Origin of the sequence: Rhizobium sp. K102 (assembly GCF_022385315.1) — a bacterium.
GTDB classification, from domain to species: Bacteria; Pseudomonadota; Alphaproteobacteria; order Rhizobiales; family Rhizobiaceae; genus Rhizobium; species Rhizobium croatiense.
In genome coordinates this window covers 115,343-171,793 of record NZ_CP092432.1, presented here as the reverse complement: position 1 = coordinate 171,793, position 56,451 = coordinate 115,343, and the positions used below count along the sequence as shown (strand labels likewise).

Here is a 56,451-nt window from a genome sequence, read left to right as displayed (position 1 = left end):
ATCTTGCCGTTCGGGCGGTCCGGCGTGACGACACGCAGCGGCTTGCCACCCTCACCAAGCACTGGAACCTTCTTTGCCCCGAACCCCTCCTCCGTCGCCGGCCGGAGCGTCGTCATCAGGTGGATGTGCGGGTTGCCGTCCTTGTCGTGATAGACCCAGTCGGCGATCATTCCTTTCGAGGTGAGATTGTCGCGGACGAATTCGCGCACCAGCGTGATATTCTCGGCCCGCGTCAGCTCCTCCGGCAGCGCGATGATCAGTTCGCGGGCGAGCTGCGCATCTGCCCGCGTCTCGAAGGCGTCAACGGCATTCCAAAACACTTCGCTGGCCTTGCTGACGGACTGACCTGATATCGCCGACCGCAGCCAATCCGGGATCTCATCCGGCAGCGCCAGTTCCTCATACATCAGTTCGCCCGCCCCACCGCGATAGCTGAACGACGTTCCCGCCTGCTCGTCCATCATCCGGGCGCGGTGGCGATAGGCGGCAGCCGAGACGATGCTGCGTCCCGATCCCCTGCTGATCACCTGCGCTCTGACGAACATGATCGCCACTGGCGTCTCCAGACTGGCCCAAGCACGTCGCGACAGCGACGTATATTGCGCCCTCAAACAGATCGGACCGAAGGGCCGATGCCGCTTTTCTGGTTGCACGGTAGCGCATTTTACTGTTTTATTCTAGTTAGTATAATCGCCCCTTCGACATCAAAGCAGAAAAGGAACCAGGAATGGCGACAAAATCATCGATTTCCGATCTCGACGCCCAGATCGAAAAGCTGCGCGAACGCAAACGATTGTTGATAGTTAAATCGGCCGAGCGGTTTGCCCGCGCCGCGACCAGAACCGGGCTGGCGGAGATGGAGATCGCCGACGAGGAGATCGATCGGATCATCGAGGAAATCGCCGCGCGATTTCGGAAGGGGGAAAGGAAAGGCGCCGCTGGCCCCACTCCTCAAACGCGTCGACCAGCAGATAGCGGCGCTGGAGCGCAGGGGCAGGTTCCAAATGACGGCTGACCGCAAGCGCGACACGCGCGAAAAGATCCTGCTCGGCGGGATCGTCGTCAAAGCCGGGCTATCGAAGGCGGATCGGGCGTTCCTGCTCGGCGGCCTCATAGAAATGGCAAGGCTCGTCCCAGGCTCCATCGAGCATCGGCGGCTGCGCGATATCGGCGAAGAGGCTTTCAAGGTCTCCTCTCTGAGGAACGGTTCATCGCATCTCGAGGAGAAAGTAAGATGGGCCTAAGAGGGAAACCGCATCCGAGCCTGTTACTCGTTTTGGTACCGATCGCCGTCACCACGATCACAATCTACATTGTTGGCTGGCGATGGCCGGGACTTGCCGCCGGCATGTCCGGGAAGATAGAACACTGGTTCCTGCGCGCAGCACCTGTGCCGCCTCTACTGTTCGGACCTCTTGCCGGACTTCTGACAGTTTGGGCCTTGCCGCTGCATCGGCGAAGGCCGGTCGCCATGGCAAGCCTTTTGTATTTTCTCGGTGTTGCCGCGTTCTATGCGCTGCGCGAATTCGGCCGGCTTGCACCTGCTGTGCAGGCCGAAGTGATCACATGGGATCGAGCGCTGTCCTATCTTGATATGGTCGCAGTCATCGCCGCCGTCGCCGGCTTCATGGCAGTGGCGATGTCGGCCCGCATCTCCGTCGTCGTCCCAGATGAAATAAAACGTGCCCGGCGTGGAATATTTGGAGATGCCGATTGGCTGCCCATGACGGCAGCAGGAAAACTGTTTCCGCCGGAAGGGGAAATCGTCGTCGGTGAGCGCTATCGGGTCGACAAGGAAATCGTCCATGCGCTTCCCTTCGATGCAAACGATCGTAGCACCTGGGGACAGGGCGGGAAGGCGCCATTGCTCACCTACAGACAGGACTTCGATTCCACCCATATGCTGTTTTTCGCGGGATCGGGCGGATACAAGACCACCAGCAACGTCGTCCCGACGGCGCTGCGCTATAGCGGGCCGTTGATCTGCCTCGATCCCTCCACCGAGGTCGCACCAATGGTGGCCGGACACCGAGCCCGCGCCCTCAAGCGCGAGGTCATGGTGCTCGATCCGACGAACCCGATCATGGGCTTCAACGTGCTCGACGGGATCGAAGCATCCAAGCAAAAGGAAGAGGACATCGTCGGCATTGCCCATATGCTGCTGTCGGAAAGCCTTCGCTTCGAAAGCTCGACGGGATCCTACTTCCAGAACCAGGCGCACAACCTCCTGACCGGTCTGCTCGCCCATGTGATGCTCTCGCCCGAATATGAGGGCCGGCGAAGCTTGCGCAGTCTCCGCCAGATCGTTTCCGAACCGGAGCCCTCGGTGCTCGCTATGCTGCGCGACATTCAGGAGCATTCCGGTTCGGCCTTCATCCGCGAAACGCTCGGCGTCTTCACCAACATGACCGAGCAGACGTTTTCGGGCGTCTATTCCACAGCATCGAAGGATACCCAGTGGCTGTCGCTCGACAGCTATGCCGCGCTCGTCTGCGGCAATGCCTTCAAATCGAGTGATATCGTTTCGGGCAAGAAGGACGTCTTCCTCAACATCTCCGCATCGATCCTGCGCTCCTATCCGGGCATCGCTCGTGTGATCATCGGCTCGCTCATCAACGCCATGGTGCAGGCCGACGGCGCCTTCCAGCGCCGGGCGCTGTTCATGCTCGATGAGGTCGATCTGCTCGGCTACATGAGGGTGCTCGAGGAGGCGCGCGACCGCGGCCGCAAGTACGGCATCTCGATGATGTTGATGTACCAGTCGGTCGGGCAGTTGGAGCGGCATTTCGGGAAGGATGGCGCGACGTCATGGATCGATGGCTGCGCTTTCGCCTCTTACGCAGCGATCAAGGCGCTCGACACGGCGCGCAACGTCTCTGCGCAATGTGGCGAGATGACGGTGGAAGTGAAGGGCAGTTCCCGCAACATCGGCTGGGACACGAAGAACAATGCATCCAGGAGATCCGAGAACGTCAACTTCCAGCGCCGGCCGCTGATCATGCCGCACGAGATCACCCAGTCGATGAGGAAGGACGAGCAGATCATCATCGTCCAGGGGCATAGTCCGATCCGCTGCGGCCGGGCGATCTACTTCCGGCGAAAGGAGATGGATCAGGCAGCTAAGGTCAATCGTTTCGTCAAACCGGTGCTATGATCGTGGTTTTATGAGCGGCCCACCTCGTCCTCGCCGGCATAGGCGTCGACGGCGTTTTCGAGTTCGGCAAAAAGCTCGTCGGGCATCGTTTCGATAGTGCCGACGGTGCGTCGGTCTGCCTGCCTGATCAGTTGCTGATAATCTTCGATATTGAGGAGAACCAGCCGGGGTTTGTTCCGCTGGGTGATCGTCACCGGATGGCGCAGCGCCTCGACGATGATGTCGCCGGATTTACGTGAGAGGTCACTGGTTGAATACGTCCCGCTTGGCTTCGGCATATGGGCTTCCTTGTTGCTATCGCTGGGATTTACAGCATTTACAACATTACTGTGATTGTTGTGAAACTTCGCAGCCGTCCTTCCTCGGCTCACTTGAGGGCCATCGGCAACTGAGAGGCAACCTCGTCTGTCGCCTCTCAATATGTGAGATGGTGCTGCTACCACCATGACCAAACGGCGCGCCCCGCATAGACCGGGATGCGAGTTGCCAACGTGATATCCTTGATGATCGGCGCCAGCGAGCCGAGTTCGTCCGCAATCAGCGCAACGAGCTCAGGATAGTTGATATCGACGCCAGTGTCGTCGGCAGCCCAAGCGCTCATCCAATCGCCGCCGTTGACGCGGAATTCACGCGTGTCGTAATCAAATTCGAGTTCGTCCAGCAGATTGATAGTGAAGCGCCCGAAAATCTCGATCTCGCCCTCCAGCTGATATTCGGCGAATTCATCCTCCCCGATGAGAACACTTCTTTCCAATTCCATGATGACGCGGATCCGATCGATTGCCGCGTCGAGCCCCTCAACCAGGCGATCGTGAAGCTCTCGTGAAAAATCGCTGTCGCAGCCGAAGCGGTTTGCCAGGACGACGAGCCGGAAGCCGGCAAGCTTGGTGTAGAGCATGAGGTTCTGATCGGTTGTCACAATGTGATTTCCTTCATCTTGATGACGGAGATCGGCCACTCTGTTGCAAAGAGGGGTCAAGGACCGCGGAACGCGGCTCGCAAGCGGGGGAACCGATTTTTCCAGAGCGCAGTGAAACGCAGCAGCGGAAAAATTGGGGGAGACGCGCCGTCCTTGACGCCGGATTTGCTGGAGTAAAATTGGACGTCAGAGAGAGAAGAGACCCGCGGACCCGAAGGGGACGCGACCGTTTCCGGCGTGAGCCGGCAGCAGGTGTCGAGGATAGAACCCCGCCCTGCGGCTAGGCAATTCGCTCACGTCATTCCGCGAGAGGGGGCGTGACCGGAGGCGCAGACGGTGTTCGGGCTCCGTGAGCGGAGCGAATAGCACCCGGCAGGCGATTGGCCGGCTCGCCCAAATCCATGATCTTCGGCTTCGACGATCATCACAAAAATGAATCGGTGTGGGCCGATCGATTCATAAGTGTCGTTAGACGCAAAAGCTGGAAGAGGCGACTCTCCGTCATGCTCACTCAACCCTATCAGCTCTACATCGAACGCACGGACGCGACGAAAAACATGGCGCGCTTCTACGCGCTCGCAATCGAACCGACGTTGTTCGGCACACCTTGCCTGACGCGGCGATGGGGACGCATCGGAACGATCGGACAAGCCATGGTGCATCACTTCGACAGAGAGGAGGATGCAGTCCGTATGTTCCTCGAACTTCTCCGATCAAAACGGGCGCGCGGCTATAGGCCGAACACAAATGCCGGACGGGAACCCATGGTCCGGGCTGTCCGCGGAAGTCTTCCTGGTCCTTGCCGGTGATTATCGGCGTGAAGCGCAGCTTCGGGTCGACGCGCCGGTCGATCCGGCGCGCCGGCCCAGGCGAGGAGGCAAACGCCGCGCCTCAGAAGGGTGGCGCGGCGTCGATGGCGCCCTCCTGCTCGGCGATAGCCACCCTCAGTTCGGCCCGAGCGATCTCCAGCTCCGCTTCGATCTGGCGGCGCTCAGCCGGATCGGCGTTCCTGAGCTCGGCCCGCAGTTCCTCAACCTGAATTTCGAGTGCAATCGTCATCGTCGTCATCTCCTGAAATGTGAAAGATGACGCCCGGGGTCGTGAGGATCGGGCCGGGTCAAGGATCGCGTCAGCGACCGGCGGAGCCGGCGAGCGGAGGAACCGATTTTCTGACGGTGCCCTTCAGGGCGCCGGCTGAAAATTGGAGGGGCCGCGAAGTCCTTGAGGCGGCACGAGCCTCACGGCAGACTTCAAGTATCTGGGCAGACAGGGTCCTTGGTCTCGTGTGGCACGACAGGAGGATTGAAAGCGGGCTCGATGCCCGCTTTCAATCCCGCTATTGCGCGCAAAACTTGAGATACGACGAAGCCGGCCCCGATTGCTCGGGGCCGCTCGCTTTGTTCTTCAGTTCGGGCTGTTCCAGAGGATCACCTTCTTGCTCGGATCGCCGCCGGGTGCCGGTGCGAGATTGCCGAAGATCACACCGATCTCGGGGGCCTCAAGCTTCACTGAGAGGTATTCCTCGCCGGTCTGCCGCGCGATGCGGTTCCAGGCGGCGCCGATCTCGAAGCCCGTCTTGCGGTGAATGACGCGGTAGTCGGGCGCTTCTTCGCTTGCCTTGCTGGCATTTGGGACGATGGCGATCGGGGCGTTGACCCGGATCGTGGCGAAGACGCCTTCGAGGATGCCGTCGGTCTTCTGCGTGAGCGTTGCGATCGTGGTGGCCATGGTTGTTGTCTCCGGTTGCTCGGGACCATTCCCGATGGCGCACGAAGAGACGGCCGACCTGCTGCGGTCAGCTCGCCTGAAAATTTTGCAAAATTCTATTTTCCACCAGGACAAGCGAACCGAAATCGAATTTTGCAAAAATTTCGGGCGAAGTCTTACCCTTCAGGGGTTGGCCGCAAAAGCAGGCGGTCGTCTATATGAGCGACATAAAACGGGAATGGTTCGGGGCAATCGAAGGCTGCGACAAACCATCATGGCCCCCTGGTCCAAGCACTGGGGGATATTGCCGCGCACTCCACGGACGCTTCGCCCGCATGTCGATCAACATAATCCCTCGCCCACTCCCGGCTGCGGCAGGCTGTGAGCACCTCGATAGCATTTCTGCTGATCGGCGAGGTCGCCGCGGCACCGCATTGCCGTCTGCAGACCGTGCTCCAATCCCGGGTGAAGCTGTTCACGCGGGTGTCGAATGAGTGATCTTCCCCAAACGTGCCCGCTCCCAAGCACCTGAGCCGCCGATGGGTCGCCAGGTACATCGCCATTGGCAAACACGCACCCGGAACAATCTGAGCCGGCTTCATCCGCGGAGCCAAGCTCGGTGAGATCACAAGGCAACAGGATCGGAGCAAGTCACAAACGGAATGCCATAAAGCGCGACATTTTGATCGTCCGAAACCAAATACGCTCCCTCCGCCACGGCTTGCGCCATGAGCAGATGATCGAAAGGATCGCGGTGATGAAGTGGAAGAGCAGCGAGAGCGATAAGATGCGCGTCCGAGATATCCAGCCGGTCGAAACCTTGATCCGGCAAAATCGCAACAATCTCTTCGATATCGGCATCAAGTTTGCCGATGCGCAGCTTCACAGTGATTTCCCAAAGGGAGACAGCACTGACGAGGACATCATTCTCGGGATCGCCGATAAGGCGACGCGCATGGTTCCCTAGCTTCTCGTCGTCGTTCAGCCACCACAGCAAGGCATGTGTATCGAGCAGCAGCCTCACGTCCCGTCTTCCATGGACTTCAGAACATCCGCCGGCAGACCATCGAAGTCATCGGCAACTTTGATCTTTCCGCGCAACGCGCCTGGTTTCCGCATGACGACGCCGGCTGACGGCGGGCCGATTTCGGCGACAACCTTGTGATGGGACGTCAGGACGAACCGCTGGCCGTCTTCGACCTGCTTGAGGAAAGACGTCAGGTTGCCGCGAAATTCCCGCACGCCGACACGGCGGGGAGATGGTATCTGCTGCCGAGATTGGGTCATGGCGAAGCTCCGTTTCAACGGCAAATGTGTACACAATTTTTACGAAATGCAAGCATCTCCTTCAGCCGTATGGACAGATGGCGCTTACGCGCCATCTCCCGCCGCTTGCCAAACGGAGATGCCAAGTCGGCGAGCCTTGTCGGCCAGATTGCCGGTAATGCCGGAGCCGGGGAAGATGACGACGCCAGCCGGCATGACCGAGAGCATGTCGTCATTGCGGCGGGAAGCCAGGGAAGAAACCTGAGCGACCCGCTGAAGGCCCGCCCGCCGCATGGTAAGGGTCGCCTCTCGGCAGGCCCGCGGGGCGGGCGCCTACCCGTGCGGCGACCGGCAGAGACCGGCCATCCTGTAGGCCCTCACGCCCTCACCTTCCCCGTCCGGCTCGATCATGCGGGCAGAAAGGCCAGAGCGTTTTCCAGAACGAGCTGCGCCCTGAGATTAGCGATGAGCCGTTCCGGGCTGAGCCGGCGCAGATCCTCGTTGAAGTCGCCGAGCTCCGGGGCAAGCACTAGCGGCAGGATCCCCAGCGCCTGGGCGCGGCAGCTCAATCCCTCGATACGTGCCGGCCGGCCGCATCGACGTCAGCTGCGATGTAGAGACGCCGGCAGCCATCGGGCAGTCGGAAGGCGGCAAGGTGATTGGCGGTTCAGCGCCGGCCGGCTCGAAGGGCTGGGTAGCCCGCGATTAGAACTCACTTTATGCTGGCGCAGCCTCTACATTTTGACGGGCTGACGTCTAATCAACGCACCGTTGACTTCTAATTATCATGATCGTTAATTTTAATTTTTGGAGGCTGGAATGCACGTATCTTCTTTCCTGCCTATGGCGTTGAAATCGGCCCCAGCGGCCGTAACATTTACATACTAACTAATTTGCGCTAGTAAAGTCCGCGAAGCTCATGCTACGCCTTCCTTTTACGGCTCGATCAGCCTTTGGTCAGGCAAGGGAGGAACGACGTGCGACAGTTTTTGATCGGCAACCAGGCGTTCGACGACAGTTCTCCAGAGTTTCTGCCGCAGCTCGAACGCGCTTACGAACAGAAGCTCAGGCCATTTTGCCCGTGTCGGCAACCGCCGGTGCCGATGTACATTGCCCGGATGGATGGCCAATTCCTGATCAAACGCATGCCGCTCTCAGGCCGGCAGCATGATCCCGGCTGCTCGTCTTACGACCCGCCGTATGAGCTATCCGGCCTCGGGCCGTTGATCGGCAACGCCATCCAAATCGACGCGGCGACCGGTGCGGCAACGCTGAAACTCGATTTTTCGCTGTCGAAACGAGGGGGCCGATCGACGTCGACATCGCCTTCGGAGCCGTCGGAGACTGTGCGAAGCGAGCCCAAGAAGCTCTCGCTCAGGGCGATGCTCCATTATCTCTGGGACATGGGGGAGCTGACGGAATGGACCTCGCTATGGGCCGGGAAACGCGGCTGGGGGCGCGTGCGCAGCAGTCTGGTGAACGCGGCAAAGCAGATGATCGTCCGCGGCGGCCCTCTCAGCGATATCTTGTTTGTCCCGGAAGTGTTTCATCAGGACGACAAAGAGGGGATTTCAGCGCGGCGTGCGGCTATGTTGGCCGGTGCCCAGTTAACCGGTCCCGGTCCGCGGAAACTGATGATGACCGTCGGAGAGGTAAAGGAATTTTCCTCAGCGCGCGATGGCCAGAAGATGCTGGTGCGCCACCTGCCTTTCCCCTTCATGCTCGATGAGGGTGCGTGGAAACGGTTGAATGCCCGATATGAAACCGAACTGGAACTGTGGCGATCCAACGAGGGGTTTCATCTCATCGTCATCGCCACGTTCGGCATTTCGGGAGCGGGGATAGCTTCGGTCGAGGAAGTGGCGCTGATGGTGGTCAACGAGAACTGGATCCCGTTCGAAACCATCCATGAACAGCGTCTCCTGGAGCGGCTCTCAAGCCTGAAGCGAAGAAGCGTGAAAGGACTCCGGTTCGATCTTTCGCGCGACCAGCCGATTGCCTCCGTGACCTTACCGGAGGCAAAGCCAGCGCCGATCGCCATGTTCATCGTTCCGACGAAGGCCGACGAAGACTATGACGTTGCACTGAATGAGATGATCGCCGCGAGAGCCGAGATGACGCCGTGGATCTGGCGTGTGGCCGACGGCGAAATGCCGCGGCTGCCATGATCCACACCAGCCTCCTTGGTCAGCGACGTAGGCGCCCTAAAAGGAAGCCATCGCCCGGGCGATTTCGAATGCGTGAAGCTATATCCCGGTCAAATCGGCCCAGAGAACTCTCTGCCATTTCTGCATAGCTGCACTGCACAAAAAATGTTTTACCAAGCGGTCAAAATATGAGCATATTGTCTCCAGTTGATGCAGTCGATGGTTTTCCTCCCAGTGCCATCGTATCAGCTGTTCCCCTCTGGAGGTTATTGACCTTCACACCTTAAAGGGCCCTGGTTTTCCAGCGGCCCTATTTTTCTGCATAGTTGGTGAGGCGGCCCCTTTGCATTGCACGATCACATCGGAAGCGGAGCGCTTGCCGTTGGCGGTAACCCACGCTTCAAGTTGGCGGGTCGAGCTCGTTCGCCGCGCGCTCCTATGGCACCCGGAAATCGGAGATGGAAAGGGGAAGACATTTCAGTTATTGCAGTTATGAGCGACTTGCCCTATATTCATGGTCAGAGGTGTTCGCCATGACCAGCCATGTTCTTCAATTTACCAAGTTGTCTGATCGCGACCGCAAGGCCGTCGCGCCTATGCCAAATCTGGCGGAGGGCGACCAACTGGAACTACGGATTCGCCGTGAAGGTGGACAACTTCAAACCCTTTTTCTCCCTGCCTCGGCTCTCGCGCCTGTCGAGGCACTCCTCGATCATCTGTTGCGCGGTAAGCGCGTTGCCGTGCTCACGGAAGATCAGGAATTGAGTCCGACCGACGCCTCCACCATCCTCGGCATCTCACGTCCTCTCGTGGTGCTGCGCATGGATCGCGGCGATCTGCCCTTCCGCTATGTCGGCAAGCACCGCCGAGCCAAGTTGAAGGATGTTCTCGCGCTCAAGGCCAAGCTCGATGCTCGCCAGGAAAGCCTCGACGCGCTGGCCGAGGACACAGAGGATCTGATCGTCAATCATGGCCTCTAAGCCGCCTGTTGCGGTCTATGATGCCTGCGTCCTCTACCCTTTCCATTTGCGTAATGTCTTGGTCCAGTGTGCTTTCGACGGTCTCGTCGACGCACGCCGGACCGACGACATCCACGCCGAGTGGATTCGCAATCTGGCCATTCGGCTCACCCGAGATACCCTTCTGGAAGCGACCCGTGATCGGATCAAGGACGTTTTGCCCGATGCCGATGTCGGCAACCATCGAATTCTCATCCCCGACCTCTCGCTACCGGGTCCGGATGATCGTCATGGTTTGGCTGTAGCCATCGCCGGAAAGGCTTCTGTGATTGTCACGGGGAATCTCAAGGATTTCCCAGCCGCGGACCTTCGGCCTCATGGGGTGACCTGCGTATCGCCAGACAATTTCCTCGTGGGCCTCCATTCCACCTTTTCGAGCGCATTGATCGACAGCATCAGGCGCGCCCGTTTGAATTTACGCAAGACGGTGCCGGCGGTTCACGAATTCATTGATGCACTGGACCATCAGGGGCTCCGCGCGTTTTCAGTGGTCCTGCATGACAAGGCCGCACAATTGGACTGACGGTCGAGACCGACAGAATTGTTAGAGGCCCGGACGCAACCCGTTAAGCTCGATCCGACGAAGAGCGGCCGAGGTCAGTCGCGACGTCTCGATAGTAGATCTCGCTCACCCGAAACCGGCCGTCGATCCGCTTGCATTGGATGATGATGTCGACCGCGATCGTCAGCATCTCGCGGATGTCGTGCCGTTCGAGGTCCCCACCACCCTCCGACTCCTTGACCAGCAAAGTCAGCTGCTCAAAAGCGAGGCGGGCCGAGTCGGCATGGACCGTGGTGATGGAGCCAGGATGGCCGGAGTTGACATTGCGGATGTAGTAGAATGCCGTCCCGTCCCGCAGCTCCTGCAGCAAAATGCGGTCGGGCCGCATGCGCAGGCAGGATTCGAGCAGGTCCTTCGCGCCGACCTTGGCGAGCCCCTGCCCGCCTTTGGAGTAAAGGAGCCGAACATGGTTGGGCTGCGGGACCACCAGCTCGGGAGTGTCTTCGATCGAAATAATCCGCTCGCTTTGCGGAATGTGGCGGATCAGCGCTTTCGATAGAGTTGTTTTTCCCGACCCGGTGGCGCCGGAGATGATGATGTTCTTTCTTGCAAACACCGCCTCCCGGAGAAACGCCTTGTAGGCACCGATGCGATAGTATTCCAACAGCCTATGGTCTGATCGTCGCCCGTCGTCTTGGGCCGGCACAACATCGGCGAACAATCCCCCATGATCGAGATCCTCCAGGGTCAACGACACGGAGGATGGCTTACGGATGGTGATGCTGACGGTTCCCTTCGTCGTTGCCGGCGGGATGACGATCTGAATTCGCTCATCATCCGGCAAGGTCGCCGACAGGATCGGTCGCGTCTCGTCGATCGACTGATTGGAGAAGCTCGCGACCGAGCGGGCGAGACGCATCAACCTGTCGAAAGAGAGTTCGGGCATCTCATAAGTCTGCCATCCCTCCCTACCCTCCGTGACGACCTGCCCCGGCCGGTTGACGATGACCTCATAGAGCGTCTTGTCGCGCAGGAAGCGTGATAGCGGCGAAAGCAGTTCTCGCACGACGCCGGAGTCGGCAGCTTCAGTCATTGCCGAACCTATTTTGTCACGAGCTTCGAGGAGGGGCCGAAATCCCCAAGCACGGCGCGGTCATAGACGCGATTGCGGGGCTCCGTCACGCGAAGCCGATAGACGCTGGAGAAATCGAGATCGCGCGCCACGAAGATCGAAACGAGCTCGCCCTGATGTTTCATGAGCGTCGGCGGAATGTTGATCGACTGCTCGACGGCGATCGCCGCTGCCTGCTGACCGGCGCTGGCGGTGTTTTGCGCGTTGACATCACCGTCCTGCAGCCGGCTGCTTGCGTAGGAGCTGGCATCGCCGACAATCGACAGGAGCATTGCGCTGCCAAACCGCTCCCACCAATGGGTGTCGACATAGCCGTCGATGCCGGCGCGGCCGAGCGCATCGGTTGCAGGCGACGCCAAAGTGATGATCACGCCTTTCGGTGTCTTCGCCCGGCTCCAGAGGACGAACAGACGCTTTTGTCCACGCCGAATTCCGCCGCGATATTCACCGACAATCTGCGTGCCTTTTTCCATCAGCACAACGCGGCCGTTATCTGAAAGAACGTCCCGGTTGATGACGCAGCTCGTGAACCCCGGCTGATCGGAGGAGAGCGCGGTCTCGAGAACGCAGGGAATGGATGTCCCCATGGCGACGATGAAATCACGATTGCCCAACGTGCCGGCACGCGATCCCTGCAGTTGCGTCGGCGTCAGCAAGCGGTTGAAGTGCTGGTCCTCGTTTTCGCCCTGCGAGCCGAGGTCTGCTTGATTGTTGCCGAGCGGCACATAATTCGAGGCCTGATCCGACGCCTCGCCCTGATCCTGCCGCCGCGTTGCCGGCGATTTCTCGCCGCCATAGGCGATGACCGGCGCACGGCGGGCCGCATCGAGCAGCTTGTCGCCGTCGGTCGGCGCCTGCTCGGCGGCGACAGGCGTCGGGAGCTGGACCTGCGGCGGTGTCGCCACCGGCTGTGGCTCCTTCGCCGGTTCGAAATCCGATGTCTGCCGGATGACAACGCGCTGCTGCTCGGCACCGTCTGACGGCTTGTCCTGCCCTCGCATCGACCAGAGAGCGAACGCGACAAAGACGACGATCGCCAAGGCGACAGCGCCGCGTTTGAGGATCGGGTTATTGTCGAGCCGGCCGCCGGCCGACGTCTCGGCGCGCTCGCCCGGAATCTGGGTAATCTCTTCCTCGGCCATGTTACCTCCTATTGCGCCGCGCCGGGCGGCACTTTGACGACGCGCTCGACCGATGGTGACGTCGTGTTGGTCTCGGGATTGGTGCCGACGCGATCGTAGGCTTCGTTGAAGACGCAAAGCACGTCGCCGCCACGGCGCAGTATGAACTTGCGGCTGATCGCGTGAACGAGGACGAGATTGCCGTCGACTGACTTCGGAACCAGGCTTTCGCTGCCGTCGGAGTTTTCCATATAGATCGCCGGCATTTCCTGGTTGCCGGCAAAGGCGAAGGTGGTGACCTTGCCGTTGTCATAGACCGCTTGCGGTTCGAGCGCCTGGGACCCTTGCGCCGAATAACGCCAGTTGCGCGGTCCATAAGCTTCGTGAAGGGCAAGCACGCGATCTGCCTCGCCGGCCTGTGCCGCCTGCGCGCGCGCAGCTGCTTCCTGCCGGCGCCGCTCCGCCTCATCAGCGGGATAGCGGTATTTTACATAGAAATAGGTGTTCTGACCGGCTTCGACGCTGCCGTCGCGGACGGTGAGTTCCATCTGATAGCTGCGGGTCGAGCCGTCCCGTCGTGTCGTCACGACCGAGATATTCGTCACCGGCTGATTTTCCCTGGGCTTCAGGAACAGGATGTTGCCGGCCGGCGCCACTTCCCAAGCAACGCTGTTGCCAAGCGCCACATGAGCGATTTCCTCGTCGGCGGCGAATTCGATTTGCACCGAAGACCGCAGCGTGCCGACGACTTTGGTGATGTTATAGGGCTGGTAGTCGACGAAACGGATGCGGCTGTCCTGCGCGGCGCCGCGCGGCGTCTCGAGGGCGAGCGCTGCAGACGAAAACCCGGTGGCCAGGATGAGCGGAAGGAGAAAGTGCGGTCTCAATTGATGGCCTCCGGATCGGCGCGATATTCGCTGACGACGAAGCCGAGCGGATTGGTCAGCCGGTCGGTCGAGGACATCGGAGCGTTGGCATAGGAGAAGGTCAGGGTCGCAACCCAGTGCGTGGTGCGCACCTCGTCACCGCGGGTCACGGTCCTCATATAGCGGACGGATGCCACATTGGCGTTGATCAGCGAGATGGAAACAATGTTGATCCGCGACGTGGCGCTGCGGCCATAAATGTTCTGCGGGAATCGGGATTGCTGCCGCGGTAGACTGTGGCAAATCGAGTTCTGCTCCGGCTGCGTCGATAGCAACGCGACAGTGCGAAAGTTCTCCTCGCCTTCACTCCAGACATAGCCTTCGCGGGCGCGGACATATTTGGCCGCGAAATATTTGGTGACGGCCTCGTCGTAGGTGCCGGCGGTGGATGTCAGCGCCGAGACCACATCGACGATGCCGGTGGAATTGTCGACCCGCACGACGAAGGGCTCGACGGTTTTCAAAGGCGTGAGGCCGGCAACAGCAAAGACTGAAACGGCAGCAAGGATGCTCGCGCAAACAGCGACGAACCAGGCAATGCGGGCGGAACGCTCGACCTGGATCATCCGGTCCTGATCGAACCGGCGGGCCTTGTCGAAGTAACTTTTGAGGTTATCCGTGGTCACCATGTCACTCGCCCTCGCATGGACGGTAGGAGCCCGCGACATCGAAATGCGCGAAAGCGGCCGGCGTAACTGAGGACGGCTCCTGCACATAGGCAGCGGCGTGACTGGTCGGCTCAGCGGGAACGGCCCGGGTCGCCGGCTGCTCGCCTCCACTGTCCTGCCATTGCCACATGGCGCGGTTCAACGGCCGGCGGGAATAACCATCACATTTGGGTAGCGGGTGGGACATCGAACCGCAGCCTACGAGACCGGCGGTCAGCAAAAACGACAAAACGATTCGGAGCATCCAAAAAACCTGTTCAATTGTCTGAAGCGTTGGTGACCGTCATTCGGTCCGGCCTGGAGTCAGGCGGCGGCCGACGGAACGCGCGCCGCGGCCGGCCGCTCTCACTGTGCGGGATGTCGCCCAGGCGAGCGTGCTTTCATGCGCATCGCGGGCGGCGCCGTAGCCGTAGGTGAGCGACGCCCCGCCCGCCGCAAGAGCCGAAGCAATGCCGGGCAGTTGGTAGAAGACGTAGAGGGCGGCAACGCAAATGGCGCAGAGCGCGATCGGCCGCATCAGCACGTCGCTATAGCTTTCGATCGCCGTAAACGTCGTATCGATGCAGGTGATCAGCAGCGAGCCGATGGCAACGACCAAGACCTGAAGGATGACGAAATTGACGAGCTGGCCGATCCAGGATTCCGTGAATTGGCGGGTCGACTGGAACATGGCGAGCGCGATGAAGATCGGACCTATTGCCAGCACGATGGCAAGCGCCAGCCGGGCATAGAGCGAAACTATATAACCGATCGCCGCGACAAGAAAGCTTGCGCCGATAACCAGTAGGCCGCCCACGCCGGTGACGATATCGATAGGCCAGGAGCCCCGCGCCCATATCTCTTTGGCGCATTTCTGGCCCTTATCGAGCAGGCTGTCGAAGGTCGACGCGCTCGGCGCCGTGCCCGAATTCAGCGCCTGCGAGATTTCGCGCGGCAGCGCATCGAAAAAGATATTGGTGACGTAGGTCTGATAGTCGCCGGCGTTCCTCACCAGCATGACGATGATGGCGAGCTTCATCGCCCGGAAGGCGAATTCGAGGATCGGTTCCTGCACGGAGCCGCGCAGAACGAGATAACCGTAGAGCACGACATAGAGGGTGAGTGCCGCCGTCAGCGGGCCGCTGACCCAGCTGGCGATATTTGAGGTGCCGGAGGAAATGAAATTTTCGAGCGGTGTCTTGAACTGTCCGTCGACGAAGCTGAAGACCTGATACATCGTCAGCCTCCCAACGATTTGCCCATCCGCTCCAGCCGCAGCTTGCCGTCGGCTGCCTCGGCGTTGCGGCAATTGGGCGTATCGCGGAGTTCTCCGGGATTGTTACGGCATTCGCCGATAATCCTAGCGAGCAGAGCATCGTCCGCCATGAGCTCATCGACGGTGTAAATCTTATCCGCCTGTGGGGAGCAGGCCGCCAGTAAAAGCATGGCCGTGCCGGAAAGAAACCACCTCATTTGAGCGCCGCTCCCATCGTGTCCATGCGCTTGCGCCAGTCCTCGGCCTTGCGTTGGTCGTCGACCTGCACCTGGGCCTGCTGGACCATCTGCAGGCCCTGCATGCGCAGGACGTCGGTTTGCAGGAAGGCGGTCTCGGCCTGGAGGCGGGCCTGCAGATCGGCGATGTCCTTGGCGTCGGCAGCACTGGAGATTTTCTGGCGAAGCTCATCGATGCCGTCGATGCGCTTGGTCGCTGCATCGTAGATCTGCTGGCCGAGGCTCATCTGCCCGGCGTTCTGGTTCTGGATGCGCGACAACTCCTGCGCATAGAAATCGTCGGCATCGGTGCGATAGCTGGAGTTGTCCTGGCGGAATTTCGAAGCGGAACTGCCGAAGACGCCGCTGCCGGAACCTTTGAGCAGCCCCTCGATCGCGTTAAAGTCCTGTGGAAGCGCCTTGCGGATCGACGGATCGTTCAGCAGATTGGCGACGTCGGCCATGTTGGTGATCTTGTTCAGCGAGCCGTAGAGCTGCTGGGCCTGCTGGAGCTGCTGGTTCAAGGTGTCGAGCTGGGACTTCAGCTGCGTGATGCTCTCGATCTGCTTAGCGATCGATGTCTGATCGATGACGGGGATGCCTTGGGCCGATGCCAGCATCGCCGACGCCAAAAGAGCGGCCGATACAAACAACGGCCGCATCGTTCCTGTTCGGATCATGCTGTCTTCCTCCTCTGGTGAAACACGGCAAGCCAGTCCTCCCGTCCCTCGCCGATCTCCAATCGGATGGCATCGGCAAGCTCGACATTGGCCGTCCGGCCGGAGAGGATGGCGAGTTCGTCGTCGAAGCCGTTGAGGTTCAGCTCGGCGACGACGCTGTTGTGCCCCTGCTTGACGATGAAGCGGCGGCTCTCGACGGAGAGCTCGCGCGAGACGAGCTCGAATTCGCGCTCGGTCAGCTTGAAGCCGTCGACATAGTCGGCGCGGTCGCCGCGCGGGTTCGGAAGAAAGATCTGGGTCGGGCACTGCTCGATGATCGTGTGGGCGATCGGCGAGACGATGGCATCGCGCGGGCTCTGGGTCGCAAACAACATGAGACCGTTCTGCTTGCGGATCGTCTTGAGCTTGTTCTGGGCGAGATCACGAAAGCCTTCATCCTGCAGCGCCTTCCAGAACTCGTCGATGACAATGATGATGCGACGCCCGTCGATCAGCTGCTCGATGCGATAGAACAGGTAGGCCATCAACGGGGTGCGGATCTCCTCATTGTCGAGGAAATCGGTCATGTCGTAGCCGATGAACCTGGCGCCGATACCGATATCGTCAGCCTCGTTGTCGAAGACCCAACCAAGCGGCCCGCCCCTCTCCCACCGTCGCAGACGTGCGGCAATGCCCTCGGGATCGGTATTGTTGAGGAAGGTGCGCAGGGCGCCGATGGAGCGACGCTCCACCGGCAGGTCCGCCACCCCGTCGATCGCCGAGGTGATGTCGCGCAACTCGGTGATCGACAATTCGCCAGATCCGGATCGGACCAGCTTGGTGATCCAACCGGTTAGGAATACTTTGTTTTCCGCAGTGAATTCCAGTGCTTTCAACGGCGCGCAGCCGGTGGCGACACCATTCCTCAGCGGCAGATAAGTACCGCCGGCTGCGCGTACGAAGAGATCGGCGCCGCGGTCCTTGTCGAAGAAGACCATATGAGGATCGTGCTTTTCGAGCTGCGACAGCATGAAGTTCGACAGCACCGTCTTGCCCGCACCCGACGGGCCGCAGACGAAAGTGTTGCCGAGGTCGCCGTGGTGGAAATTGAAATAGAAGGGTGAGCCGGACGCGGTCTTGAGCATGGCGACGGCCGGTCCCCACTCGTTGCCGTCCTTCTTGCCCGCCGGATAGGAATGATAGGGCGCCAGGGCTGCGAAGTTGCGCGACGTGATCGCTCCCGAGCGCGCGCGATAGCGGAAATTGCCCGGCAATTGCGCCCACCAGGCGGCCTCGAGCCCGAGATCCTCGCGGGCGACGACCGCGCCGCCGCTGGTGAGATAGGCGCGCGCCTTCGCCATGTGATCGGTCAGCTCCTTGACCGAAGGCGCGAAGACGGCAAGCGCAAGGTGATGTTCCCCGAAAACGAAGCGATTGGATTCGAGATCGTCCATCGCCTCGCCGAGTTCCTCGATCTGCGAAGCCGCCTTGTCGCCGGCGCTGACCATCTGGTTCTGCTTGCGGCCCATGATCGTTCGGGCATCTGCCTTTGAGGTGAAGGCGAAGGACTGCGTCAGGATGAGCTCGAAAGGTGCGGTCAGGATAGCGTCGAGCATGCCGCTGCGCGTCGTCGCCGGATATTCCTTGAAGCCGAACATGCCGGCATAGCGGCTGTCGGCCTCGTGACGGATCTCGACGGTCTCACGCCCGAAAATGACCCGGTCGGAATAGATTGCCGAGGAAATTCGTCCCTCCGTCAATGGGATCGGCTCCCGCCGGCCGCCGACGATCTGGTGGAGCACTTCGCTCGGCTCGGAGAAAAGGATCCCGTCCTGTTCGTGGAGGGTGAGCAGCCGCGGCTCGAAGCGCTGCAGGCCGGCGACGACATCCGCCACGCGGTCACGCAGATGCTTCAGAGCCTGCCCGTCGAGCTCGGTATCGGATCGGCGGGCCTTGCGCAGCCGGGAGAGAAGCCTGGCCGCCTTTTCGGCAGGATCCCGGCCGGGATGCCAGACAAGGGTGAGGTAAAGATCGTTGCGAAACAGGTCTTCCCTCACCATGCGCTCGCGGTATCGCGCGTTCAGACCGTCGGAGAAGGGATTGGCGAAGCGTCCCTCGGGATAAGCATTGTCGCGGCGGCGCACCACATGCGTCCAGAGCGCCAGCCGCTCGTCAGCGATATTGCGATAGAGCGTGTTCAGGCTGCGGTGCAGGCCGTTGAGGTCCCTGACGTCTGATGTCTCGAAGGAAACGCCGTCGAGAGCGATCATCGTCATCAACGCTCGGGATTCGAGCGCAATGGTCGTCTCGTCGACATGCCTGACATAGGGGATGAAGGTTTCCGGCCCGAGCTCGCGCGACCGGAGCGTTGCAATGTTAGACAAAGCTGAGATCCCTTTCGTCATAACGTCGGATGAGCGCCAGGGGCGAGAGCGTGGCCCCGCCCCAATAGGCGGCATTGCGGGAGCGGCCGCGGGTTTCAATCCACGCAATCAGGATCCGAAACATGTTGTGGTCGTGTTTGACGAGCGCGCGAAACAGGACATGGAAGACGATCCCGACCAGCGCGTAGGCGATTGATCCCGCGGTGATGTAAAGGATGGTCGTCAGCATGATGTTGACGCCCATCGCCTCCATCGTCACGCCGGCGATCATTGCCGGGCGCGTGCAGGCGAGAAACAGCGTGTCGTCTTCGAGGATCGGAATGCTCGCCATGGCGCTCAATTCCCGACGATGGTGTTGACCAGTTCGGTGGCGCCAAAGATGCCGCCGATCCCGATAATCCAGAAGCCGGCCCGCCTCAAATCCATGTAGCCGAACATCCAGGCGATGCAGATGATGATGACGGCGATGACCGCCAGCAGACGGGCGATATTGCCTGTCAGCATGTCGACGATGTTCTGCAGCACGGTTTCGATGCCGGCGGCCTGGGCGAAAGCTGGCTCGACCAAGCAGATGACAATGGCGGCCGCCATGAGCGTGGATGCGGCAAGGGGGCGAAGACTGGCTTTGGAGATCATTCACTTTGCTCCGATCAATCATTCTGGAAAACGAGAACCGTGGATCGCCGCCCTGAGCTGAAAACATCCCAGGATGCGGCCTCAGCGGTTTGGGAGGATTGTTTCGCAAGCGCCGGCGGCGCCTCATCTTGCGTCGGCACGCCAGACCCGGCCTGGTCAGCGCGTTCGCCAATCGTGAGCGAGGCAAGCGTCGGCAATAACTGCTTTGCTTCCTGGCGTACCTGCTCGTCATATTTGACCATGGCGCCGAGGGATCGATCATCGCGGCCATAATAGGACTGGAGCATCACCCTTTCGGCCTGAGCCGGATCCCCCGCGCGTAATGCGGCGCGGTAGTATCCGTCGAGAAGCGTAGCCGTGGCCTTGAGGTTCATGCAGGGATCGAAGGCGTCGACGACGGATAGCTTCAGTTTTTGGAGCGCCTCGATGCCAATACCGCCAAGGCCGATCTGAATATCCTGGCGATCGGCAATCAGAGACGTGGCAACCTCGATCGCTTCGGCCTTCGATGCGGGTTGAGCGGCGAGTGGCGGGGCGCTGTTGATGCGGATGGCGAAGGGCTGAAACCGGCTCTCAAGGCTGACAATGCCGGCCAGCGTCTCGACCTGAACCATCGGCGCACAGGTTTGCGCGATTTCGACGAATGCAGCACCCATCGGTCAGTACCAAACGCGCTGTTTACCGGCGCCGTCGATGGTGACATCGACATAGTGCGGCTGCGATCGCACATTCGGGCGCGTTATCGGATAGCCCATGCACTGGCGGTGCCCGTCCACGCGCTGCCAATGTGGCGACAGGACCGAATTGTCCCGGGAAGCATAGTCGTTCCCATCCCAGCAGAGGCTGTTGCTGACCGGCTGCGGCGATGTCGACACGCAGCTTGCTTGCCGACCGCCGCGACCGCTATCAGTCGTGAGCTTGTACCCCGCATCGCAATAATAGGGTTCATAGACCGGCCGCGAACTCTGAAAACCGACGCCGCTACAGGTCGGGAATGAGTGGCCCTCGGCAAGCTCCCGCCACAGCTTCTGGATCGGCGGCCGGCATTCTGCATATTGCGTCGGCCCGCCGGGATTGGAAAGGCATAGGATAACCTGGCATCCCCAATCCTCGGCCCGCGCTTTACTGCCGAAAATAAGATAGGGTGGCGCAACGAAGCAGACCGTAAGCAGTGAATTCAGGAGAAGGCTTTTCATGAACAGGATCCTTCGAGACGATGGCGCCGTATCGCGTTTCGGGAGACCCAATCCGCCTGCCCGCATTCATACTGCCGTATATAACATAGTTAAATGACATGACAAGCGCGATTAAAACGCAATGGCACAACCTTGCCTTCTCGGGACTTATTCTCCATGAGATCCTCGACCATCCGCTGGAGGACGAGACCCCGCAGGCGAGGCTGAAGCAGATCGGCATGATGACGATCCTCTACACCATGACTCAGGCCCACCAGAAGCTAACACTCTCTAATATCATTGAGATTACCGAACTAACACGCAGCGGTGTGAAGGAGACGGTCGACCTTTTGGTAAAGCGGGGAATGCTGGTGGAGACGATGGGGAAGAACTCCATGGGCCGCGGGACGGCGCGGCAATTCGAGATCTCTGAGGACCTCCTGAGCAAGCTGAGCTCTTTCCGCACCAGCCAGGAGGCGGGGTTAAACTGACTGATTTTCGGCTTTAATGGAGTGAGATGCGAATCATCTGGCAGTCCCGATCGTATGGTTGCCGGCAGCGATCCGGGGCAACCCGCCCGCAGGCGGGTTCCACTCAAACAATGAAGAGTATCGGAGAAATCAGCATAGCGGCGCCGTCAGGCGGATTTCGGGAATTCTCGACACGCTAAGGGCGGAACAAGGGCAGCCGCAGGAGCCTCAGCATAGCGGCCGTCAGGGAGGCGGGACCGACTGCCCCCGCCCGTGCGTTCCCTATCTCCGTCGCCGCTCAGCATATGGAGCGCGTTGCGCACCGGCGAACTCGGCTGGAACATGACCTACCGGTGAGGGCGCCGATGGTTGGCTCTCCAGTGTCTATCCGGCATTACGCGCCAAGCGAAAACAGATTTCATGAACGGGTCCAACGCGTTTGGACGGAGAGATCGCTAATCCCAGGCAGGATCTGACGAAACAGGAAAGACGTTGTTTGCAGCTTTTATCCGACGGCGATAGTGACGGTGCTATCCATAGGAGACTGAAACTTATCCATTCAAACCGTCCGCCTCCATCTTTCCAATGCGCGCCAGCGGCTGCAGGCACCCGCTCGTGTTGAGGCCGCGGCCAAAGCTGTCAGCGCAAATTTATCAAAGCAATATTTTTTGCTAGTTCCAAATAGATCATCCGACGACCCGCTGTCATCAACGCTTCTCTCGATGCTACGCACGACGACTCGTTCGCGCGGGACATCGTTCTCGTTCGCCCTCGGCGGACGATGGCTTCCGCCATCGCGATGCTAAGGGAGGATCTGCCGGAGGAGGTTGTAAGCCTGCACAGTCGCGTGATTTTCAGCATCGACGGTCGAGGGGATGCGCTGGTTCTCACCACGGGCCGCATGACGACGCCGTCGGAATACTTCGCGCGTCACTTCAATATGCCGGTGAACACGCCCCACTAGCTGCGCGAGGTCAATGCCTGACGATTTTAGACGCCGGTTCGCGGGATAGGAGCTTCCGGCCGTCGGGTCGCGGCAGTGGGCGGCGTCCGGGTGGCGAAGAAGGAGACGGCTCACGCCGCCTCCTCCTCGTTGAGGTCCGGCTGCAAGTCATGCAGATAGTCGACCGCGCGCTGGGCATGAGCTGCCGCTGAAAAGATGGCACGCTTGTCGCTGCCGAGAACCTTGAGCCAGTCATCGAGATAGCTTGCATGGTCGGGGCGTGGTTCGAGCTCGGGGACGATACCAAGATCGGCGCAGAGAAAGCAGCTGCCGAGTTCGGCAATGAGCTCTTCGCGGGCGCGTTCGCTCCTGTCTTTCGCATAGCGGCTGAGATCCCGATCGAGCCTTCGCGGTGCAGCGGTCCAGTGCGTCATCTCGTGACTGAGAACGGCGACATAGGATGCATCGTCCCGGAAAGCGTCGAAGCACGGCATCTGGATGTAGTCACGGGCAGCAGCATAATAGGCCGCCGATCCTCCATGGCGGATCAGGGCGCCGGTATTGGCAAAGAAGCGGCCGGCAGCACCGATGCGGCTCATCCAATCCTGGTCAGGCGCGATGGAATGGGCAAGGCCATCAAGGCCGGTGATCTGGTCGGTGTTGAACACGGTGTAGGTTTTGAGGAAGGGGATGTCGCGTTCGATTTCGGCGCCTGTCTCCGTCGTCTCGGCGCGGATGAAAGAGCTGGCGAAGACGACGGTCGTGCCGGTTTCGCCCCTGCGGACGGCGCCGCCGAGCTCGATTGCCTGGCGAAACGTCATCCACCTTGGTGATGCAAAGCCGCGGGCGATGGCTTCAGACCAGAGGAGCAGAGCATTGATGCCGGTGTAGGGTTGGCCATTGTGGCGCAGTGGCCGGCTGACCTCGGCTGTCCAGCCTCCCGTCGTCCATGGCTTGGTCCATGGACGGACGCCCTGTTTGAGATCGGCGATGATCTTGGTGGTGATGCGGCGGTAGATATCGGATCGTTGATTGGATTGCTGCCTGTTCATCTCTGAACCTCCGTTCGAGGTCGCGGCCATCGCGACCTGCTACGGCGGTCCAAAAGCCAGGCTGCAAGTGCGGCCAGCACCCGCAGGGCCGCAACGAAGTGAAGGACGGCAAAGCCGTTGCGGGCAGCGCGAGCCTGGCAGGACCAAAAGCCGGGGCAGGACGGGATGCAGCAACACCACGGCGAGACAGGTTTGAAACCCAGGCAGAAATGAAAAATCCAGTCTATTACGCAAGGCGGGAGCGTCCGGGATGAATCGATGGACCCGAAGCGTGGCATCGACCTTGCGCGGCCGTTCCTCGTCGACGCAATGGAGAAGGTTAGCAACGAGAGTGCCATTTCGTCGAGGAAGCCAAGACCGCCGAGACCAAACTCGTAGTCTTCGCGCGCATGCAATTCGACCCGTACCTCAGCCCCTACTTCGTCGCCAACCAGGACAAGATGCGGGTAGAGTTCGAGGATCCGTATATCCTCATCCACGAAAAGAAGCTATCGAACCTGCAGTCCTTGCTGCCGGTAAGTTGAGGTCTGATGGAGCATTCCAATCGGCCGACCGCCTTCAGCAAATAGGCAGAACCATTACGAAATCACGGCGCAATCACTGGCGTTTTTTTTTCCGCCACCCGTTCAAATGGCCGAAAGTTTCGAGTTGATCGAATTGAAGCTCCCGTGTTCGGGAAGTGGTGGGATCCGGGAACGTTTGGCAAGATTCAACGAACCACTGGCCGCCACGCCCAGAGAGGGTCATAGGGAATACGATGACAAGCGCGGACGCTCAGTCGTTCAGTCAGGTTGCGAGCACGTATCAGCTTGGGATCGGTATGACTTCACATAGCGCCTCCAACTGATTTACGGCACTAGCCAAATCGTGAAGTTCCGATTTCAGCGATTGGATGATGTCGAAATGTCCGGAGCCATTCGAATTCGCAGTTGAACTTTTCAAATCCGCAGAATTTCTATTCGGATGGGGAAATGGGATGAGCTTTTGCACGGTTATGCTTTTGACGATATTGACTCAGAATAGTAGATTGTACTGGGCAAGTCTTTGCAATGGCAATCGAAAGCGAAAACACGTCAACGTATGTTTCGTCGCGCAATTCGGTACAGGGCCTGCATATTTCGGAACATCAAAGCACCTGAAGTTTTAAGTAATTCCTATTGGTCCGCGTTTTATCCAATCGCCCAGAGTAGTTTGGGCTTCCGTTGGATGAGTGCGGTATAAACAGCGCCGCAGGTGGCGTGGTTCCTGCGCGCTGTTAGCCGTAGGCTTCACGCGGTTCGGGTCCCAACAGATGCGGGAGGCAAGCGCATGAGTGCCACCCCTTCCTCTGCGGGCATCGGCGTAAGATGGGAATCAGCGCGAGAGAACTCGGGCACTGCGTTTGCAGCGAGAAGTTCGGACTTCGGGATGGGCTTGCTATAGTAGAACCCCTGTGCCACAGCGCAGCCGCTTTCAGCCAAGAATTTTTCTTGATCGACCGTCTCCACGCCCTCAGCGACTACATTTTGCCCTAGGCAGCGCGCAATTGAGAGAATTGCCTTGACCAGTTCTCTACTTCGCTTGTCGGATCGATTGATGAATGACCGGTCAATTTTGAGGGTATCAATGGGAAAGTTAGCCAAATAGCTCAGAGATGAGTAGCCGGTGCCGAAATCATCGATCGCTATGGAAATTCCGCTCGCATGCAATTGAGAGAGTGTCGTCGAAACGCCCTCGCAGTTATGGAGCAGGAGACTCTCAGTTATTTCAACCTCGATCCACTCCGCACGACAACCGGTTTCCTGCAATACGTCCGCCACCGTTTGCGACAAACGCGGGCATTGAAACTGCTTAGGAGACAAATTTATCGCAATCTTGTGCGGGGGCAGTCCATCTGCATTCATGACGGCAGCCGTGCAACACGCCTCATGCAGCACCCATCGTCCAAGATCGATGATCAATCCCGTTTCCTCGGCGACACCTATGAATTCTCCCGGAGGGATCATTCCCATCTTCGGATGATGCCATCGTAGCAGTGCTTCTGAACCGATCACCTTTCCGTTGTCCAATAGGACCTTTGGCTGATAATGGAGTTCAAGTTGCTCATGTTTCAAAGCTAGGCGTAGGTCTGATTTTAGCGCTAGGCGCTTTTCAGCCCCAATCGTGAGATCCTTTGAGTAGAAGCGGAAGTTGCTACGCCCCGAGCGCTTCGCCAAATACATCGCAGAATCCGCATATTTCACCAAATCGTCGGGAGCGTCGCCGTCATTTGGAAATACCGATATCCCGATGCTGCAGGATACAAAGATCTCCCTGTCGGAAAGCATGAAGCGTTCGCCGAATGCGGCAAGCATTCTGCTGGCAATTTGAGCCAAATCGTCATTGTCCTGAACATTGGGCAGCAAGACTGCAAATTCATCTCCACCGAGTCTCGCCACGGTGTCGCTGGCACGGACGCCTTTTTTCATGCGTGTCGCCACCTGCCGCAGCAACTCGTCACCGACGGGATGTCCCATAGTGTCATTGATCGCTTTGAAATGGTCCATGTCGATCAGCATCACCCCGGCTCGCTGGCCCGCCGAAGCCGCGTCCCCGATCATCTCGCGTAGCCGTTCATTGAAAAGTGTCCGGTTAGGCAGGCCGGTCAGAGAATCGTAGAATGCCATCTGATGGATTTTCTTACGGGACGTGTCCAGTTCGGTGATATCGCGGGCGACGCCGAGGATCCCCATCAGCTTTCCCCCGTGAATACCGGAACCTTACGAGTCTCCAAAAGCGTTGATCGACCGTCCTCGTGAGCGGTAAACCGTTCCTCATTGATGAGAATACGGCCGGCTTGCATGGCCTCCTCATCCTTGTCACGAAAAAACTGGGCGAGTTCGGGAGTAAACAGGTCATAATCCGTTTTCCCGACGATTTCCGCTTCTGCCTTGCCGACCAATTCTTCGAAGGCATGATTGCACAACAGATATTTGCCTGTTACGTCTTTCAGCCATACCATATCCGGAATGGTCTGCAGGACACTTAGGAGGCGAGCCCGAGCTTCAATAGTCGTGCCCTCGGCGTGCTTTCGTTCGGTAATATCGCGAGATAACACCAGAAAAGTGACGGTTGAGTGATTGCTGCTTGGTCGCCTTGCGACCGACAGTTCAAACCAACGGGATTCGCCGTTTGGTAGGGCTATACGGACACAACGACCGTAGGAGGCGCCGGTTTCATCGGCTTCTTCAAGAGCCAGCATAGCGATGTCGGCCTGATCTGGAGGGAGCACATCGCGGACAAGCTTGCCGAGCAGCACTTCTTTTCGCTGCGCCAGGATCTCCTGATTCCTTGCCCAGACCTGCAGGTAGCGACCGTCGGCATTTACCTCGAACAGAACGTCAGGAATGGCGGCAATAATTCCCTCTGCGAATTCAAGAGCCTCTTTGAGATCATGCTCCGCACGTTTTCGCTCTGTGATGTCCAACATCGCGCCAACCAAGCCGATCCTGTTACCAGCGATATCAGTGATTGCGGTCTTGCTGAGTAAAAGATCAACGACACCACCATTCTCGGTGGTGGCCTTTGCTTCATATTGCTGAACACCGCCATTTGCAAAAAGCGCCTCGTCCAACGCGGCATACGTCTCGGCTATGGGTGCGGGCACCAAATCGAAAACGGTTTTTCCGATAATATCTCCCTTTGAGCGGCCGGAGAAGCTTTCGAAGGCCCTGTTGCAACCAAGGTGTATCCCATCTCTGTTTTTGAAGAAGACGGGTAACGGGATCGCGTCGAGTACGACGGCACTGGACATCTCTTCGGCGTTGAATGGCAAGTCGACGTTTGTCGCAGGATGCCGGGGATTCGCCCGGAAAGCCTTCTCAAACGGTTGCTTCAGACTTGCGACATCTGCGTCGTGACCGTGCGATGGCCGGACAACGGAGGCTTCCGAAAATGGCGGGGCCGTGCCCGTGGCAAGCGGAGGGCTGGCATTGACCGCGTTGCGGAAGGCTCCACGCCCCTGGTCGATTTGAGCATCAGTCGCCATCTGCACTTCCACAGGCTGTTCGGGGCGGGATGTGCGTTCCGATTGACGTACGTGTTTCATGTGCCTGTCCTGCTTTGTCACGTGGCTGAGCAATCATGCGTCAAGCCAGCATTTTGTTAGGACCGCACAAGTCATTTGGCGGAGTACCATGCCGCTACCCCACCGGGATATCGCTCTCATTCAGAATCATCAGAGACGTGTATTTGCATGTGGTCGGCGACGCCGCCCATATCATTTAGAACGCTTGCCAATCATCATTCGAAGGCGCGAGCACCAGGTTACCACGGCGCATCGGATAGTCTCCGCGGTCAACCATTGTCTGACCGGGCGGGAAGCTCTTCCCAAGTTCGCCCGTGACCTTCTGTGGCTTCCCGCTCTCGTCTTTGAAGTGGAAATGTTTCAACAGTGCGGCTAGGCTTTGGCTCTCTTGAGCGAGGTGCGATCCTGCAGTATTCATCTCCGCGACCATGCTCGCATTTTCTTGAGTGGCATGGTCCATATGGTTAACCGCGCCGTTGATCTCGCGCAGGCCCGACGATTGTTCCTGGGAGGCCGTTGCGATTGCGTCCATATGAAGATTTACATCCTGCACAAGCTCTTCAATCGTTCTCAGGCCCGATCCGGTTTCACTCACGAGCCTTACGCCTTCGTCGACGGCAAGAGCTGAATTGCCGATGAGATCCTTGATTTCTTTTGCCGCTGTCGCTGAGCGCTGTGCAAGCTCCCTGACCTCCTGGGCAACAACCGCAAAGCCTTTTCCCGCGTCGCCAGCACGCGCTGCTTCGACGCCGGCGTTCAGCGCCAGGAGGTTCGTTTGGAAGGCGATCGCGTCGATGACGCTGATGATCTGGGAAATCTGCTTGGAGGAGTTTTCAATGCGATTCATGGCGCCGATAGCATCGCGTACAACCCGACCGGACATTTCCGCATGATCTCGCATCTGTTGGACGGCTCCGCGCGCCTCAGCCGTCCTCTTCGTGGTCGATGCAACGTTGACGGTTATCTCCTCCAACGCCGCTGCAGTTTCCTCGAGCGAAGCCGCCTGCTGCTCCGTGCGTCTTGAAAGATTTTCAGATGCGGCCGAGACGCCCGAGCTGCCATTCGTGACCGTTTCGACTGAATGGCCGACGGTAACAAGCACGTCCCGGAGCTGACGAATGGAAGCGTTGAAATCCCTGCGCAAACTTTCAAACTGTGGCGCTAACGGCTCCTCAATTTCATAAATCAAGTCTCCATCCGCCATCCGCTTCAACCCGGTTGCCAATGCCGTCGTCGCTCGGATGAGGCGCTCTTCTGCTTCTTTTTCCGCCCTTACCTGAATATCCAGCTTCTCTTGGTCAGAACGAATGCGCTCAGCTTCCGCGGATGTCTCCAGGTTACTTTTCTGTATGGCCGCGCCGCGGAAAAACTCAAGGCAACGCGCCATGTCCCCGATCTCGTCGCGTCGGATCGTCAAGGGCACCGGCGCCGACGTATCGCCTTCTGCGAGTGCCTTCATTCGGCTTGTCAGAGTCCGAATGGAGCTTGAAATTCTCCGAACGACCGAAATGCACAAAATGAGTACCGTAGACATGATCAGAAGCGTGGCGCCGGAGTAGCCGATAAAGGCATTGCGAAGATCGGCGTAACGCTGAAATGCCATCTCGTCCAACTCGTCGCCGGTGCGCATAATGAGTGCGGTCAACAAAGCAGCCCGCTGTTGGGTGATTTCATTCCATCGATCCAACGTCTCGGGGGGAAGGAAACGCCCGGCTGGTTTGCATACATCTGATCGCGAACGCCCGCGATGAACTTGCCTGCGGCGCTGGCCTCGAAGTCGTCATAAGATTTGACGAGATCGGCGGGGAGAAATTCCTGCATCGCAGGCACATAAAGCTGCTTTAGATTTTTTGACTGTAAGAGGGACGAAAATAGATCGACGGACATGGCTGAATTTTTGACGTAGGCTCGGCCGGGCCTGATCTCCAGCAAACTAGCTTCCGTGATCTGCATGAGCGCGTGAAAACCGGTAATTTGGCGTGCTAAATCCAAATCATTGACAGTCGCCCCAGTGCGACGGACGAGCTCCAAGCCCGCAAGGGCAGCTGGGCGCAAAGCAACAGCTCCCTCCGCCTCGCTAGCCGTTCCGTCATCGACGCGCCGGCGGAAGCTATCGATATTGTCCCGCCTTTCACGAATGATCTGTACCGCCCGTTCTATGGCCGGATCGTCGAATGCCTTTTTCCAAGAGTCGTAAGCGGAAAAGACCGCTGTAAAAGCCCTGTCCGATGCAGCTTGCTTTGCCCGACGCACGTCGGCGCCTGCAAACGCTTCCGCCGCTATAGCTTGGGCGAGGAATCCGCCTTCCCGCCCAAGTCGCTGCGTTGTTTGTGCGCTGCGGAAGGTAGAGTATTCTCGGTAATATCCCAGTGATGTTGATACTCCGATGATTACGAACGCCGTCAACGGGATAATTGCCAAAATCATTAAAAGTAGAGATAGCGGCAGTCTCGACATATGTTCCTCATAGACGACTATAAATTACACCGGCTTCCATTAGCGACGCGGTCCAGAACATTGCGACATTGACCGCTATGTGTGAGATGACCTCGGCATAATTACTATAAGATTAACCCCTGTAGTGGTCTTGAACTGCGTTGCGCAGATCGGAACATCGTCGCGTTCAGGGGATCATCTGCAAGACAGATCTTGGGCCGAGGCAGTCGGCTTTTCTGGAGAGTGCTGTTGCTGCAAGCCTTGAGGACGGTCGAGCGTGCCGGCTGATCGTAGCTCGGTCGGCGCAATCTGCTTATGATATACGCAATGTTTCCGAGGGAAGTACCCCATAGCGCTTGCGATAGTCCGCAGAAAATCTGCCTCTATGCACGAAGCCCCATTTCAGAGCGACCTGCGTGACCGAGAGGCCAGGTTCGCCTGTCATCAGTTCCTGATGCACTAATTCCAACCGTAGGTGCTGCAGGAATGCCAGAGGGGTCGTATTCCGAAAGTTGCGAAAACCGCTTTGAAGAGTGCGTCGGCTTACGCCACAAGCCGTTGCGATTTCCTCAAGAGATAGCGGCCGAGTAATATTGGCACGCATATAGTCGACCGCCCGCTTAACGGCCTTGGGTAAGGGTGATTCAGCAACGCGGCATAACTCAGATGAGTAGCGATGCTGCGCAGCTTCGATCAAAAGCTCCATCGTCGTTTCAGTGAGGTGATGAAGTGCTATCGGTGATTGAAGGAGGGTTCCGTCTCGTAATCCAGCATACAGCACTGGTACCAGTTGAACCAAAAGGGAGCCGAACCCGACCGATAGGTCGATTTCTGGCGAAAAATCGAGGCTGCCTCTTATTGGCGTATTGAGCCGACATCCCAAACGGCGCGTCAGCTCATCATGGGCGATCCTAAGCCCCAAATGTTTCCTGGGCCCAATGAATTGGGTCGTACTCGCCGACATACTGTTCACGAAAACGCCCCGCGTTCCCTCTGACGGGATTTGTCTGCCGTCAACGGTAACGACCGATCGCCCATGTAGTGGAAGCATGATGATGTTTGCCTCCGCCGGTCCCCGGTGCTGGACGGTTAGGTCGCCCTCGTAGTGCGCGGCAATAACTGCAATCGGACCATTGGTAATCGCATGTACATCGTAGGCGATCGTCTTATCGCCATGTACATGCGCTTCAGATTGCGGGGAAAGCCTCGAAAGCGCTGCCGCGAGTTCCTCGCTGCAGGTACCTTTGAGCGAGAAATGGTCAATCTTAGAGGGGGACACTCTCAACTCTCCACATCATCACTTCCTTCCCGAAACGGTATTCAAGCATGAGGCCCGCCTATCGCTAACGACAGGCGGACAGGGCAATTGACTTGTCGCGGCCAGTCCTCGCCGTGAATTCGACGCAGTCGAAGTCGCCTAAGTTGATAGTGCGAAGATCAATCATTGTTATATATGGAACTCCGACAGAATTGTTACCTGCTGCCAACCATCGCTTCGCAACCGATTCCCAAATGTCTGGCCTTTGATGGTCTCCATTCACGGCCCAGCAGACTCGGGCGTGCTCGCGCTAGCGACTAAACCTCATCCTTTAAGGTTTCTTTTTGCGTGATCAAACGTGCGGAGTGATGGCCGGAAACAAAGATCCATAGCCAGCTTAGTCCCACTGCCAATCTGCTCCTCGTACCTATCAGGAAGTAGATATGGGCAAGCCCCCAAATCCACCATGCAATTCCGCCCTTGAGCCGGATCTTCCCAAAGTCGATAACAGCCGAATTCGGCCCGATGGTAGCCAGGTTTCCCAGATGCCTATATCTGAACGCACTTGGAGTGGGTATACCCAGACGTCGTGCTTCAATTACCGAAGCGACATATTTGCCTTGCTGTTTGGCGGCGGGAGCCACTCCGGGGACGGGTGTTCCATCAGCGGCCTTCACGGAGGCAGTATCTCCAATAATAAAAATCTCGGGCTTACCGCCAACAGTCAGATCTGGCTGCACGACCGCCCTACCCGCCCTGTCCTTTTCAGCACCGACCCAGGCGGCGGCGTTCGACGCTTGCACCCCCGCAGCCCAGATGACGGTCCGGCTTGAAACGAACTCATCTCCGATCGCGATGCCGTTCTCGTTGCATGCCGTCACGGGAATGCCTGTTCTCACTTCGACGCCCATCTTGATTAGCGACTGCTCGGCATATCTCGAAAGTGCCTCCGGGAACACGGGTAGGACACGTGGACCTGCCTCGATGAGAAGGATGCGCGCCGATCTGGTGTCGATGCTACGGAACTCCTCAACAAGGGTTCGTTGGGCCAGTTGCGCTATAATCCCAGCCATCTCCACGCCTGTCGGGCCTGCTCCGATTATGCTGAACGTGAGCATTGCCTTCCGCCGTTCGGGATCAGCCTCCAATTCGGCCTTCTCAAACGCGAGAAGAAGCCGCCGCCGGATGGTCGTCGCGTCTTCGAGTGCCTTTAGCCCGGGCGCAAACGGCTCCCACTCGTCCCGGCCAAAATAGGCGTGCCTTGCACCTGTCGCGAGAACGAGCGTGTCATAGGGAATAGCATTCCCATCCTTGAGCGATACTACGCGTGCCTCGGTATCAACGCCAACAACCTCGCCCAGCAGCGTCGATACATCCTTTCGTCCTCTGAACAATGCTCTGATGGGCCAGGCTATCTCCGAGGTTGCCAATACAGTCGTGGCAACTTGGTAGAGGAGCGGTTGAAAGAGGTGATGGTTGCGCCTGTCGACGATCGTTATGGAAGTGTCGGGACACTTGAGGTCCTTCGCTAACTGGAGTCCGGCAAAGCCACCGCCGACTACGACAACTCGATGCGTATCCATTTCGTCTCCCTCAAACCTGCGCGCTCGGGGCGCGCGCCTCGTAGAAATGGCCATTGCGCCCGATCAGTCGCTGATACGGGTATTTACATTAATCGACGGTGGACTCACCAACAGTGGAAGAAGAGGCTCCAGCACCCGCTTGACATTAGGATGTTCGCCATGGCCAACGACAGCCGCCTCATTCTGCCAGCCGTCTAAGATGATGAAAGTGTTCGGATCGTCCGACCGCTGGTAGAGGTCGTAGTAGAGACAACCAGAACTCTTCGCGGGCGGGTCCAATGAATTCCTGAAGGAGTTCTTTTACGCGATTTCGATTTTGGGACGTGGTTTTGAATTCCACGACAAGGTGCTGTTCCTCTGACTTCTTCGATGTCATTTGCGCTGGCTCCTAATTGAAAACGACGACCGGCTTGATCACTCGCCCGGCTTCGGCGTCCGCGATCGCTTCGTTGATCTTCTCGAAGGGATACTTGGTGATCAATTTTTGGAAGGGGAAAAGCCCAGCCTGATTAAGATCCATCATCTGCGGAATGAACAGCTGTGGAATCTGATCACCAAGGATCGCACCCTGGATCTTGCGATTGAACACCATTAGATCGAGGGGGATGGGAATGTCGTTACCGAGCGCGTCGAGGCCGAGCAAGACAACGTGCCCGCCGGCACGGGTGCACTTGATCGAGTTCAGAATAACCGGAATGATGCCAACTGCGTCAATCGCGAAGTCGGCACCGCCGCCCGTCAGCGCATGGATCTGGTTGACTACGTCGGGATCTTTGCCGTTGATCGCATGTGTGGCACCAAGCCCCATGGCCATGTCTAGCCTCTGCTGATTCAGATCTATGATGATAATCTTGCTGCACCGACGAACTTTGGCGGCCATCACGGCGGCCATGCCGACAGCACCTGCGCCGAAAACGGCTATCGTCGACCCTATTTCCGGCTTCATCGCGTTTATCACTGTTCCTGCACCCGTTGCCATGCCGCACCCGAGTGGCGCAGCGTCGGTAAGGTCGAGGTCTGTTTTCGGCAAAAGCGCTGCATTGTTTTCAGTCGCAAGGATATGCGTCGCAAAGGACGACTGGCCCACGAAATTGCTGCCAATGCCAACTTCATCGCAGAGCAATGCCTTCTTACCATTCGGACGAAGCCCCGTAAGATTGTACTGGGTATAGTTTTGGCAGTTCATTGGGTGAGAACGGCGGCAGTCGGCGCAGAATCCGCATGAGCTCTGGCTCAGTGCGACGTGATCACCCACTTTGAGGCTCTGAACTTCTGGTCCGACCGCCTCGACGACGCCGACGCCTTCGTGCCCCGGGATCACCGGTGCCGGCGGGCCAAAAATACCGTCGCGAAGCAGCAAGTCCGTGTGGCAGATCCCGCTCGCAACCGTGCGAACCAGGATCTCGTTGCCTTCGGGGTCAGCCAGTTCGAGTTCACGGAATTCCAGCGGGCTCTTTGGCTTCACGGCGACAGCCGCAGTGATTTTCACCATTATATTCTCCTGCGTTCTCCCGCAATTGCTACGGGAATGACTTGATCGGCCCGACGGACTAGACGCGACCCGCGCGCGCACCGTAGATGATTGCGGCAAATGCAATGATCACGCCCTGGACGATAAGCTTGCCCGGCTCCTGGATGCCGAAGACGGTCAGCATCGCGAACAGGAAGCTGAAGGCAACGACGGCAACGAACGGCCCGGCGACGCCGCCCCGGTCGACGCCGAACGTCACACCGCCGAGGATCGTGGCGGCGAGCGCATTCATGAAGGTGTCGAAGCCTGGCTTGATGGTGCCGACCGCCAACGCGGATACCTGGACCAGGGCCGCGATGCCTGTCAGGGCGCCCGCGAGCGTGTGCGAGACAAAAATCGTACGTGCCAACGGAATTCCTGTAGTTTCCGCCGCCCTCGGATTGTCGCCGACGGCCCTGAAGTAACGCCCGACGATGAGAAAGCGAAATGCGATAGAAATCAGGGCGGCGATGACGATCCACAGGACCACGGAATAGGAAAGGCCGTGGATATTGCCGCTCGTAAGTATTCGAAGCCAGCTTGGCGTTGAACCGGGCGCGCGGCCGGCGCTCATGTATTGGACGATCCCAATCAGAATGGCCGAAACACTTAGTGTGGAGATAACGGCAGAAGCGCGCACGTATGCTACGAGTATTCCGTTTACACCCCCCACAGCTAGCCCAATCACAACAGGCATGAGGACGGTCATTAGCGGTGGATAGTTGTTGAGCTGGCCCGAGCTGGCCAAATAAATCGCGAACGCGAAAATACCGCTGACAGAGAGATCGATGGATCGCACCCGCATGACAAGCGACTGGGCGAGCACCGCGATCCCGAGCGGCGCTGACTGCTTGAGGATTACAAACCAGTAGTTGGGATTTATGAGCGTGGCGCTCACTGCTGGAGCAACCGCAACCAGGATTGCGAGCACATAGTATGCGGGCGGTAGCCCGAGTATCCACGAAATGGCGCTCTTACCCCTCAATGAGCGAGATGGTGCTTCAGTTTTCGAGTCTGATGTGGTCATCGAGAAGTCCATCTCTTTCAAAGTCCGATTGTTTTGCGTCGCTGCGAAACGACGAGTACGAGAAGCAACACACCCTTGACGACCGACTGAAGAAATGCAGAGACGTTGGCCAGATTCATCACATTATTCACTGTCCCGAGGATCGCCGCGCCAACGACGGTTCCCACAATGCTTCCGATGCCCCCGGCGAGGTGGACCCCACCCAATGCTGCAGCCGTTACAGACTCAATCCCGAATGAAGCGCCGCCCTTAGGATCACCCGATGCAAGGCGACCTGCAAGAAACATCCCCGCAGCGCATGCGAATAGAGCGGAAAGAACATACGCTTTGATGATGGTGCGCTCGACGGGAACACCGTTCATCCGTGCGTTGAAGTCATTGCCGCCGGAAGCGAAGAGGTAGAGGCCGAAGGGACGACGATAGAGAATCCAGGATGCGAAGAGCGATGCCGTGATCAACCAAAACAATGAGTTAGGTACGGGGCCGATGGATCCGGCTACCGAGCCGGAAAGCCACTCCGGAACGCGCCCACCTGGGATTGGCAAAATGATCAACGCGATACCTTGGCCGATGCCCATTGTTGTCAGCGTCATGATGATTGGATGTACATTGAGGCGCGCGACACCGTAACCGTTCGCTACTCCGAACCCCATCGCCACCGCGATGCAGATAAGCACGCGGGTTATCTCAGGAAGATCAAGCGTCATGATCGTCGTCGTTAGACTGATGACGGACCCAACCGACACGTCGAGGCCGCCAGTGAGAATGACGAACGTCTGACCGAGAGCCGAGATGACGAGCACCGTCGATTGCGCCAGGAGATTAGACAAATTCTCCGGATCCATGAAGTCCGGCAATAATATTACCGAGGCGACAACCATCACCAGGAGCGTTCCAATGGAAAGCCCGATCGCTCCCGCGCGATAAGGGAGCTTCAGGCGACTGGCAAATGAATTCATAAGTTATCCTCCTCAATGCACCGCAGCACGGGGATCCGGTGACGCACTCGCCCCCAGCGCAGTCTCGAGGATTCTTTCCTCGGTCGCCCCCTCTGCGGACATCTGCCCGACGATCTTCCTGTCATGAACGACCAAAATGCTGTCGCAGAGCCCTATAAGCTCAGCGTGCTCGCGCGACGAAACCACGACCGCACCGCCACGATCACTGAAGTCCCGCAGCAATCTGTAAATCTCTGCCTTTGCACCGACGTCGACGCCGCGCGTGGGCTCCTCAATAACGAGGATGTCCACTCCGGAGAGCAACCAGCGGCCCAGCAGCACCTTCTGCTGATTCCCGCCCGAGAGTTTACCTACGGGCGCATTGGGATCGGCGGCCGCAACTCGTAACGACTTGATCACCTCGCGGACCTTCGACACCGATCGCCACGCAACGCTTGCCATATTCCGATTGAGCTGTTTTCCCAGCGCGATGTTGTCGTAGATAGGCAGGCGCAGGAACAGCCCTTCCTGCTTCCTGTCCTCAGGGATAAAACCGATTCCTGATGCGACCGCGCGAGCGAACCCTGACCCTACATTCACCACGTGCATGCTGTTGTCGGGGCCGGCACGCCACACGGCGATGGCCTTTGGCGATTCAACGCCCACAATGGCACGCATTATCTCTCGCTGGCCCTGTCCTTCGAGCCCTGCCAGCCCGATGATTTCACCTTTTCTGACAACGAAAGTGACTGTCGAGCTGCTGTCGTCGAGGCGCAAGTCCGAAACCTCCAGCATTGCCGCTCCGGTGGCCTGCGAGCGCGGCGGAAAGAAGTTCTGAAGTTCGCGACCAACCATTGTCGCTACCAGCGTTTGCAAGTTGAAGTCCTGCGCTCTTGCAGTCCTTACCCAAGCGCCATCTTTCATGACGGTGATGGTGTCGCATAGTTCGAAGACTTCATTCATGCGATGAGAGATGTAGACGACAGCCTTATGTTGAGCCTTAAGGTCGCGGATAACCTTGAAAAGATGCGCGACATCGGTCGAGTTCAACGCCGCCGTTGGCTCGTCGAAGATGAATACGTCCGCGTTCGACGTAAGTCCCTTCGCGATCTCAACTGCCTGCTGCTGCGCGACAGTCAGTGTCTCGACGATCGCGGTTGCGTCGAGCTGTGGAAATACGTCAGCCAGCAAAGCGCGAGCGCGTTTCACTACCTCGACGCTATCGATCGAACCGTCAATGCGACGAGGTTCGTGGCCCAGGAACATGTTCTCAGCAACGGTGAGATTGGGGATCAGGGTAAACTCCTGAAACACCGTCGACACTCCCGCCAACCGTGCCTCCTTAGGGGAACGGAAATTGACTTCCTCCCCGCGGAGCCGAACACTTCCTGCGCCCGGCTGATATACCCCCGCCAGAATACGCATCAGGGTGGACTTCCCCGCGCCGTTTTCCCCCATCAGAGCGTGCACGGAGCCACGTTCCAGGGAAAAGCGAACGTCCGAAAGGACTTTCGTGAAACCAAACGATTTGTTGATGCCGACCATCTCGACAAGCGTGCTCATGGGAATTTCCATCTTCGACAGGGATACGGGCACGAGTGATCGTGCCCGTAGTTCATCAAGCCTTGAAATAATCAAGGAGCTTTTCGTTCGGCATTTCGGTCGGCGCCCAGTACGCATCAGTGAGATCTGCGCGATAGAACTGGGAGAGCGTCTCGTCGGTGATCGGCTTGGGGCGGTTCGTCCAGTTACGCTGAATCGGCTTCCCATCCAGCAAGGCGAAGGCGGCCCGTAGCGCGGCAGTAGACAGAGCGGGTGGGCAAATCGGACCGATCGAGGAAAGTTTTTCGTCATTCCAACGACGCATCCAGCCGTTAAGTGCTTCGCCCGTGATTGGCGGGATCGTTGAGGCGCCAGCCTCCTGCAAGGCATCCAAAACGCCAAGAGACATGTTGGCTCCATCGGTCCAGATGCCCGCGACATCGGGGTCGGAGAGATACAAGCTTTCGGCGATCTTCTTTGAGTCCTCATAAGACCAGCTTCCGTGCTGGGTCGACGTGATCTGAAGTCCAGACTTGCTGAAGACTTCCATGGCGCCTGCATAACGATCTGCATCGATGGGATGCCCGGCGACGCCACGCAGAACCCATACCTTGCCCTTGTTGCCAAGCTTGTCGACGAGGAACTGAGCCATCACGCGCCCGAAATAGAAGTCGTCGCCCTGGACCTGAACCGTAAACTCCTCGGTGTCGACGCGTCCGAGATAGACTACGGTTGGAATGCCAGCAGCCTTTGCCTTCTTGATGCCCTCGACGGCGGAACCGGTGGTTAGCGGTGCGATGATGATCGCATCGACCTTCTGGGCGATCAGATCCTCGATATCGGCAACTTGTTTGGAGGCATTGAGATCAGCGCTCCGGAACTGGTAATCAGCGATCCGATCCTTGTTCTTTTTTATTTCATATTCGGCTTCAAACGCCGTCTGGTAGGTATGCGTTGAACCAGCGAGGCCGTAGTGGCTGTGTCCGATCTTCCACGGGCCTGACTTCTTGAACTTACCCGCGTCGACAATTGGGTTGGCGCCTTCGGAGGGCCAAGTGTCAGGTAGGAGACTGATCGCGTCGTCGGCGCGAAGAATCCCCGGCATTCCGAACGTGCCGGCTACAGCAATTGCCCCGCTCGCTTGTAGAAATGTACGTCTCTTCATGAAAATTCCTCCTCCGGCCGCTCTGGGCGGCATTGTCTGTTAAGGCGAGAGCCTTGCCTTCCCAAGCCGTGCCGGACTCTCCTCAATACGGCGGAGTGCATTGGTATGAGCTATCAGACAATCTGTCAATAAATATAAACTTCGACGTTTGTTTTTTCGACATCGTTTTGTTTTCACTTGCACATAGTCGCACTTGACGGATTGTCCGATAGTGCGACAATATTCGTGTTCGCTAAATCGATGGGAGGGTTATGAATGTCCACTCTGGTGATTGTCCGGCATGGCCAAAGCGAAGGGAACGCGCGCGGGGAGTTCACGGGTACGAGCGACGTGCCGCTCACACAGGAGGGCTGGTCTGAGAGCAGGCGAGCCGGCTCACTGCTCGCGAACCTCGGCATCTCGTTCGATATTGCGTTTAGCTCTGCCCTCTTGCGCACAGTCGACACTTGCAGAGCGATTTTGAACGAAACCAACGGCGATCTGCTGGAGCCAATCAGGAGAACCGAGTTGAACGAACGCGACTACGGACAGCTCACCGGCATCAACAAGAACGTGGCACGTGAGCGGTGGGGCCAGGATGTTGTCCAGGTTTGGCGCCGCTCGTACAGCACTCCACCACCTGGGGAGAAAGCATACGGGACATAAGCGCGAGGGTTCTGCCCTTTTTGATAAGCGAAGTGTTCCCCCCTTGTTGAGAGGGAAATCGGTTCTTGTGGTGGCCCACGGGAATACGATCAGGTCACTAAAGCAGGGCATCGAACGCCTCACGATCCAGGATACGCTCGCTATTGAGTCACCGACCGCCGCGCCAACTGTATACCGGATTGCGTCGGACCTCTCGATCATCGAGAAGACTAACGTCCTGGTTGGTACTGTCTGTTAAGCCTGGCTGGCAGTAGCATCGTTTGTAGTCGGTTGAACTTGGCAATACCGGTGTCTCGAAGCTGTCGATAGCCTTCAGAACCGGCTCGACGTCGGCAAGCGACGCCATCCGGCTCGCCTCACACGTTGCTACTAAATTTTCGTCTGCCGATCTTTCAGCCCAAAGCGGGACAAGACGCATGCTCCCTTTCGAACATGCATCGGAACCCTTTGATCACTTCAAATCAGCGTTCACTCGTGACTTTGCAAAAATGCAGCCCTGCTCCGGTTGAACTGATCTAATTTAATAGAGTAATTATTGACTGATTGTCTGACGATGAGTACGTTCGCGCGAATTGCGTTGTGAGCCTTGGAGGAACAGTTACATGAAGCAGGCATATGCGGCGGTCTCGCGCGAAAAGGCGAAGCCCTTGATCTTGGAGTGCATAGGGATTGAGGAACCTCGTGCAGACGAGATTTTGGTCCGCATCGTCGCATCGGGGGTATGTCATACCGACCTGGTGGTCAGGGACCAGGGATATGACGTACCTCAACCTGTTGTGTTGGGACACGAAGGCTCTGGCGTCGTCGAGGCCGTCGGGAGCGCAGTTAAAGATCTTGTGCCCGGTGATCACGTTGCTTTGAGCTACGCCTATTGCGGCAAGTGCGAAAAGTGCCTTTCCGGTACACCTTTCTACTGCGAGGACTTCTTCGGTCGCAATTTCCGCGGCACTCGTCCGGATGGCACCTGCCCGATCCATGATTCTCACGGGAAACAGATTAGTGGCTGCTTCTTCGAGCAGTCGTCATTTGCAACCTACGCCATCGCCAGCGAACGAAACGCCGTGAAGGTTGCAAAGGATGTTCCACTCGAGTTGATCGGACCGCTCGGGTGCGGGCTTCAGACCGGTGCTGGCGCGGTACTGAATTGCCTCAAGCCGAAGCCCGGCTCGTCAATAGCAGTGTTCGGTGCTGGTGCGGTTGGCATGGCGGCTACGATGGCCGCGAAAATCGCCGGATGCGCGACCATCATCGTGATCGACTTGAACGATGAACGGCTGGAACTTTCGCGCGAACTCGGGGCGACGCACACGATAAATGCCCGCAAATTGGACAGCGTTGCCGCGATCAGGAAGATCGTCCCCGCAGGCGTTGATTTCAGCTTGGAATGCACGAGTTCGCCGCGAGTTTTCCGTCAGGCAGTCGACTGCCTTGGTACGCCGGGAACATGCGGTCTCGTTGGCTCGTCCGCTCTCGGCACTGAAGGCACGATCGATATCGGGAACTTCCTTTTCGGCCGCACATTGATCGGCGTTGTCGAAGGACAAAGCGTTCCGTCCGAGTTCGTCCCGCAGTTGATCGAGTATTGGCAGCAGGGACTTTTCCCGTTCGACAAACTGGTTCAGTTCTATGACCTCGACCAGATCAACGAGGCGATGGCTGATTCCGAGAGCGGCAAAGTCATTAAGCCGATCCTTCGCATGAAGCATTAGTTTTGCGAGACTTTTCGAAAGACAAGACGGACCGCGATTAAATGCGATCCGTCGGAACAGCCGTGCTCAAGACGAGATATGGTCGAACGCTGCTTTCGATGCAATCGCGGGCCACATCACTCCGATAGGCCTGCACGAATGATGTGCTGGCAGGGCCCACGCAAAAGCTCTAGGACTCTGCCGGTCAAAGGCGGCCCCCTACAATCACCGGCAGGTAAGTGGCGAGGGCGGCTCCGTTATCCAAGGGGTCCAGAGAACACCTGCGCGCCAAACACTGAAAAGACGTTGCTCCGGCCGACGTGTTCAGCTGACGTGTCCTGGTCCAACAGGTGGCCAAACCGATCGCGCTTTGTCTTAAAATAAGTGATGTTGGACGCGCTAGATGCGGCGATCAGACTCTGGCGAGACGACACGATGACGCCTGACGTTCGCAGCGCCTCTATTTTTGTAGGATTGTTGGTCAGAAGCCGAACGCTGCCGATACCGAGGTCGCGGATGATATCCGCCGCTGCGTTATATTCGCGGGAATCAGATGCGAAGCCGAGTTCCCGATTTGCCTCAAGAGTATCACGACCATGATCCTGCAGGCTGTAAGCCGCAATTTTGTTTCCTAAGCCAATGCCACGCCCCTCTTGCCCACGCATGTAGATCACGCAACCAGCGCCCGCTAACTGGACCGCCCGAAGAGCCATTTCGAGCTGTTGACCGCAGTCGCATCGCATGGACCGGAACGCCTCACCTGTCAGACATTCAGAATGCACCCGTACCAGAACGTCTTCCTTCTCGCACAACTCGCCAAGTGTCAAAGCTAAGTGTTCAGTTCCCGTCAAACTATCGCGATAAGCAATTGCCTTGAAATCCCCAAACCGCGTTGGCATAAAGGACTGCGCGTAACGCTTTACCCTCGTATCACGACTCCTGCAGTACTCAATCAAAGCGTCGATCGTTACTATGTGCAGGCCATGTTCGATTGCGAACTTCTCGAGATCTGGCAGTCGAGACATGGTTCCGTCGTCATTGGCGATCTCGCAGATTACGCCAGCCGGCGCCAGGCCGGCAAGTCGTGCAAGATCCACGGCAGCTTCGGTGTGGCCAGGACGGCCCAGGACACCGAGACGATTTGCACGCAAAGGAAAAATGTGACCCGGTCGCGATAGGTCTTCCGGCCGCGTCTGCGGATCGATGAGCGACTTGACGGTTGCTGCTCGATCTTCGGCTGAAATCCCTGTCGTTGTGCCGTGTTTGCAATCGACGGAAACGGTAAATGCCGTCTGCAGTGAGTCCGAATTACGTGTGACCATCAGGGGGATCTCGAGTTTGTCGAGACGTTCGGCTGGAAGTGGCACGCAGATAAGGCCTCTCGCATATTTCATCATGAAAGCGATGTGCTCAGCTGTTATTTTTTCGGCAGCAACGACTAGGTCGCCTTCATTCTCCCGGTTTTCGTCGTCGACCACGATAACCATCTCGCCCGCTTCGATCGCCTCGATCGCCTCATCTATGCTCGAAAAAGACATGGAATCCTCCTCCTTATTATGGGCTGACGGCGCGACGCGCGGCATCGAGCTCTCTGTCGACAAGCGCGCGCAGGTTCTCAGAAAGAGCATCGTTCTGAAAATCTTCATCGAGAGCGAAAATGAAACGGCTATGTATTTGCGCTTCGAAAAAGTCGAATAAGGCTTCCATCGAGGCTTCGACGAGCGGCTTGTGACTCGATGCTTTACCGGTTGCAAAAGGGATCACATAGCGGCCCTTAAGCGCTTTCATGTCGACAAGGTCGAATAAATGCTTCAGCAACCCAGTGTAAGATGCTTTGTAGACCGGACTACCAACAACTAGCACGTCACTAGCCAAAATATCGTTGAGTGCCGCTTTAACAATCTCAGCGGCGCTGGAGGGCAACACTGTTGCCCCAAGGTGCGGATGAAGGTCGACAAGGTCCCAGCAGCTTGCTTCGTTGCCGGACGCGCGCACCCGATCCACCATGAAGTCTGCTACGGCCCGGGTTTTCGAGGGGCGCGATAAATTCCCCGTTATTACAACAACTTTCATGTCACAGGACTCCCAACATTCTCGCATAAGACAATCTTACAATTTTCACTCACACCGCAATGGAGGTCGTTGAGGACCCGTGGGGGCAAAAATAGTCCTGCGGTGTCCTGAGCCCTCACAACCCGTAATTTCCCAACCTCGAAGGCTGGATTGCTTCGCAGAAGTCTTCTGTCTCGTACGACTTTATTCTCTCAATGGGTGGGCTCGCCGTGCAAGCGCACCTACTGTCTGCAATCCCTGCCGCTTTTACCGACCCAGCACGTTTGCGTTAGAACCTCCTGGACACGGAATGAGGCGTTGCCGCTTGATATACGGTCGCCGTGGCTCCACCTCAGTTACGACAGGTAGTATCCCGGTCACTTACGGGAACTCTGGTGAGCTTGCCTTCGATGGATCATGGGCGAGCCAAGGTTCCGCATGCGATACCCATACGTTTGACATCGGCACACTTCCAGGATCGGTATCGAACGTGCCGGCTCTAACGACTTTGAGCTCCGGGCTGGCCGGCCGCTCCGCATAAACGTGCGAGCCACATACCGAACAAAACCACCGCAGCTTTCCAGGCGTCGATTCGAAGCTATGAAGCGTATCTTGGCCTGTAAGGATCTTGAAGTGCTCGCTTTTCACCTTCGCAGCGGTATTGTGATCAGCGGCGTGTGACTTCCGGCATGTTTGACAGAAGCAATTCCACATGGGTCCATCAATTTCCTGAACCTGGTACGTTACCGCTTTGCATTGGCATGATCCGAAGATTGGCATCGGGTATCCTTTCACTGATTCATTACGTTGATTTCAAATTTCTCGTCGCCGCTAAGCCAGCGTTTGATGTTGCGCGCAGCCTGGCGGATGCGGTGTTCGTTCTCGACGAGCGCCAGACGGACGTAGTCGTCGCCCATTTCGCCGAAGCCGATACCCGGTGCAACGGCGACGTCGGCCTTCTCGACCAGCAGCTTGGAAAACTCCAGCGAACCGAGATGACGGAACTTTTCCGGGATCTTTGCCCAGGCGAACATGGTGGCAGCCGGCGGCGGCACGTCGAAGCCGGCCTTCCCGAAGCTTTCGACCATGACGTCGCGGCGACGCTTGTAGACGTTGCGAACCTCCGCAATGTCGGAACCGTCGCCGTTCAGCGCATGGGTCGCGGCCACCTGGATCGGCGTGAAGGCGCCGTAGTCGAGATAGGACTTGACGCGGGTGAGCGCCGCGATCAGCCGCTCGTTGCCGACGGCAAAGCCCATGCGCCAGCCGGGCATGGAAAAGGTCTTCGACATCGAGGTGAATTCGACGGTCACATCCATTGCACCCGGCACTTCGAGAACCGATGGCGGCGGAGCGCCGTCGAAGTAGATCTCGGAATAGGCAAGGTCGGAAAGCACGATGATGTCATGCTTCTTGGCGAAGGCGACGACGTCCTTATAGAAATCGAGCGTCGCGACGAGGGCCGTCGGGTTCGACGGATAGTTGAGGATCAGCGCCAACGGCTTCGGGATCGAATGCCGGACCGCCCGCTCCAGCGGCGGGAAAAAGCTCTCATCCGGCTCAACCGACATCGAGCGGATCACGCCGCCCGCCATCAGGAAACCGAAGGCGTGGATCGGATAGGTCGGGTTCGGGCAGAGGATCACGTCGCCGGGCGCGGTGATCGCCTGCGCCATGTTGGCGAAGCCTTCCTTGGAGCCCAAGGTGGCGACCACCTGGGTATCCGGGTTGAGCTTGACACCGAAACGGCGGGCATAATAGGCGGCCTGGGCACGGCGCAGCCCCGGAATGCCCTTGGAGGAGGAATAGCGGTGGGTGCGCGGATCCTGCACGACCTCGCACAGCTTGTCGACGATCGACTGAGGAGTGGGAAGGTCGGGGTTTCCCATGCCGAGATCAATGATATCGGCGCCGCCCGCTCGCGCGCTTGCTTTCAAACGGTTGACCTGTTCGAAAACATAAGGCGGCAAACGTTGAATTCTGTGAAAGTCCAGCACACTATTTCCAATCAAATCGCAGATACCTCCCGCGCCGATTATAGAAACCGACGCGGGAGGCTGGGAGGTCTCCTTCCGGAGAACATTCATTACTTCTTCGGCCGCCAAGCTAACGGATCTTCAGGACGTTCGAAGTAGTTTGCAGCGACGTCTGCAGGCCACCAGCCGTTGTTCTTCGGCTCGATCCAATCCGTGGAATTGGGATCGCAATCTTCCTTCAGCACTTCCTTCACGTCATCAATGGTGTAAGGAAGCGCAGGACGAAGAATCGACTGGATCTTTGGTCCCTGGCCTTCGAGCGTTCGCATCATGACGTCCCACACAAGGCGGGCATCAGACCGCGGCGGCCAGAAATGGAAGCTCTTGCTTATGAAATCAGGGTTCTTACGCCAGTAGCAGGCTGCCGAAGCCTCACCCCCGAGCACGATAGGCATCATGTCGCGGCCGGATTGCTGTACTGCGTTCACGACACCGTTTTCTGAAGCGGACTGAACGAGAATGCCATTAACCTCAGCAAGATTGGTGGCAAGAAACTTCTGAACCTCAACCTGGGCGACCTGGTCGGTCCATTTGCCAGCTATCGTGCCTACAATTTTGATACCGGGGAATTTATCGAACGCGTTCTTCGCGCCGATGTCGAAGCTGTCCGATGATGCGAAACCGGGGATGCCCGATACCATCAGGACGTTGCCTTTTTCACCGATTTCCTTGGCAAGCCATTCAGCAGCCTTGTAGCCACCGTCGGTGTTATTCTCTGTGGCATTGATTGCGTAGGGTGATGTGACATAGCCCGAGACTGAGAAGACTGGCACGCCTTTCGAATGAGCATACTCTATGGTCTTGTTAAGTGCGGTAATGTTCGAGCAGCAAATGACGATCGCATCAACACCGTCGTCAACCATCTGCCGCATCTGCTGGATTTGGACAGCGTCTTTGAGGTCAGACTGCGTGACGATTAGATCGGAGACTAGGCCTGCTTCCTTATATCTCGGAAGCAATACGTTGGTGAATTCGTCCAGGATGTTCGCGCGCCAGGTATTACCGGCATATGTGGATGCATAACCAATTTTCCACGGCGGTGGACGTTTTGGAACAAAATCTTTGTACACCGTCCCCCCGAGCGGAATGGCGGGATCGATATTCTCGTAAAGCGCCTTTTGGTCCGGCGGCAACGAATCGAGGCCGTCAGCCTTCGCCACGCCGTTCATGTGATAAAGGCTCGACAGCGTAAAAAGCGCTGCAACGATTTTCTTCAGCATTCAGGGCCTCCTCCCCTTGTGGTTCCGCTCAACCGCCGGCCCCTTTGGCCGCCAGCCGCGAAAATCCTGCCAGAATCTGGCAGAGTTCGTGTCGGGACGGCAATCGCCGTCCCGAGGACTGGTTCAGTTGCGCAGACCGGCTTGCTTGAGCAGCGGCATGACACGGTCGTTAAAGAAGGGAAGTTCCTCGTTGTAATCGACCATTGTCAGCAAGGCGCCGTTGACGCCTGTATTGCTGAGATCCACGAGCTTGTCGGCGACTTGTTCTGGATTGCCGACGATCGGGTATCCACCCCAGCCAGCGACGAAGCGTTCCTTGAATTTTTGATACATTTCGGCAGAATGGTTTTGAGATTGCACCTGCAGAACTTCACAGATGTTCTCGCATGCCTCCCAGTCACCCTTCTGGTTGACGTAGTAGTCGTAGTATTCCTTTGCTTCCTTCTCCGTTTCGCGAACGATAACGGGGCAAGCTGTGAATGTGCCAAGATCACGGTTATATTCAGTACGCGCCAGGTCCTTCACCTTTTTGACCCAGGCAGCGCCGGATTCCATGTCTTGCATGAAGCCGAAGTTGAAGTCGCAGAACTTGGCGGTGAAATGCAGTCCCTTGCCCGAGGCGCCGGCGCAGATCAGGAGCGGGCGACCCGCCTTGTTGTAGGGTTTGGGTTCACTGAAGGCGTCTTTGACTTTGAGGAACTCGCCTTCGAAGGTAACGCCATTGCGTTTCCAGAGCGTCTCGACGATATCCATCCATTCAGTGGCGTATTCATAGCGGGTGTCGTGCTCCATCATAGGAACTCCGAACATTTCCATTTCGGGAGTGAACCAGCCGGTAACGAGATTGAGGCCGTATCGACCCTTCGAGATGTGATCGATTGTTGTCGCCATCTTGGTTGCAACAATCGGGTTTAGCGTCGGAATGTGAGTCGTTGAGAAGAACTGGAGCTTCGTGGTGACCGCCGCGAGAGCGGCCGCCCAGGTGAACGTATCCATGTTCACGCCATTGAAGTTTGAAGGACCGCCAAAACCACGCCAGCGTGCAATCGGCACCATGCATTCCCAACCGGCTGCCTCAAGCTTCTTTGCAATCTCGACGTTGTGGTCGAAGGTAGGTTCGAACGTTGTCTCAGCGAGCGTAATCGCGCATGCATTCGAGCAATTCGTGCCAAATACGCCGAGCTTGAGCTTGTTATCATTGAACATTGGGTTTCCGGCAGCGCGGAAATCGTCTTGTGCGGTCACTGTAGTCCCTCCTCGGGCTGGCAACGGATGATGCTCAGCCCACTCAAATGCGTTGAATAACTAGATGCCCATCTCGTCGAAAACTTCCGCTGCCACGCGGAAGCTGTCGATGGCCGCAGGAACACCGCAGTAAATCGAAACCTGGAGGAAAACCTCCCGAATTTCCTCTTTGGTAAGACCGTTGTTGATTGCTCCGCGAACATGCAGTTTCAGCTCATGCGGACGATTGAGGGCCGAAATCATCCCGAGATTGAGGATGCTGCGCTGCTTGCGCTCCAGGCCCGGCCGATTCCAAATCGCGTCCCAGCAGTATTCTGTGACGAGGGTTTGCATCGGCCAATTGAAGTCGGTGGCTTTGCTGACCGACGCATCAACATAGCCCCCCCCAAGACTTCGCGCCGGGTCTTTAGTCCGCGCTCAAAGCGCTCTGTGACTTCACGTCCATGAATTTCTCTTGCGGGTGCCATATTGCTCACGCTTTTCTCCTTGCCGCCCTTGGGCTTTCGATGAGTGATGTGATTGGTGGTTAAAGCCACCTACTATGCGGCCGATCCACTGATGGACGACGACCTGACGAGTTGACCGTTTTCGTAGAGAAGCGGCGCGATTGACTCGATGAACCGTGCTTCGAGCACTTCTCCGAGCACAACATCATGCGTTCCAACGTGAACGACATCTTTTAGCTTGCAGACAAACGCCGCCTGCGCATCGGACAGGACCGGCATGCCGTCGAGAGACAGCCACTCGCCGTAATGAAAGCGCTCTTCACCCTTCAATTGCCCACTGAACAGCGGCACAAGATCGGCATGTGAAAGATGCAGCATGTTCACGGCGAACTTCCCGGAGATCTTCAAAGGCTGATTCACCGAAGCCGATTGGTTGATGCAGACAAGAACAGTTGGTGGGTCCGCGGTAACCGACTGGACCGCGGTGGCGGCCATGCCATGACGGACCCCGTTGAGTTCGGTCGTGATCAAGCAGATGGTTGATGTGAACCGACGCATAGCTGCCTTAAAAGCCAACTGCGCCTCAGTGCTGGTATCGGCCATATTGTCCTCCCACGGCCAAATTCGATCGAGCCTAGATAAACAGATCAGCAGACAATCTGTCAACTGGATTTTCACAATTGACAGATTGTCTGCTAAAATGTCTTCTAAGGCACCCAAAAATGAGGAGATGGTCGATGGATTTGAAATCAAAGAGTTTGTATCGTCACAGGGGGCGGCAGCGGCATTGGTCGTGCGACAGCCGAGCTTTTCGCAAAGAACGGCGCCTATGTGGTTGTTGCTGATGTCAATGAAGACGCCGCGGTTCGTGTGGCGAACGAGATCGGCTCGAAGGCTTTCGGTGTTCGCGTCGACGTCTCGTCCGCCAAGGACGCGGAAAGCATGGTTGAGAAGACGACCGCAAAGTGGGGCCGGGTCGACGTGCTCGTCAATAATGCCGGGTTCGGAACGACGGGGAATGTGGTGACCATTCCTGAAGAAACTTGGGACCGGATTATGTCCGTAAACGTCAAAGGGATCTTCCTTTGCTCAAAGTACGTCATTCCTGTTATGCGACGGAACGGCGGAGGTTCGATCATCAATACGACTTCCTACACCGCAACCTCAGCAATCGCGGACAGGACTGCCTACGTAGCATCGAAAGGAGCAATATCTTCGCTGACGCGCGCGATGGCCATGGATCATGCGAAAGAGGGAATTCGTGTCAACGCGGTCGCTCCAGGGACAATCGACTCTCCTTACTTCACGAAAATCTTCGCCGAAGCGAAGGACCCCGCGAAGCTTCGCAGCGATTTCAACGCCCGTGCCGTCATGGATCGGATGGGGACAGCTGAAGAGATTGCTGAAGCAATGCTTTTTCTTGCGTCCGATCGTTCGAGGTTCGCGACCGGTAGCATTCTGACGGTCGATGGCGGCTCCTCGATCGGAAACCACCTGGTCAAGTGAAGGAAAGGGCGGCACTCGTCATGCCCTTACATTTGAGGCAGGAACACCGGGTATAAGGCTCCAGCCTCGTTGATCATTGACGTGTTCCTAACCCGTCAATGACAGCACAGAGCTGTTGGCCTAGGCGCAGCTCTTGTCGGACTTGCGGCACGCTCCAGCAAATATGATAGAGAAGGAGAAGGACTGCCGGCGACAACTAGATCTAACAGCGGAAACTGGATCAAGGACATTTCGCAATTTTTGTCGAATAACCCCACGATGTCGGTCAGATGACGTCATGCGAGTGCCGACCTTCCGGAATAGCCGCATGCTGGTTCCGAATGCCCTCTATCGCAACGCTGTCGGCATAAGTTTAGTCCGGAATACAAGGTGATACGATCGTGTCCCGGGAGGTGGTGTAGGTCGCGGCTGATGGCCGTGCTTTCCCGACATGGGTCGGAAGGGGATATCAGCGTGCCACAGCGGGGCAGGCTGATTTGGGGCTCATCTCATTTGGGCCATGGTCTCAAGCGTCATATACTTGGCGCGTTGAACGGCCCATTCGTCATTCTGTTCGAGCAGCAGTGCGCCGACGAGACGGACGATGGCTTCGTCGTTCGGAAAGATGCCGACGACCTCGGTGCGTCGCTTGATTTCGCCGTTGAGACGCTCAATTGGATTCGTCGAGTGCAGCTTTGCCCGGTGCTCTTTCGGGAAGGTCATGTAGGCGAGCACGTCCTCTTCAGCGTCGTCCATGATGGTGGCAAGCTTCGGCACTTTCGGCCTGATTTGATCGGCGACACTGCGCCATTGTGCGGCTTGCTGCCTCCGGGGTCTCCTGGGCAAAGGCCGTCGCGATGAAGGCGGATACGACCCGCCTGCCGCTCTTTCCAGCATGCGCGAGCACGTTCCTCATGAAGTGAACCCGGCACCTTTGCCAAGTGGCATTGAGAACCTTGGAAACGGCAGCCTTGATGCCCTCATGTGCATCAGAGACAACCAACTTCACCCCGCGTAGACCGCGGCGCGTTAGCCTGCGCAGGAATTCCGTCCAGATCGGTTCGGCCTCCGAGGTGCCAACTTCCATACCCAGGACCTCGCGCCGACCGTCGTTATTGACGCCGACCGCGATAATGACGGCGACTGAGACGATGCGGCCGCCACGCCGGACCTTGAGATAGGTCGCATCCACCGTAAGCGTCCGGCGAACGCATTTTCGGGTGTCGAGAGATGGAATCTATAGGCCGCGTTTCATCTCATCGGCCATGATGCGGTCGATTATTTCAGGATCGCACTGTGTGTCGATGAGGAACTCGCGGATACCGCCGTCCCACGTCCTGATGTCGGCGAGTAGGCTTTGAAGTTCTTCGATGCCATTCTCGGTCAGACCCTTCGTGCCGTCTTCACTGCCATCGCCGACGTAAACCAGTTCGCCTTCGGAGATGTTGTCCGAGTTTGCGGTCACTTCTTCGATCAGTTCGAGGTTTTCGCCGATCATGCCGGCGACTTGGCTGAGTGTGTAGATGAACCTCGAGCGCGCCATCAGGCGGCCTCGCATCGAGCTTTTGCCGGCGTCCAGTTCCAAGGCAGGAGGTCTTCAATTCGGTCTTCGGGGTGATCCTGGATCCGGGTCAGGACATCCGTCAGATAGACCTCTGGATTATGGCCTTGCAGTTTGACCGTCTCGATGATGGTGAGGATGTTGGCGATGCGCTCGCCGCCCTTGTCCGAGCCGGCAAACAGCCAGTTCTTCCTTCCAATTCCAAGCGGACGCATGGCTCGTTCAGCGATGTTGTTGTCGATTTCGACACGGCCATCGTCGATGTAGACGCTCAAGGCTGCCCATCGCGACAGGGCATATCGCATCGCCTCGGCCAGCCTCTGCTTCTGAGGCAAAGTCGAGAGTGTCGCCTCGATCCAGGCCTTGAGTTCGTCCAGAACAGGCCGGGCATGGTGTTGGCGCAGGGTGCGCCGCTCGTCAGCCGACATGCCTCGGATACGGTTCTCGATATCGTAGAGAGCGCCGATGCGTGACAGCGCTTCCTCAGCGATCGGAGACGGCTTGAGCTTTATCACATCATGGAACTTGCGGCGCACATGCGCCATGCAGGCGGCTTCAATGATCTGGTTGCCATAGAGCTTCTTGTAACCCCCGTAGCCGTCGGCATGCATGACGCCGCTGAAGCTTGCCAGGTGATCAGCCGGATGTGCGCCCCTGCGGTCGGGGCTGTAGTAATAGGCAATGGCTGCGGGAGTGGCGGATTGATAGCCACTGCCGTCAAAGACGTAGACCCAGACCCTGCCGGTTTTTGTCTTGCCCCGCCCGGGGTCGAGAACATCGACCGGGGTATCGTCCGTATGTATTCGGTCGAGTGCGGCGATATGGGCCCTGATTAACAGGACAAGTGGTGTCAGCAATGCAGATACCCGGCCGACCCAGTCGGCCATTACGGATCGGGAGATGTCTATCCCCAACCGGTCGTACATCTCTGACAGGCGGTAGAGGGGAATGTGATCGTCGAATTTGGCGATCATGATGTGGGCGAGCAGCCCCGGCCCGGGTTTGCCGCGCTCGATCGGCAAGGTCGGCATCTCGCCAGCCACTGTCGTATCGCATTCCCTGCAGATCATGCGCTTCTCGACATGCCGGACAATCTTGACCGACGCCGGCACGTGCTCCAGCACCTGGACCACTCTGTCGGCCGCCTTCAGGAACGAAGTGCCACCGCAGGTCGGGCAATTGCAGGGAGCTTTCCCGGAGCGCTGTTCAGCCTCGGCCCGGGAGGCCTCGATCTCCTCCAACATCAGCTCGAATTGCTCGATCTTCCTGTCGATCTTTTCCGAAGACGCGCCATGTTGCCGATGTCGGAGAAGCTCCAGTTGCGCGCGAAGAAGCCCGATTATGGAGTCTCGCTTGATGACCTCGGCTTCCTGGCTCTCAAGTTTTGCCGCCTGTTCCGCGACGAGTGCGCGCAAAGTATTGAGCTCGTCCTGACTGTCCAGCGGCGCTGTTTCCATATCCGCGAAACTAGCCGATTTGCCTCTGACGCACCAGCGTTAAGCTTCCCATGCCCCTGCAAAATATAGCTTTTATCCCGTTCGGCCGGGAGCGGAAGTCCACGCCGGGCGTCGCCAATCGATCCCCTCAACGAGCATCGAAAGCTGCGCCTGCGTCAGGTGCGCTACACCCTCTTTCGCCGTCGGCCAGGGAAAGTATCCGCGCTCCAAAATCTTGTAGAACAGACAGAACCCCTGGCCATCCCACCAAAGAAGCTTGATCCGGTCCGCGCGTTTTCCGCGAAAGCCGAAGATTGCGCCCGAGCCCGGTGCCTCCCTCACGACCGTCTCGACCAGCGCGGACAGACCATCAATGCCACGCCGCATATCGGTCACTCCGCAGGCCAGATAGACCCTCACATTCCCCGATGGGCCGATCATACCGCCTCCACGCAAGCGACGAGCGGGCCAAGCAGCTTCAACTCAACGTCAACCGCAACCTTCAAGCTCCGACCGTTTCGAAGCAAGATCTCAACGATCGTCGGCCTTGTTGCTGCGGTAGACGGCTGGCTTACGCCAACCTCCTCCGTGATTTCCACCGGGAGGAACACCGTCGGCCGATCGGCATAGTTGAATGATTGCCGCCACAAGCGGATCTGGCCCGGATGAATGTCGTGCCGGCGCGCCACATCGCCAATGCGAGCACCGGGCTCATCAGCTTCCGCAAGTATCCTCAGCTTCGCCTCGTCCGACCAACGCCGTCTGCGCTCGGTACCGGACATGATCTCTATGCGAGCCATGAAACCTCTTCGTTCTGGTATTAATGTCAGCACTAATGCTGGTTCTAATGCCAGAACATCGCCTGATTTGGCCGATCAGCAAAAACAGCTCACCGTACGCTCACCATCCACCACAGGTCGTCGACAGAACGAGTCGAGATTCCCTGGATATACGCTTCCTGGATAACGGCCGTCAGAGCTTTCTCTGCCATGCGGCGCGGTTCAAGGAAGCTCGGAAAGTAGCTGCCCTTGCGCAGCTTCGGAATGCGAAGCTCGACGGTGCCAGCCCGCGTCTCCCAATCGCGGTCACGGTAGCCATTGCGTTGAGTGAGCCGCATCGGGTTCTTCACACCGAAGTCAGCACCCGTGGCCGAGCCGACCTCCAACTCCATCAGCCGCTCGGCAGCAAGACCGATCATCTCACGCAACAAATCTGCATCGGCACTCTTCTCAACAAGCGAACGCACGTTCATCATGTCATTGGTCATCGGTGATCTTTCCGTCAGGTTGGTCTTGAACAACCCGACCCTAGCGGAAAACACTGATGGCCGCCCGCAAAGCCGATCACCCGCTACAGCGCAACGAGAAGCGCGCGGGCGCTCGGCTTTACTCCCTACCGTCACCTACGCCACGTACTGGGACACGATCGGTAAATGGCCAACGCGGTTGCTTTGTGATCAGCCGTTATCTTCGACGAACCGAATAGCGTCTTGCAAGAAGCTCCGGAAATAGTCAGGATTTTCGCACATCGGAAAGTGCCCAAGCCCCTCCATAACGACATGACGGCTGCCAGGAATGAGGGCCGCTAACGCTGCTCCGTCTGCAGGCGTCGCAGAGTAGTCATAGGTCCCGGAGAGAAGAACGGTCGGTGTTCGCTTGGCATCAATCTTCGGACCGACGACGGCACCGTCGAACTCGTCGCTGTAGAACGAAAGATCGCCGGGATAAACTCCAGGAGCACCCTGCGAGTAGATCCAACTGGCGCGGCGTCGCTCTTCTTGCGGGCTGAGCGGGCTCATGATTCCGCGGACATAGGCTGAGTTATGAAGCGACCCATGAACGTTGACGTTGTGTTGAAAGGGGTTGCGACGGCCCTTTGACTTCAACGGCGGCTCGACCGCAATTACACCCATTAGACGTTCCGGTCGCTCCGCCGCCAGCACCATGCACATCGCCGCGCCCATAGATCCTCCAACGACGATAGCTCTGTCTCCGACGAGCTGGTCGAGTATCGCCGTGCACCAGGTCAGGTAGAGATCCGTTGTGAGTTGATAGGGCGAGCCGTCCCAAGTTAAAGGAGGCATCGAACGTCCGTGAAACGGCAGATCAACTGAGATCAATCGGTTCGTACGCGCAAACCCAGTGTCGGAGAGTTGCGGTAGAAACTGACGGCCGTCTGCGCCAGCCGTATGGAGGAAAAGGATAGGAGTTCCTGCACCGGCTTCCTCGTAAAAGATATCGTGTTCTACGCCGCCGACCTCTACCCGCTTATAGCGTCCGGTGACCTGTTCAATATTTCGATCGACCTTCGGCGCAACTAGGGGCGGAGACGCTACGACGATTTCGAACAGTCGCTCCAGAGCGGGACGCGCTTGAGCGATTGCTACGGGCGAACCAGATAACGTGAACTCAGGGTTAGCGAGTTGAAAGGCGGTGAACGAATGGTAGGTTGCCGGCGGCGGCACCTGCATAACCTTTTCCCAAGCTCCTTCTGGGGCACTCAGTATGACGTCAGCATTTTCGTCCGCGCCGTCCAGTGCGACTATCCCGCCTCCCACAGCAAGTGATGACTTTTCTGGTCCAACTTGCAACGAGATCCGTGTTGTAAGACCTGGGGTCAGTCGCGGTAGCTCCGGATCTTCGATCGCCAGGGTTACGCGTTTAATCAGCTCGGCATGGGCGCCCATACGTCCTCCCTAACAAAATGATGTTGTTGGGAAGCCGCACTTCCTGTGTCTCACCTCCCATAAGAGAGGTAAGCAGATTTTCAGACAATCTGTCAACCTTAGCCGTCGCCTGAACTTCGTTTTGTGGAACTACTCGGAGGTTTCGACGGGGTTCTTGCTCAAGTAGTCCAACGCCACCTTAGCCGCGATTTCGATATGGCGCTTGCAAAGCGCGGCTGCCCTGTCGCCATCACGCAACGCAATAGCGGCCGCAATCTCTCTTATTTCGAAAACGCTGTTCTGCAGCCGCCCTGGCTGGGTCATCGATGTCATCCGCAACAATGTGACCCGGTTGTGCAACGACGTGAGCATTTGCTTCACAAACACGTTCTTGCTGCCGGTCATCAAACAATCGTAAAAAGCGGTCTTGGCTTCGATGATCCGCGTTCCGGAACCGCTCTTGGCTGCGGCTTCGAACGCTTCCACGGTCTCGAGGAGAGCAACGATCTCTTCATTCGAACCGTTCTCGGCGAACTCCTGGCCGGCAAAGCTTTCAAGCAGCGCGCGTACACTATAAAGCTGCCTAGCCTCCTCGTAGCTGATAGTGCTGACAACCGGCCCCCGATGCGGATAGCTAGTAATAAGCCCTTCAGCTTCTAACTGGCGTAGCGCCTCGCGAACTGAAGTTCGGCCAACCCCGATAAGTTCGCACAACTCGCGCTCCACCAGCCGCTGCCCGGGCTTGAAACGGCCACTTGAAATAGCCTGCCGGAGCTTATCCTCAACAAGGATTCGAAGAGAGGCGTTTTGACGTCTAATCTGGAGGTCGATCGTTCCCATTCACAACAAACCTTCGATGAAATTTCTAGTGACGCACAGAATCAATATACTGCCGGAGCGTTTCGTAGGACAACCCGATTGTCTGCAAACAGCAAAAAATTTCAATCGGTTTATTGTGGGTCACAGGAGAACTCTAGCGAACTGGAGGTCTGGCGCAAGGGGAGAAAATTTCTGTAGCACCTCAGGGTCATGACCCGGAATGATGAGTCCGTTTGCTCCGGCAAGGACGCGGAGCTTGTTGTAACCCTCGATGACCTCTAGGTAATCTGCAAACAGGG

General features: G+C 57.8%; 55 protein-coding genes and 8 pseudogenes (2 of these 63 only partly in view). 13 read left to right on the top strand and 50 right to left on the bottom strand.

Annotated features, from left to right (window positions below; translation table 11 throughout):
• Positions 1-554 carry the 5' portion of a Ti-type conjugative transfer relaxase TraA gene (gene traA / locus MHI61_RS00870; protein WP_029875464.1) on the bottom strand. It extends 4,123 nt beyond the left edge of the window, so the window shows 554 of its 4,677 coding nt (coding positions 1-554); the start codon lies at positions 552-554; the stop codon falls past the left edge of the window.
• Positions 555-727: 173 nt separating this feature from the next.
• Here traA and MHI61_RS00865 point away from each other — a divergent pair, with 173 nt between their 5' ends.
• Genes MHI61_RS00865 through traG form a run of 3 tightly spaced genes read left to right on the top strand, consistent with a single transcriptional unit; the run spans position 728 to position 3,154 of the window.
• Positions 728-1,015: a TraC family protein gene (locus MHI61_RS00865; protein WP_012489501.1), complete on the top strand. Its 288-nt coding sequence runs from the start codon at positions 728-730 to the stop codon at positions 1,013-1,015.
• Positions 1,005-1,244, top strand: coding sequence for a conjugal transfer protein TraD (locus MHI61_RS00860; protein WP_009983795.1), 240 nt, complete (start codon positions 1,005-1,007; stop codon positions 1,242-1,244). The genes MHI61_RS00865 and MHI61_RS00860 overlap by 11 nt, the downstream gene beginning before the upstream one ends.
• Entirely contained in the window at positions 1,235-3,154 is a 1,920-nt protein-coding gene (traG, locus tag MHI61_RS00855; RefSeq protein ID WP_012489500.1) for a Ti-type conjugative transfer system protein TraG, read from the top strand. The genes MHI61_RS00860 and traG overlap by 10 nt, the downstream gene beginning before the upstream one ends.
• Before the next feature lie 8 nt (positions 3,155-3,162).
• Here the strand turns inward: traG and MHI61_RS00850 are convergent, their stop codons facing one another.
• Both MHI61_RS00850 and MHI61_RS00845 read right to left on the bottom strand, forming a co-directional pair.
• Positions 3,163-3,432: a type II toxin-antitoxin system prevent-host-death family antitoxin gene (locus MHI61_RS00850; RefSeq protein ID WP_009990963.1), complete on the bottom strand. Its 270-nt coding sequence runs from the start codon at positions 3,430-3,432 to the stop codon at positions 3,163-3,165.
• 158 nt (positions 3,433-3,590) lie between these two features.
• Positions 3,591-4,073 carry a hypothetical protein gene (locus MHI61_RS00845; RefSeq protein WP_010066437.1) on the bottom strand — a complete coding sequence of 161 codons (483 nt, stop codon included), beginning with the start codon at positions 4,071-4,073 and terminating at the stop codon, positions 3,591-3,593.
• A gap of 503 nt (positions 4,074-4,576) precedes the next feature.
• Between MHI61_RS00845 and MHI61_RS00840 the strand changes: the two genes are divergently transcribed.
• The gene (locus tag MHI61_RS00840; protein WP_012489498.1) at positions 4,577-4,882 is read left to right on the top strand and encodes a WGR domain-containing protein; all 306 of its coding nucleotides are present in this window, start codon (positions 4,577-4,579) and stop codon (positions 4,880-4,882) included.
• An 82-nt stretch (positions 4,883-4,964) separates the two neighbouring features.
• Here MHI61_RS00840 and MHI61_RS00835 read toward each other — a convergent pair whose 3' ends face one another.
• From MHI61_RS00835 to MHI61_RS00810, 6 genes and pseudogenes are all read right to left on the bottom strand, one after another.
• A complete protein-coding gene (locus tag MHI61_RS00835) occupies positions 4,965-5,132 on the bottom strand; it encodes a hypothetical protein (RefSeq protein ID WP_004676096.1) in 168 nt (55 codons plus the stop codon).
• A 345-nt stretch (positions 5,133-5,477) separates the two neighbouring features.
• The gene (locus MHI61_RS00830) at positions 5,478-5,801 is read right to left on the bottom strand and encodes a DUF736 family protein (RefSeq protein WP_004676095.1); all 324 of its coding nucleotides are present in this window, start codon (positions 5,799-5,801) and stop codon (positions 5,478-5,480) included.
• 604 nt (positions 5,802-6,405) lie between these two features.
• Entirely contained in the window at positions 6,406-6,804 is a 399-nt protein-coding gene (locus tag MHI61_RS00825) for a type II toxin-antitoxin system VapC family toxin (RefSeq protein WP_008536014.1), read from the bottom strand.
• Positions 6,801-7,067: a hypothetical protein gene (locus tag MHI61_RS00820; protein ID WP_004676093.1), complete on the bottom strand. Its 267-nt coding sequence runs from the start codon at positions 7,065-7,067 to the stop codon at positions 6,801-6,803. The genes MHI61_RS00825 and MHI61_RS00820 overlap by 4 nt, the downstream gene beginning before the upstream one ends.
• An 84-nt stretch (positions 7,068-7,151) precedes the next feature.
• Complete coding sequence (locus MHI61_RS00815; protein WP_239789264.1) at positions 7,152-7,340, bottom strand: hypothetical protein; 189 nt, start codon at positions 7,338-7,340, stop codon at positions 7,152-7,154.
• A gap of 113 nt (positions 7,341-7,453) precedes the next feature.
• Positions 7,454-7,713 (bottom strand): annotated as a pseudogene (locus MHI61_RS00810) (toprim domain-containing protein); the annotation flags it as partial.
• 310 nt (positions 7,714-8,023) lie between these two features.
• Here MHI61_RS00810 and MHI61_RS00805 point away from each other — a divergent pair.
• From MHI61_RS00805 to MHI61_RS00795, 3 genes are all read left to right on the top strand, one after another.
• The gene (locus MHI61_RS00805; protein WP_012489493.1) at positions 8,024-9,214 is read left to right on the top strand and encodes a DUF1173 domain-containing protein; all 1,191 of its coding nucleotides are present in this window, start codon (positions 8,024-8,026) and stop codon (positions 9,212-9,214) included.
• 512 nt (positions 9,215-9,726) lie between these two features.
• Complete coding sequence (locus MHI61_RS00800; protein WP_029875463.1) at positions 9,727-10,173, top strand: hypothetical protein; 447 nt, start codon at positions 9,727-9,729, stop codon at positions 10,171-10,173.
• Complete coding sequence (locus tag MHI61_RS00795) at positions 10,163-10,735, top strand: PIN domain-containing protein (protein ID WP_010067915.1); 573 nt, start codon at positions 10,163-10,165, stop codon at positions 10,733-10,735. Before MHI61_RS00800 ends, MHI61_RS00795 begins: the two co-directional genes overlap by 11 nt.
• A 43-nt stretch (positions 10,736-10,778) precedes the next feature.
• Here MHI61_RS00795 and virB11 read toward each other — a convergent pair whose 3' ends face one another.
• From virB11 to MHI61_RS00730, 13 genes are read right to left on the bottom strand one after another with little or no spacing between them, the layout of a single operon-like run.
• Positions 10,779-11,807 carry a P-type DNA transfer ATPase VirB11 gene (gene virB11 / locus MHI61_RS00790; RefSeq protein WP_012489491.1) on the bottom strand — a complete coding sequence of 343 codons (1,029 nt, stop codon included), beginning with the start codon at positions 11,805-11,807 and terminating at the stop codon, positions 10,779-10,781.
• 8 nt (positions 11,808-11,815) lie between these two features.
• Positions 11,816-12,988 (bottom strand): type IV secretion system protein VirB10, encoded by a 1,173-nt coding sequence (gene virB10 / locus MHI61_RS00785; protein WP_012489490.1) that lies wholly within the window; start codon positions 12,986-12,988, stop codon positions 11,816-11,818.
• 8 nt (positions 12,989-12,996) lie between these two features.
• Positions 12,997-13,854 (bottom strand): P-type conjugative transfer protein VirB9, encoded by an 858-nt coding sequence (virB9, locus tag MHI61_RS00780; RefSeq protein WP_009996879.1) that lies wholly within the window; start codon positions 13,852-13,854, stop codon positions 12,997-12,999.
• The gene (locus tag MHI61_RS00775) at positions 13,851-14,522 is read right to left on the bottom strand and encodes a virB8 family protein (RefSeq protein WP_239789248.1); all 672 of its coding nucleotides are present in this window, start codon (positions 14,520-14,522) and stop codon (positions 13,851-13,853) included. Before MHI61_RS00775 ends, virB9 begins: the two co-directional genes overlap by 4 nt.
• Position 14,523: 1 nt before the next feature.
• The gene (locus MHI61_RS00770) at positions 14,524-14,805 is read right to left on the bottom strand and encodes a hypothetical protein (RefSeq protein ID WP_012489488.1); all 282 of its coding nucleotides are present in this window, start codon (positions 14,803-14,805) and stop codon (positions 14,524-14,526) included.
• Between the two features lie 39 nt (positions 14,806-14,844).
• Positions 14,845-15,777 (bottom strand): type IV secretion system protein, encoded by a 933-nt coding sequence (locus MHI61_RS00765; RefSeq protein ID WP_239789247.1) that lies wholly within the window; start codon positions 15,775-15,777, stop codon positions 14,845-14,847.
• Between the two features lie 2 nt (positions 15,778-15,779).
• Complete coding sequence (locus MHI61_RS00760) at positions 15,780-16,013, bottom strand: EexN family lipoprotein (protein WP_009996882.1); 234 nt, start codon at positions 16,011-16,013, stop codon at positions 15,780-15,782.
• A complete protein-coding gene (virB5, locus tag MHI61_RS00755) occupies positions 16,010-16,711 on the bottom strand; it encodes a P-type DNA transfer protein VirB5 (protein WP_009996884.1) in 702 nt (233 codons plus the stop codon). Before virB5 ends, MHI61_RS00760 begins: the two co-directional genes overlap by 4 nt.
• A complete protein-coding gene (locus MHI61_RS00750; protein ID WP_029875460.1) occupies positions 16,708-19,074 on the bottom strand; it encodes a VirB4 family type IV secretion system protein in 2,367 nt (788 codons plus the stop codon). The genes virB5 and MHI61_RS00750 overlap by 4 nt, the downstream gene beginning before the upstream one ends.
• Positions 19,067-19,405, bottom strand: coding sequence for a type IV secretion system protein VirB3 (locus tag MHI61_RS00745; RefSeq protein WP_010068249.1), 339 nt, complete (start codon positions 19,403-19,405; stop codon positions 19,067-19,069). The genes MHI61_RS00750 and MHI61_RS00745 overlap by 8 nt, the downstream gene beginning before the upstream one ends.
• Positions 19,406-19,410: 5 nt before the next feature.
• Positions 19,411-19,710, bottom strand: a complete 300-nt coding sequence (locus tag MHI61_RS00740) for a TrbC/VirB2 family protein (protein ID WP_009991942.1) — start codon at positions 19,708-19,710, stop codon at positions 19,411-19,413.
• A gap of 14 nt (positions 19,711-19,724) precedes the next feature.
• Positions 19,725-20,366: a transglycosylase SLT domain-containing protein gene (locus MHI61_RS00735; RefSeq protein ID WP_009991940.1), complete on the bottom strand. Its 642-nt coding sequence runs from the start codon at positions 20,364-20,366 to the stop codon at positions 19,725-19,727.
• Positions 20,367-20,369: 3 nt separating this feature from the next.
• Entirely contained in the window at positions 20,370-20,906 is a 537-nt protein-coding gene (locus tag MHI61_RS00730) for a hypothetical protein (protein WP_012489484.1), read from the bottom strand.
• Positions 20,907-21,004: 98 nt separating this feature from the next.
• Here MHI61_RS00730 and MHI61_RS00725 point away from each other — a divergent pair, with 98 nt between their 5' ends.
• Together MHI61_RS00725 and MHI61_RS00720 are read left to right on the top strand one after the other, a co-directional pair.
• Positions 21,005-21,376, top strand: a complete 372-nt coding sequence (locus MHI61_RS00725; RefSeq protein ID WP_012489483.1) for a hypothetical protein — start codon at positions 21,005-21,007, stop codon at positions 21,374-21,376.
• Between the two features lie 760 nt (positions 21,377-22,136).
• Entirely contained in the window at positions 22,137-22,319 is a 183-nt protein-coding gene (locus MHI61_RS00720) for a hypothetical protein (protein WP_009993909.1), read from the top strand.
• A 110-nt stretch (positions 22,320-22,429) separates the two neighbouring features.
• Here the strand turns inward: MHI61_RS00720 and MHI61_RS00715 are convergent, their stop codons facing one another.
• Positions 22,430-23,350, bottom strand: coding sequence for a zincin-like metallopeptidase domain-containing protein (locus MHI61_RS00715; protein ID WP_029875459.1), 921 nt, complete (start codon positions 23,348-23,350; stop codon positions 22,430-22,432).
• Between the two features lie 294 nt (positions 23,351-23,644).
• Between MHI61_RS00715 and groEL the strand changes: the two are divergent.
• Positions 23,645-23,871: pseudogene (groEL, locus tag MHI61_RS00710) on the top strand (chaperonin GroEL); the annotation flags it as partial.
• A gap of 747 nt (positions 23,872-24,618) precedes the next feature.
• On the opposite strand, the pseudogene MHI61_RS00705 reads toward groEL, so the two are convergent.
• From MHI61_RS00705 to MHI61_RS00660, 10 genes and pseudogenes are all read right to left on the bottom strand, one after another.
• A pseudogene (locus MHI61_RS00705) lies at positions 24,619-27,416 on the bottom strand (EAL domain-containing protein).
• Positions 27,417-27,591: 175 nt separating this feature from the next.
• Positions 27,592-29,852, bottom strand: a pseudogene (locus tag MHI61_RS00700) (methyl-accepting chemotaxis protein).
• 292 nt (positions 29,853-30,144) lie between these two features.
• Positions 30,145-31,110, bottom strand: coding sequence for an AraC family transcriptional regulator (locus MHI61_RS00695; RefSeq protein ID WP_008534397.1), 966 nt, complete (start codon positions 31,108-31,110; stop codon positions 30,145-30,147).
• Positions 31,111-31,406: 296 nt separating this feature from the next.
• A complete protein-coding gene (locus tag MHI61_RS00690; protein WP_012489478.1) occupies positions 31,407-32,672 on the bottom strand; it encodes an NAD(P)/FAD-dependent oxidoreductase in 1,266 nt (421 codons plus the stop codon).
• A gap of 63 nt (positions 32,673-32,735) precedes the next feature.
• Positions 32,736-33,048, bottom strand: a pseudogene (locus tag MHI61_RS00685) (antibiotic biosynthesis monooxygenase).
• Positions 33,049-33,060: 12 nt separating this feature from the next.
• Positions 33,061-34,164 (bottom strand): NAD(P)-dependent alcohol dehydrogenase, encoded by a 1,104-nt coding sequence (locus MHI61_RS00680; protein WP_004671507.1) that lies wholly within the window; start codon positions 34,162-34,164, stop codon positions 33,061-33,063.
• Positions 34,165-34,222: 58 nt separating this feature from the next.
• Positions 34,223-35,221, bottom strand: a complete 999-nt coding sequence (locus tag MHI61_RS00675) for an ABC transporter permease (protein WP_026188838.1) — start codon at positions 35,219-35,221, stop codon at positions 34,223-34,225.
• A gap of 5 nt (positions 35,222-35,226) precedes the next feature.
• Positions 35,227-36,168, bottom strand: coding sequence for an ABC transporter permease (locus tag MHI61_RS00670; protein ID WP_004671512.1), 942 nt, complete (start codon positions 36,166-36,168; stop codon positions 35,227-35,229).
• Positions 36,169-36,180: 12 nt separating this feature from the next.
• Complete coding sequence (locus MHI61_RS00665) at positions 36,181-37,710, bottom strand: sugar ABC transporter ATP-binding protein (protein WP_012489476.1); 1,530 nt, start codon at positions 37,708-37,710, stop codon at positions 36,181-36,183.
• A gap of 55 nt (positions 37,711-37,765) precedes the next feature.
• Positions 37,766-38,854, bottom strand: a complete 1,089-nt coding sequence (locus tag MHI61_RS00660) for a substrate-binding domain-containing protein (RefSeq protein ID WP_004671515.1) — start codon at positions 38,852-38,854, stop codon at positions 37,766-37,768.
• A 255-nt stretch (positions 38,855-39,109) separates the two neighbouring features.
• Here MHI61_RS00660 and MHI61_RS00655 point away from each other — a divergent pair, with 255 nt between their 5' ends.
• Together MHI61_RS00655 and MHI61_RS00650 are read left to right on the top strand one after the other, a co-directional pair.
• Positions 39,110-39,499 (top strand): 2,3-bisphosphoglycerate-dependent phosphoglycerate mutase, encoded by a 390-nt coding sequence (locus MHI61_RS00655; protein ID WP_239789246.1) that lies wholly within the window; start codon positions 39,110-39,112, stop codon positions 39,497-39,499.
• Between the two features lie 602 nt (positions 39,500-40,101).
• Positions 40,102-41,208 carry an NAD(P)-dependent alcohol dehydrogenase gene (locus tag MHI61_RS00650; RefSeq protein WP_004671520.1) on the top strand — a complete coding sequence of 369 codons (1,107 nt, stop codon included), beginning with the start codon at positions 40,102-40,104 and terminating at the stop codon, positions 41,206-41,208.
• 236 nt (positions 41,209-41,444) lie between these two features.
• Here the strand turns inward: MHI61_RS00650 and MHI61_RS00645 are convergent, their stop codons facing one another.
• From MHI61_RS00645 to MHI61_RS00610, 8 genes and pseudogenes are all read right to left on the bottom strand, one after another.
• The gene (locus MHI61_RS00645; protein WP_004671523.1) at positions 41,445-42,725 is read right to left on the bottom strand and encodes a bifunctional 3,4-dihydroxy-2-butanone-4-phosphate synthase/GTP cyclohydrolase II; all 1,281 of its coding nucleotides are present in this window, start codon (positions 42,723-42,725) and stop codon (positions 41,445-41,447) included.
• A gap of 16 nt (positions 42,726-42,741) precedes the next feature.
• Complete coding sequence (locus tag MHI61_RS00640) at positions 42,742-43,260, bottom strand: NAD(P)H-dependent oxidoreductase (RefSeq protein WP_004671524.1); 519 nt, start codon at positions 43,258-43,260, stop codon at positions 42,742-42,744.
• Positions 43,261-43,620: 360 nt separating this feature from the next.
• Entirely contained in the window at positions 43,621-44,019 is a 399-nt protein-coding gene (locus MHI61_RS00635; protein WP_010029274.1) for a GFA family protein, read from the bottom strand.
• A gap of 11 nt (positions 44,020-44,030) precedes the next feature.
• The gene (locus MHI61_RS00630) at positions 44,031-45,248 is read right to left on the bottom strand and encodes an LL-diaminopimelate aminotransferase (RefSeq protein ID WP_026188837.1); all 1,218 of its coding nucleotides are present in this window, start codon (positions 45,246-45,248) and stop codon (positions 44,031-44,033) included.
• A 77-nt stretch (positions 45,249-45,325) separates the two neighbouring features.
• Positions 45,326-46,495: an ABC transporter substrate-binding protein gene (locus MHI61_RS00625; RefSeq protein ID WP_004671529.1), complete on the bottom strand. Its 1,170-nt coding sequence runs from the start codon at positions 46,493-46,495 to the stop codon at positions 45,326-45,328.
• 123 nt (positions 46,496-46,618) lie between these two features.
• Positions 46,619-47,740 (bottom strand): LLM class flavin-dependent oxidoreductase, encoded by a 1,122-nt coding sequence (locus tag MHI61_RS00620; RefSeq protein WP_011053356.1) that lies wholly within the window; start codon positions 47,738-47,740, stop codon positions 46,619-46,621.
• A gap of 60 nt (positions 47,741-47,800) precedes the next feature.
• A pseudogene (locus MHI61_RS00615) lies at positions 47,801-48,207 on the bottom strand (carboxymuconolactone decarboxylase family protein).
• Between the two features lie 72 nt (positions 48,208-48,279).
• Positions 48,280-48,789, bottom strand: coding sequence for a flavin reductase family protein (locus MHI61_RS00610; RefSeq protein ID WP_008534378.1), 510 nt, complete (start codon positions 48,787-48,789; stop codon positions 48,280-48,282).
• Between the two features lie 159 nt (positions 48,790-48,948).
• Here MHI61_RS00610 and MHI61_RS00605 point away from each other — a divergent pair, with 159 nt between their 5' ends.
• Positions 48,949-49,692: an SDR family oxidoreductase gene (locus MHI61_RS00605; RefSeq protein ID WP_239789259.1), complete on the top strand. Its 744-nt coding sequence runs from the start codon at positions 48,949-48,951 to the stop codon at positions 49,690-49,692.
• 495 nt (positions 49,693-50,187) lie between these two features.
• On the opposite strand, the pseudogene MHI61_RS00600 reads toward MHI61_RS00605, so the two are convergent.
• From MHI61_RS00600 to MHI61_RS00560, 9 genes and pseudogenes are all read right to left on the bottom strand, one after another.
• Positions 50,188-50,869 (bottom strand): annotated as a pseudogene (locus tag MHI61_RS00600) (IS256 family transposase); the annotation flags it as partial.
• Between the two features lie 39 nt (positions 50,870-50,908).
• The gene (locus MHI61_RS32705) at positions 50,909-51,214 is read right to left on the bottom strand and encodes a hypothetical protein (RefSeq protein ID WP_009996984.1); all 306 of its coding nucleotides are present in this window, start codon (positions 51,212-51,214) and stop codon (positions 50,909-50,911) included.
• Positions 51,214-52,689 carry an IS66 family transposase gene (locus tag MHI61_RS00590; RefSeq protein WP_029875541.1) on the bottom strand — a complete coding sequence of 492 codons (1,476 nt, stop codon included), beginning with the start codon at positions 52,687-52,689 and terminating at the stop codon, positions 51,214-51,216. The genes MHI61_RS32705 and MHI61_RS00590 overlap by 1 nt, the downstream gene beginning before the upstream one ends.
• Positions 52,690-52,761: 72 nt before the next feature.
• Positions 52,762-53,109, bottom strand: coding sequence for an IS66 family insertion sequence element accessory protein TnpB (tnpB, locus tag MHI61_RS00585; protein WP_009996986.1), 348 nt, complete (start codon positions 53,107-53,109; stop codon positions 52,762-52,764).
• Positions 53,106-53,468, bottom strand: coding sequence for a transposase (locus tag MHI61_RS00580; RefSeq protein WP_029875542.1), 363 nt, complete (start codon positions 53,466-53,468; stop codon positions 53,106-53,108). Before MHI61_RS00580 ends, tnpB begins: the two co-directional genes overlap by 4 nt.
• A 113-nt stretch (positions 53,469-53,581) precedes the next feature.
• Positions 53,582-53,935, bottom strand: a pseudogene (locus tag MHI61_RS00575) (transposase); the annotation flags it as partial.
• A 189-nt stretch (positions 53,936-54,124) separates the two neighbouring features.
• Positions 54,125-55,354: an alpha/beta hydrolase gene (locus MHI61_RS00570; RefSeq protein ID WP_008534369.1), complete on the bottom strand. Its 1,230-nt coding sequence runs from the start codon at positions 55,352-55,354 to the stop codon at positions 54,125-54,127.
• Between the two features lie 129 nt (positions 55,355-55,483).
• Positions 55,484-56,173: a GntR family transcriptional regulator gene (locus tag MHI61_RS00565; RefSeq protein ID WP_004673291.1), complete on the bottom strand. Its 690-nt coding sequence runs from the start codon at positions 56,171-56,173 to the stop codon at positions 55,484-55,486.
• Positions 56,174-56,293: 120 nt separating this feature from the next.
• Positions 56,294-56,451: the end of an N-acyl homoserine lactonase family protein gene (locus tag MHI61_RS00560; RefSeq protein ID WP_018247149.1), read on the bottom strand. The gene runs 637 nt beyond the window's last position; the window shows 158 of its 795 coding nt (coding positions 638-795); its start codon lies off the right edge, out of view; its stop codon occupies positions 56,294-56,296.

Coding starts and splice junctions, on each gene's coding strand:
- MHI61_RS00865 (WP_012489501.1), top strand. CDS start 728: ATGGCGACAAAATCATCGATTTCCGATCTCGACGCCCAGATCGAAAAG.
- MHI61_RS00860 (WP_009983795.1), top strand. CDS start 1,005: ATGACGGCTGACCGCAAGCGCGACACGCGCGAAAAGATCCTGCTCGGC.
- traG (WP_012489500.1), top strand. CDS start 1,235: ATGGGCCTAAGAGGGAAACCGCATCCGAGCCTGTTACTCGTTTTGGTA.
- MHI61_RS00850 (WP_009990963.1), bottom strand. CDS start 3,432: ATGCCGAAGCCAAGCGGGACGTATTCAACCAGTGACCTCTCACGTAAA.
- MHI61_RS00840 (WP_012489498.1), top strand. CDS start 4,577: ATGCTCACTCAACCCTATCAGCTCTACATCGAACGCACGGACGCGACG.
- MHI61_RS00835 (WP_004676096.1), bottom strand. CDS start 5,132: ATGACGATTGCACTCGAAATTCAGGTTGAGGAACTGCGGGCCGAGCTC.
- MHI61_RS00830 (WP_004676095.1), bottom strand. CDS start 5,801: ATGGCCACCACGATCGCAACGCTCACGCAGAAGACCGACGGCATCCTC.
- MHI61_RS00820 (WP_004676093.1), bottom strand. CDS start 7,067: ATGACCCAATCTCGGCAGCAGATACCATCTCCCCGCCGTGTCGGCGTG.
- MHI61_RS00815 (WP_239789264.1), bottom strand. CDS start 7,340: ATGCGGCGGGCGGGCCTTCAGCGGGTCGCTCAGGTTTCTTCCCTGGCT.
- MHI61_RS00800 (WP_029875463.1), top strand. CDS start 9,727: ATGACCAGCCATGTTCTTCAATTTACCAAGTTGTCTGATCGCGACCGC.
- MHI61_RS00795 (WP_010067915.1), top strand. CDS start 10,163: ATGGCCTCTAAGCCGCCTGTTGCGGTCTATGATGCCTGCGTCCTCTAC.
- virB11 (WP_012489491.1), bottom strand. CDS start 11,807: ATGACTGAAGCTGCCGACTCCGGCGTCGTGCGAGAACTGCTTTCGCCG.
- virB10 (WP_012489490.1), bottom strand. CDS start 12,988: ATGGCCGAGGAAGAGATTACCCAGATTCCGGGCGAGCGCGCCGAGACG.
- MHI61_RS00775 (WP_239789248.1), bottom strand. CDS start 14,522: ATGGTGACCACGGATAACCTCAAAAGTTACTTCGACAAGGCCCGCCGG.
- MHI61_RS00770 (WP_012489488.1), bottom strand. CDS start 14,805: ATGCTCCGAATCGTTTTGTCGTTTTTGCTGACCGCCGGTCTCGTAGGC.
- MHI61_RS00765 (WP_239789247.1), bottom strand. CDS start 15,777: ATGTATCAGGTCTTCAGCTTCGTCGACGGACAGTTCAAGACACCGCTC.
- MHI61_RS00760 (WP_009996882.1), bottom strand. CDS start 16,013: ATGAGGTGGTTTCTTTCCGGCACGGCCATGCTTTTACTGGCGGCCTGC.
- virB5 (WP_009996884.1), bottom strand. CDS start 16,711: ATGATCCGAACAGGAACGATGCGGCCGTTGTTTGTATCGGCCGCTCTT.
- MHI61_RS00745 (WP_010068249.1), bottom strand. CDS start 19,405: ATGGCGAGCATTCCGATCCTCGAAGACGACACGCTGTTTCTCGCCTGC.
- MHI61_RS00740 (WP_009991942.1), bottom strand. CDS start 19,710: ATGATCTCCAAAGCCAGTCTTCGCCCCCTTGCCGCATCCACGCTCATG.
- MHI61_RS00735 (WP_009991940.1), bottom strand. CDS start 20,366: ATGGGTGCTGCATTCGTCGAAATCGCGCAAACCTGTGCGCCGATGGTT.
- MHI61_RS00730 (WP_012489484.1), bottom strand. CDS start 20,906: ATGAAAAGCCTTCTCCTGAATTCACTGCTTACGGTCTGCTTCGTTGCG.
- MHI61_RS00725 (WP_012489483.1), top strand. CDS start 21,005: ATGACAAGCGCGATTAAAACGCAATGGCACAACCTTGCCTTCTCGGGA.
- MHI61_RS00720 (WP_009993909.1), top strand. CDS start 22,137: ATGGCTTCCGCCATCGCGATGCTAAGGGAGGATCTGCCGGAGGAGGTT.
- MHI61_RS00715 (WP_029875459.1), bottom strand. CDS start 23,350: ATGAACAGGCAGCAATCCAATCAACGATCCGATATCTACCGCCGCATC.
- MHI61_RS00690 (WP_012489478.1), bottom strand. CDS start 32,672: ATGGATACGCATCGAGTTGTCGTAGTCGGCGGTGGCTTTGCCGGACTC.
- MHI61_RS00680 (WP_004671507.1), bottom strand. CDS start 34,164: ATGGTGAAAATCACTGCGGCTGTCGCCGTGAAGCCAAAGAGCCCGCTG.
- MHI61_RS00675 (WP_026188838.1), bottom strand. CDS start 35,221: ATGGACTTCTCGATGACCACATCAGACTCGAAAACTGAAGCACCATCT.
- MHI61_RS00670 (WP_004671512.1), bottom strand. CDS start 36,168: ATGAATTCATTTGCCAGTCGCCTGAAGCTCCCTTATCGCGCGGGAGCG.
- MHI61_RS00665 (WP_012489476.1), bottom strand. CDS start 37,710: ATGAGCACGCTTGTCGAGATGGTCGGCATCAACAAATCGTTTGGTTTC.
- MHI61_RS00660 (WP_004671515.1), bottom strand. CDS start 38,854: ATGAAGAGACGTACATTTCTACAAGCGAGCGGGGCAATTGCTGTAGCC.
- MHI61_RS00655 (WP_239789246.1), top strand. CDS start 39,110: ATGTCCACTCTGGTGATTGTCCGGCATGGCCAAAGCGAAGGGAACGCG.
- MHI61_RS00650 (WP_004671520.1), top strand. CDS start 40,102: ATGAAGCAGGCATATGCGGCGGTCTCGCGCGAAAAGGCGAAGCCCTTG.
- MHI61_RS00645 (WP_004671523.1), bottom strand. CDS start 42,725: ATGTCTTTTTCGAGCATAGATGAGGCGATCGAGGCGATCGAAGCGGGC.
- MHI61_RS00640 (WP_004671524.1), bottom strand. CDS start 43,260: ATGAAAGTTGTTGTAATAACGGGGAATTTATCGCGCCCCTCGAAAACC.
- MHI61_RS00635 (WP_010029274.1), bottom strand. CDS start 44,019: ATGCCAATCTTCGGATCATGCCAATGCAAAGCGGTAACGTACCAGGTT.
- MHI61_RS00625 (WP_004671529.1), bottom strand. CDS start 46,495: ATGCTGAAGAAAATCGTTGCAGCGCTTTTTACGCTGTCGAGCCTTTAT.
- MHI61_RS00610 (WP_008534378.1), bottom strand. CDS start 48,789: ATGGCCGATACCAGCACTGAGGCGCAGTTGGCTTTTAAGGCAGCTATG.
- MHI61_RS32705 (WP_009996984.1), bottom strand. CDS start 51,214: ATGGCGCGCTCGAGGTTCATCTACACACTCAGCCAAGTCGCCGGCATG.
- MHI61_RS00590 (WP_029875541.1), bottom strand. CDS start 52,689: ATGGAAACAGCGCCGCTGGACAGTCAGGACGAGCTCAATACTTTGCGC.
- tnpB (WP_009996986.1), bottom strand. CDS start 53,109: ATGATCGGCCCATCGGGGAATGTGAGGGTCTATCTGGCCTGCGGAGTG.
- MHI61_RS00580 (WP_029875542.1), bottom strand. CDS start 53,468: ATGGCTCGCATAGAGATCATGTCCGGTACCGAGCGCAGACGGCGTTGG.
- MHI61_RS00570 (WP_008534369.1), bottom strand. CDS start 55,354: ATGGGCGCCCATGCCGAGCTGATTAAACGCGTAACCCTGGCGATCGAA.
- MHI61_RS00565 (WP_004673291.1), bottom strand. CDS start 56,173: ATGGGAACGATCGACCTCCAGATTAGACGTCAAAACGCCTCTCTTCGA.